Genomic DNA, 56429 nt, shown 5'->3' with positions numbered 1-56429 from the left:
CATGCAGATGGCTCAGGAAGATCACCAGCCGCCCATGGTGAACGGTCGCCGCGTCAAGCTGAAGTATGCCCACGCCGGTGGTTACAACCCGCCCCGTATCGTGATCCACGGCAACCAGTTGAACGACCTGCCGGATTCGTACAAGCGATATCTCATCAACTACTTCCGCAAGTCGCTCAAGATCATGGGCTCCCCGATCCGGGTCGAGTTCCAGGAGTCGGCCAACCCGTTTGAGGGGCGGAAGAACACCATGACCCTGAGCCAGGAGCGTCAACGCAAGCGCCTGCTCAAGGCCAAAACCAAGAAATAAGGCCCAGCGGCTGCCCTCACCGGCAGCCGTTTTTTCTGGGTAAGAGGCGAGGGGGATCTGCTGTGGGGTGGCCCACAGCACATTCACTTTGAGAGGCGTCGAGTATGAGCACCCTGATATGCCCGGCCTGCAGCGCCGAGCTGGACAGCCGCAGCCCCGAGATCCGCTGTGGTCAGTGTCAGGCCCGTTATCGCATCCGGGCCTTGTGTCCGACCTGCCAGCAAGAGCTGGAGCGGCTCAAGGCCTGCGGCGCTGTGGATTACTTCTGTAACCACTGCAACAGCCTGGTGTCGAAGCGCACGGTGATCTTTGAGGCGACCCCGGCAGGGCAGGCGTGAGGCAATAAAAAACCCGGCAAATGCCGGGTTTATGCTGTGTGTTCTGCTATCAGCAAGGTGTAGGAGCGGTTTCTGCGCCATATCTTGCGTTTGATGTCATTGAGCTTGAGTTTACGTCTGGGGCTCCAGGCGCACTTTGCTTTTCTGACCAGTGTGGTTCTTCTGCGAGCTCGCATCTTGGTCTCCTCCCATTGGATGGCCATCCCGGCCTTGATGAATGGAGCCCATCTGAAAATGCGGTCATCCAGCTGGCAAGCTGATGAAATCAGTCGATAAAAACAGTTTCGGACAGGCCCCGGCACATCCGGATGGTAACAGAGAACCGACCCGTAAAACAAACTGGTCAACAGGCTTCAACGCAGGGTGATCTGTTTGACCACTTCGGCGATGACGGTGGGGCGTTCGGCACTCTGTGGCTCGCTGCTGTCGTCGTCATCCAGCTCCTCGCGGCGGTGGGCCTTCTGCTGCTCGTTGTCGAGCCAGAGCAGGCTCTGGTAATACTGGCGCACGTTGTTGACGTAGTTGCGCGCCTCGCCGCCCCGGGCATAGCCGTAGCGTGCCTTGCGGTGCCAGCGCGCCTGCTGCAGCAGGGGCAGTACCTCCTTCACGTCGCTCCAGGCGTCGGGGTTCTTGCCGAGCTCCTTGGTCAGACGGCGGGCATCCATCATGTGGCCGTAGCCGATGTTGTAGGCGGTGAGGGCAAACCACACCTTCTCGTCATCGGGCACGGAGGCGGGCACCTTCTCCATCATCTGTTGCAGATAGCGGGCACCGCCCTTGATGCTCTCCTCCGGGTGCAGCCGGTTGTTGACCCCCATCGCCTTGGCGGTGGGCTCGGTCAGCATCATCATGCCGCGCACGCCTGTGTAGGAGCGCGCTTCAGGATCCCAGTGGGACTCCTGATAGCTGATGGCGGCCAGCAGGCGCCAATCCACCACGCTGGCGTGAGTCTTGAACAGATCCTGATACTTGGGCAGCAGGCTTTTGGCCCGCTGCAGGAAGGTGCGGGTGTCGACGAAGTCGAAGTTCTGCACATGGCCGAAGTACTTCTCGTCCAGCTTGGCGATGGCGCCATCCATGAAGCGCTGACCGAAGAAGTCGATGATGCTGGCGTAGAGGCTGTCATCGGGCAGCTTGGTCATGGCCCAGGCCACGGTCTGGTTTTTGGAGAGGGTCAGCCCCTCGGTGAGCTCGGGGTAGTAGCGCTGGGTACGGGCCAGCACCGTATCTTGCACCACTGTGTAATCAATCTTGCCGTCGGCCACCTGCTTGAGCAGCTCTTCCACGTCTGCGTCCCGGTTGGTACTCCACGTCAGATTGGGGTGCTGTTTGCTGAGCTCCTTGAGCAGGTCTTCACCGGTGGAGCCGGCAGGCACCACAATGGAGCCCTTGAGATCCCCTAACTCCTTGGGTTTGGGGGAGCCGTTGCGATAGACCAGCTTGGGGGAGACCTGATAAAAGCCAGGGCCGAAGCGAAACAGGGCACGCCGCTCCGGGGTCACGACGATGGCGGCGGCGGCGAGATCCAGCTTGCCCTTCTTGAGCAGCTCGACCAGTTCGGCGGTGGAGTAGACAGGGACTATGGTGAGCTCGACGCCCAACCAGTCGGCATAGCTTTTCGCCAGCTCGTAATCGAAGCCCTGGGCGGTCTCGTCACGCTGGTAATAGGAGGTGGGGCCATAGATGGTGCCAACCCGGATCTCGCCTCGTTGGCGGATCTGTTCCAGCTGGCTGGAAGGGGTGTAGAAGTTACAACCGACCAGGGTCAGCAGCAACATCAGCCCGATAAGCAGTCGAAAAATGCAGCGCAAGTAGCGGAGTACCCTTGTTGAAAAAATCAGCATTTGTCAAAAAAGAGGGACCTTTATACCAGAGAGTGTGCACCGAGTCACACTCGGTAAATCAAGAAAAACGTTTGTCCGGCGTCGGCCTGATCCCTATAATATGCGCGTCTCAATTCCCCCCCACTTTAACACTTGGTGAGAAAGGTCATATGGATATCTTGCGTGGTGCCCCAGCACTGTCTGATTTTCGTGTCCAAAAACTGCTGCAACACTTCGCACAGATGAGAGAGGAGAACGGAGTAGAGATAGAGGATGTCTATGCCGAATATGTGCACTTTGCCGAGCTCTCGAGCCCGCTGTCACCGCCCGAGCGAGCGACATTGGGCCAGCTCCTGCGCTACGGCCCGACCATCCCCGAACACACCCCCAGCGGTCAGCTGTTTCTCGTTACCCCCCGCCCCGGCACTATCTCCCCCTGGTCTTCCAAAGCAACCGACATCGCTCACAACTGCGGCTTGAATCAGGTCAAGCGGCTGGAGCGTGGTATTGCCTATTACCTGACCATCAAGGGGCAGGGTGAGCTGAGCGCCGCCCAACGCAGCGCCATTGCCGCCGTGTTGCATGATCGGATGATGGAAGTGGTGTTTGCCGACATGGACGCTGCGAGCGCCCTGTTTGCTCACCACGAGCCGCGCCCCTTCACCCAGGTGGATGTGCTGGCCGGTGGCCGTAGTGCCTTGGCCTCGGCCAACGTGGCGCTGGGTCTGGCGCTGGCCGATGACGAAATCGACTATCTGGTGGAGAACTTCACCCGCCTGGGTCGCAACCCCAACGACATCGAGCTCTACATGTTTGCCCAGGCAAACTCCGAGCACTGTCGTCACAAGATCTTCAACGCCGACTGGACCATAGACGGCGAGCTGCAGCCCAAGTCGCTGTTCAAGATGATCAAGAACACCTTCGAGCAGACGCCGGATCATGTCCTCTCTGCCTATAAAGACAACGCCGCCGTGATGGAAGGCAGCCAGGGTGGTCGCTTCTTCCCGAGCCCCGCCAGTGGTGAGTACCAGTATCATCAGGAGCGCGTCGACATCCTGATGAAGGTGGAGACCCACAACCACCCGACCGCTATCTCCCCCTTCCCGGGGGCAGCCACCGGCTCCGGCGGCGAGATCCGTGACGAAGGTGCAACCGGCCGTGGGGCCAAGCCCAAGGCGGGTCTGGTGGGCTTCACTGTTTCCAACCTGCGCATTCCCGGTTTCGAGCAGCCCTGGGAGCAGGATTTCGGCAAACCAAGCCGTATCGTCAGCGCCTTTGACATCATGCAGGAGGGGCCGCTGGGCGGCGCCGCCTTTAACAATGAGTTCGGTCGTCCGGCCATTCTCGGCTACTTCCGCACCTTCGAAGAGGAAGTGCCAAGCCACAACGGCGTCGAGGTGCGTGGCTATCACAAGCCCATCATGCTGGCGGGCGGCATGGGCAACATCCGCAGCGAACACGTTCAGAAAGGGGAGATCCCGGTCGGGGCCGCCCTGATAGTGTTGGGCGGCCCGGCCATGAACATCGGCCTGGGCGGCGGCGCAGCCTCCTCCATGGCCTCCGGCCAGTCTGCCGAAGATCTCGACTTTGCCTCGGTGCAGCGCGACAACCCCGAGATGGAGCGCCGCTGCCAGGAGGTGATCGACCGCTGCTGGCAGCTGGGGGATGAGAACCCCATCGTCTTCATCCATGACGTGGGGGCCGGTGGCCTCTCCAACGCCATGCCGGAGCTGGTCAACGACGGTGAGCGCGGTGGTCGTTTTGATTTGCGCGCTATCCAGAGTGACGAGCCGGGCATGAGCCCGCTGGAGATCTGGTGTAACGAGTCCCAGGAGCGTTATGTGTTGGCGGTGGCCCAGAACAAGCTGCCCCTGTTCAAGGCGCTGTGCGAGCGTGAGCGCGCGCCCTATGCGGTTATCGGCACTGCTACCGAAGAGAAACATCTGACGCTGTCGGATGCGCATTTTGACAACCAGCCCATCGACCTGCCGCTGGACGTGTTGCTGGGCAAGGCGCCCAAGATGCACCGCGACGTGGTGACCCTGCCTGCCCAAGGCAAAGCGCTCCAGCTCGATGGCATCACCCTGAGTGATGCGGCCGAGCGGGTACTGCGCCTGCCGACCGTGGCGGAGAAATCCTTCCTCATCACCATCGGCGATCGCAGCGTGACCGGTCTGGTTAACCGCGACCAGATGGTTGGCCCCTGGCAGATCCCGGTGGCCGATTGCGCTGTCACCGCCGCCACCTACGACAGCTATCACGGCGAAGCCATGTCGATGGGCGAGCGCACCCCGGTTGCGCTGCTCTCCCACGCCGCCTCTGCCCGCATGGCGGTGGCCGAAGCGCTCACCAACCTGGCACCGGCCCACATTGGATCGCTCAAGCGGGTCAAGCTTTCCGCCAACTGGATGTCCGCAGCCGGTCATCCGGGTGAGGATGCTGGCCTCTATGAGGCGGTCAAGGCGGTGGGCGAGGAGCTCTGCCCGGCCCTTGGCATCACCATTCCGGTCGGCAAGGACTCCATGTCCATGAAGACCCGCTGGCAGCAGGATGGCAAGGAGCACAGCGTCACCTCGCCGCTCTCCCTGCTCATCACCGCCTTTGCCCGGGTTGAGGATGTGCGCAGCACGGTCACCCCGCAGCTGCGTACCGATCTCGGTGAGACCGACCTTATCCTCATCGACCTTGGCAACGGCAAGCAGCGTCTCGGTGCCTCTGCCCTGGCGCAGGTTTATCGCCAGCTGGGCGACAAGGCGCCGGATCTCGACAATCCGGTGCAGCTGAAGGGCTTCTTCAACGCCATTCAGGCGCTGGTGGCCGATCGTAAACTGATCGCCTATCACGACCGCTCCGACGGCGGCCTGTTCGTCACCCTGACCGAGATGGCCTTTGCCGGTCACTGCGGCCTCGATATCCAGCTCGATCGCATCGGTGGCGAACTGTTGCCGGCGCTGTTCAACGAGGAGCTGGGTGCTGTCATTCAGGTGCGCCGTGACGACAAAGAGGCTGTGATGACCCTGCTGGCCGGTCACGGTCTGGCGGCCTGCTCCCACGTGCTGGGCACAGTGCGCGAGGGGGATCTCATCACCCTCACGCGTGCAGGTCAGGAGGTCTATCGCGCCAGCCGCACTGCGCTTCGCACCCTCTGGGGCGAGACCAGCTGGCAGATGCAGCGTCTGCGGGACAACCCGGCGTGCGCCGATCAGGAACATGCGGCCCGTCAGGACGCCACCGATCCGGGTCTGCAGGCCAAGCTCAGCTACAACCTGTCTGAGGATGTGGCTGCGCCCTATATCGCCCGTGGTGTCTCCCCCCGTTTGGCTGTGCTGCGCGAGCAGGGGGTCAACTCCCACGTGGAGATGGCGGCGGCGTTTGATCGTGCCGGCTTTGCCGCAGTGGATGTCCACATGAGTGACATTCTCTCCGGCCGCATCAAGCTGGAGGAGTTCCAGACCCTGGTGGCCTGTGGCGGTTTTTCCTACGGCGATGTGCTGGGGGCGGGGGAAGGCTGGGCCAAGTCCATCCTGTTCAACGACAACGCCCGCGAGCAGTTCCAGCGCTTCTTCGAGCGTGGTGACACCCTCTCCTTGGGTGTGTGTAACGGTTGCCAGATGATGTCCAACCTGCGCACCCTGATCCCGGGGGCCGATCTGTGGCCGCGCTTTGTGCGCAACCGCTCCGAGCGCTTCGAAGCACGCTTCAGTCTGGTGGCGGTGCAGGAGTCTCCCTCCGCCTTCTTCGCCGGCATGGCGGGTTCCGTGATGCCCATTGCCGTCTCCCATGGGGAAGGGCGGGTGGAGGTGCGCGATGCCGCTCACCTGAGCGCGTTGCAGGCCAGCGGTCTGGTAGGACTGCGGTTTGTCGATAACCGCGGCAGCGTGACCGAGCAGTATCCGGCCAACCCGAATGGCTCACCGAACGGTATCACCGCGGTGACCACGCAAGATGGTCGCGCCACCATCATGATGCCGCACCCTGAGCGGGTGTTCCGCACCGTGGCCAACTCCTGGCACCCGGACAACTGGGGCGAGGATGGTGCCTGGATGCGGATGTTCCGCAACGCCCGGGTGCAACTGGGTTAATCCCGCAGCGCAATCTGCAGTAATCAAAAACCGGCCAGCTGGCCGGTTTTTGTCTCTCTGTTTACTGCTAGGCTGCGTTCCTAACGTGGTTGAAAAACGTTCTCCTCATGCTATGGGGCCCCATCCTTCCTGAAATACCGCATCTATTCACGTCACCACCACCTTGATAGGCCTCTTTAGAAGCCCTTTTTATGGCCTGCCATTGCCGCGCCTGAAATTTGAACACCTTGAGCACAACCTAGCCGTTGCCCAGCTCGTGGGGGATGAAATCGCCCCGATCCAGAATGCGCAGGCAGGCATCCACCACCGCCTCGTCCAGTTGGGCTCCCCGCATCTGTATGATGTGAGCCCTGGCCTGGGGAATGCCGAGGGCGGCACGGTAGGGACGATCCGAAGACATGGACTCGACAATGTCGGCCACGGTGAGAATGCGCGCCTCCAGCAAGATCTGATCCCCCTCGAGACCCTCGGGATAGCCGGAGCCGTCGAGATACTCATGATGCTGGTGGATCATCTGGGCGATGGGCCAGGGGAAGGCGATGTCCTTGAGGACCTGGTAACCGGCAGTCGGGTGCTCCTTGACCAGATTGAACTCCTGGGGTGTCAGCTTGCCCGGTTTGGTGAGGATGTCGACCGGTACCTGGATCTTGCCGATGTCGTGCACCATGGCCCCCAGATAGAGGCCGCGAAGCTGCTTGTCGCCCAGTACCAGCTCGCGGCCTATGGCCATGGCCAGCGTGGCGACGTGTTTCTGGTGACCTGCGGTGTAGGGATCGCGCTGCTCCAGTACGGCGGCGATGGCACCCAGGGCATCCTCCAGCGCGAGCTCCAGTTGACGGGCATACAGCACCTTGTCCCGCTGCGCGGCGAGATAGGCCTGTTGAGTGCCACGGGCTTGCAGGCCATAGGCCAGGTAATCGGCCAGTTGGCTGAAGAGTCGCACCTCTTCCCCGGTGAAGACCCTGGCGTGCGGGCTGTGGATGAGCAGAGCGCCCCGCACGGTGGAATTCCATTGTAGCGGGAGCAGCAGGCGGGCCCGCAAGGTGGCCGAATGATGGACAACCTCGCTCGCCAATGCTTCGTTGCGTGGCTCGCCATCGCAGATGGTCTGACGCAAGGCCGGATCCCGGGTGAGCCAGTGGTCGTTGGTAAACCAGGTGGCGTTGCCCGCCTGCGCCAGTATCTGCAGTGCATCCTGATCCACGGCCTCCTGCAGCACAGTCACGAGGGGAAAACGGCCATCAAAGGTGATGGCGTCACAGATCTCCTGCAGCAGCACCTGCTCATCCCCCTGCCTGAGCATGGCATGGTGGGCGCGGCCAATGGCCTCCAGCGTCCAGGTATATTGCAGCAACTGCTCCTGCTGCTGTTTCTGCTCCGTGATGTCATCGAAAAAGACCCCGACACCGATCACCTCGCCCAGCTCATCGCGCAGGGGGAACTTGGTGGTGCTGAGCCAGCGAGCCTCGCCGTCCTTGAGGTAGGGCTCTTCGTGCTGGTGCGTTGTGCCGTTGGTCATGACCCTGAGATCGTCATCCCGATAGCGTTGGGCCAGCTCGGCCGGGAAAAAGTCGGCATCACACTTACCGATGATCTGGGCAGGCTCCAGGGCGAGATCATCGGCCAGCAGTCGGTTGCAGGCAGTGAAGATGGAGCGGGTATCCTTGAGCAGGACACGGTAGGGCAGCTGATCCATCACCTGAGCGCAGAGGGGGCCGGCGGGCAACGGCAGCTGGGCGCCGAGCTGACGGCGGGACGAGGTATCCGGTCTTGAAGTCATTTGTGCTCCTGCGGCAGATCAGGGGGTAGTGAAACGATAGCCTGCTTGCCACACGCAGAGGCAGGCATTCACCACCTGCTCGTCATAGTGGATGCCGGCATAGCGCGTCAGCTGGGCGAAGGCATCGGTCAGCGACATGGCGCGGCGGAAGGGGCGGTGCGCCGTCATGGCGGCCAGCGAGTCGGCCACCCGGATGATGCGCGCCTCCAGGCAGATGGCATCACTCTGCAGGCCTTGCGGGTAGCCGCTGCCATCCATGTTTTCGTGATGCTGCAGCACTATGGTGGCGATGGGCCAGGGGAAGTCTATCTGTTGGAGGATGTCACAGCCGGCCTGAGGGTGTAGCTTGATCAGTTCAAACTCCACCGGCCTGAGCTCACGGGGGCGGGTGAGGATGTCGGCCGGGATCTGCAGCAGGCCTATGTTGTGGACCATGGCCGCGAGACCGAGTCCATCCAGCCGATCCTGTGGCAGCTGCAGGTGCTGACCAATGGCCAGTGCGAGATCGTGTACGCGCTTTTCATGTCCAGCCGTACCGGGATCCTTGTGGGCAATGGCGGAGGAGAGCGCCGCTATGGTTTGAAACAGCAAGGTGCGCTGATGCTGTTCGCTCTCCCTGATATGGGTGATATCGACCAGTGCCCCTATGATGCCGGCCACCTTGCCCTGATGGTCGTAGAAGAGATCCTTGAAGTTGAGCACCTGATAACGATGGCCACTGCGATCGATCAGGCTGTGTTCGAAAGATTGCGGCTGCTTGCTGCGCAGCACCTCCAGGTCCTGCTGGGTGTACTCGTCCGCCATCTCGGGCGGCAGAATATCATCCACACGCTTCCCCAGCAGCTCTGCCCTGCGGATACCGGTTATCTGGGTAAAAGTCGGGTTGCAACCGATGAAGCGTCCCTCGACGTCCTGGTAGCACACGGGAATGGGGATCGCCTTGAGCAGGGATTCGTTGACGTGCTGCATATCCACCCGCTCTGCTTGTTGACGTAGGGCCAGTTGCTCGCTGTCCCGGCACAGCTGGATCGCGCGTGCCAGGTTGCCGAGGATGGGGCTGAACAGATGGCACAGCTGTTCAGCCCCATCCTCGGTTCTCGGGGAGAGCAGCAGCATGAGATAGCCCCCCTCTATCCGCAAGCGGTAGGCAAAGGGATAGGGACGGGAGCCGGGCAGGGGAATGGCGCCGTGCAGGGAGAACTGCTCGCCGTCACTGACCCAGGCGGGCAGCGCCAGTGGTTGCCCGTGCTGCTGGATCAGCTGCTCGTCCCCGATGGCCTTGACGATCATGTACTCCCCCTGTGGCAGCTGCTGCAGCACCAGCCCAACCGGGCAGGCACAATGAAACAGAAAGCGTTGCAGCACCTGGGTCAACAGGGCATCCCGGGTCACCTCGCGGCCGATGCAGAGGGCAAGATCGCAGACGATGGCCATGGCATGGTCGTTGTTCATGACGGCCTTGCTCCGTTACAGAGAATGGCGCCGTTGTGGAAGAGAGAATAATCCCCTGCCCGCAAGCTACCCATCTCGCTGAGTGAGAGTGCGCCAGCCAGTTCGTGGGCGTCGCCCTAGGTAAACAGCGCGTTCAGCTCGCGCTGCTGGCCAAAGCGCTGCTGACGGCCGGTGCAGTCATCGCGCTCCAGTGTGTCGACCGGGCCGTGCTGGCTCTCTTGCTGCCGCCCGGCGACACGACCGATATCCTGTTCGGCCAGCAGCCAATCAAGTCGACCTCCTCGAGAGGGGAGCGGCGCATCAGCCAGCGGGCGGGCATCAAAGAGGCAAAAGGAGGGCAGCGTCATAACACCAAGTTCCATTCCTGTATTTCATGAATATATCAGTAAGGGTCGGGGGGATGATACTCAGCTGTGACCTGTGATGTGACATAAGCGGTTAGAAAGACGCATAAAAAGTGAGCTTGCCGCCTTGCGGCTGTGAGCTTGCTCAACCAGCAATAAAAAACCGGCCACCCGGGCCGGTTGTGTGTTGCTGGCAGCGGCGCGACTTTTAGCGCAGTACCACGTTTTGAAAGCCCTGTACCAGGCTGATGACCGGCTGGGGGTAGATGCCCAGTGCCACCACTATGATGGCGGAGAGCAGCACCACCATGCCGCCCGAGGAGACGGCCCAGTCGGCCTTGGCATCGCGCAGCTGCATGCCGGGTTCCAGCAGATAGAGGGTGACCATGACGCGCAGGTAGTAATAGAGACCCATGGCGCTGCCCAGCACGATGGCACCACAGAGCCACCACAGCTTGGCATCGACCGTTACCCCGATCAGATAGAACTTGCCGATGAAGCCCAGCGTCATGGGGATACCCGCGAGCGACAACATCATCACCGTCATGACGGCGGTCAGGTAGGGGCGGTGCCAGAACAGACCACGGTAGCTGTGCAGGGAGTCCGCATCCTTGCCGCGATAGGGGCTGGACATCATGCTGATGACGCCAAAGGCCCCCAGGTTGGTGAACAGGTACATCAGCAGGTAGACGCCGGCCGCTTCCACTGGCATCTGGCCGAGGCGGCTGGCGACGATCACCGCCAGCAGATAACCGAAGTGGGCGATGGAGGAGTAACCCATCATCCGCTTGATGTTGGTCTGCAGCAGGGCCAACAGGTTGCCGATGACGATGGAGATGACCGCCATGGCGGCCAGCAGCCAGTGGATCATGGGATCCGCCGCGGCAGGCACCGCCAGATAGAAACGCAGCAGCACGCAGAACACGGCTATCTTGCTGACGGTGGCCAGAAAGGTGGCCACCGGTGCCGGGGCGCCTTCGTATACGTCAGGTGTCCAGAGGTGGAAGGGGGCCAGGGAGAGCTTGAAGGCAAATCCCACCAGCATCAGCCCCAGACCGCCCATCAGCAGCGGTTGGTGAGCCGGGGTGGTCGCCAGGGTCAGGCCGAGATCGCTGAAGCTCAGGCTGCCCGCCTGGGCGTAGAGCAGCGCCATGCCAAACAGCAGGAAGGCGGTGGCGGTGGCGGAGAGCACCATGTACTTGATGCTGGCCTCCAGCGAATGGCGCTCGCGGTAGGCGTAGCCCACCAGACCGAACATGGGCAGGGTCAGCATCTCGATCCCGATGAACAGGGAGGCGAGATGGCGGGAGCCTGCCAGCACCAGGCCGCCAGCGGTGGCGATCAGCAGCAGCAGATAGAACTCTTCCCGGTTGTCCGGATAGCCCTTGAGCCAGGAGCGACCGAAGGTGCAGGTGGCCAGGGCGCCGATGAGAACCAGCCCCATGTAGAAGACGGCGTAGCCGTCAATCTGCAGCAGAGGGGTGACCCCCTGATCACCCTGCGCCATCACGATGGGCAGGGAGAAGAGCGCCAGGTTGAGGCCCGTGATGGTGACGACGAAGGCGGTGTCGTCACAGCGTCGCCAGGCGATGGCCAGCATCAGGGCCAGCATGGCCCCCGTTGTCAGCAACAGGGGCAACAGGGCCAGCAGTTGAGAAGCGGTGAATGTCATTGCAGTGCTCCTGTAAGGGACAAGTAAGGCAACAGGGCCAGCGGTCGGGAAACAGTCAGGTTCATTGCAATGCTCCTGCGGACGGCAGTGCGTACCAGTGCAGCACGCTCATCAGACTGCTGCCTGCGGTATCGAGTACCGGCTGGGGATAGACACCGAGCAGCACCAGCAGGCCAGCTATGGTCATCATCATCACCAGCTCGCGGCGATCCAGACCCTTGAGCACTTTCTCGTCCTTGGGCGCACCGAAGCAGACCCGCTGCAGCATGATGAGGGAGTAAACGGATGCCAGTACCAGACCGAAGGTGGCGATGACGGTGATGATGGGGGCAACCTGGAAGCTGCCGATGAGGATCAGGAACTCGCCGACAAAGTTACCTGTGCCCGGCATGCCAAGGGAGGCCACCGAGAAGAACAGCATGACGCCGGGCAGGTAGCGCAACCGGCCCCACAGGCCGCCCATCAGACGCAGATCACGGGTGTGCAGCCGCTCGTAGAGCTGACCGCACAGGATGAACAGACCGGCGGCGGAGAGGCCGTGGGCAATCATCTGCACCACAGCGCCCTGCAGCGCCAGCTCGCTGCCCGAGTAGATGGCGATCATCACGAAGCCCATGTGGGAGATGCTGGTGTAGGCCACCAGGCGTTTGATGTCGGTCTGGGCGAACGCCACTATGGCGCCGTAAACGATGCCGACCAGACCCAGCAGCATGGCGTAGGGGGCAAACTCGGCGGAGGCTTCCGGGAACAGTGGCAGCGCGAAACGCAGCAGACCGTAGGCGGCGGTTTTCAGCAAAATACCGGCGAGGTCCACCGAGCCTGCGGTCGGCGCCTGACTGTGGGCATCCGGCAGCCAGCCGTGTAGCGGCACCAGCGGCATCTTGACCGCGAAGGCGATGAAGAAGCCCAGCATCAGCAACCACTGGACGCCCTTGCTCATCGGGGTGTTGAGCAAGTCCTGATAGTTAAAGGTGAAGACGCCGGTGGCGGCATGATGGGTCAGCACCAGACCCAGAATGGCGACCAGCATGATGAGGCCGCTGACCTGGGTGTAGATGAAGAACTTGGTGGCTGCGTTGATCCTGGACTTGCCGTCGGTGACCGAGTGGCCCCACAGCGCGATCAGGAAGTACATGGGGACCAGCATCATTTCCCAGAAGAAGAAGAACAGGAACAGATCCAGCGCCATGAAGACGCCGAGCACCCCCCCCAGGATCCACAGCAGGTTCAGGTGGAAGAAGCCGATGCGCTGTACGATTTCCTTCCAGGAACAGAGGATGGCCAGCACGCCGATGAAGCAGGTGAGCATTACCATCAGCAGGGAGAGGCCATCCACCGCCAGGTGCAGGGAGATGCCGAAGCGGGGGATCCAGGGCAACTGCAGTTCGGCAGCCCAGGCGGACACGCCCGTCTGGGTTGCAAGGGAAAAGTCACCGCTCCACCAGATGGCGCCGGAGAGCAGCAGGCAGGCGCTCATGGACAGCAGTGCGACCCAGCGCACGAAGTATTCACCGAAGCGCTCCGTCTGCCAGCAGAGCAGACCGCCGATGAAGGGTATTAACAAGATCCAGAGTAAGGTCACGATATCAGCTCTCGTCTATGTTCTAGTCACTGTGCAGGCCCGTGGGCTTGCTGCGAGTTCAGGGGCTGCATCACGGGATCAGCCGAGCAGCAGCAGGGCCAGGATCAGGACGGTGCCCATCCCCATGGAGGCTGCATACCAGCGCAACTTGCCGGAAACGGTCCAGGCCAACAGCTGGTGGCCACGCAGGGCCAGCCAGGCCGGCAGATTCATCATCCAGTCCAGCGGATCCTTGCCAAGCAGGCGGGTGCTGAGCAGGTAGGGCTTGACCCACAGCTGATGGTACAACCAGTCAAAGCCCCAGGCATTGAACCAGAGGGTGCTGAGCAGCCGGCCAGGCGCGCTGTTCGCCACGCGGGTGGCCAGTCGACGTTCACCCAGGAACAGGAAGGCGGCCAGGGCGATACCCGCGATGGCGACGATGCCGGAGGCGATCTCCAGCGTGTGACGACCCGCCTCTATGTGATCTCCCGGCCCAGCCGGCAGCACCCCCGCCAGCGGCGGTACTATCAGGGCCCCGATCCCGGTGGAGAGCACCAGCAGCACCAGCAGTGGCAGCTGGTGGGCCAGACCGTGGCCGGCGTGGGCCTGCGTCTGCACCTTGCCGTGGAAGGCGATGAAGATGAGGCGGAAGGTGTAGAGGGAGGTCAGGAAGGCCCCCACCAAGCCCGCCCACAACAGTGTGGTCTGGCCGGATGCCTGCACCTGCCACAGGATGGCGTCTTTACTGTAGAAACCGGCCGTGACCAGTGGCAGCGCGGCCAGCGCCGAGCCCCCTACCAGGAAGCAGGCATAGACCAGCGGCAAACTCTTGCGCAGGCCCCCCATCTTGAAGATGTTCTGCTCATGGTGGGTCGCGACTATGACGGCACCGGCACAGAGGAACAAGAGCGCCTTGAAGAAGGCGTGGGTCATCAGGTGGAAGATGGCCCCTTCCCAGGCGCCGACCCCGAGTGCCAGGAACATGTAGCCTATCTGGCTCATGGTGGAGTAGGCCAGGATCCGCTTGATATCGGTCTGTACCAGGGCCGCAAAACCTGCCAGGAGCAAGGTGATGGCACCGACCAGCGCCACCAGATGCAGGATCTCGGGGGCGAGCAGGAAGAGGCCGTGGGTACGGGTGATGAGATAAACACCGGCAGTCACCATGGTCGCGGCGTGGATCAGGGCAGAGACCGGCGTTGGACCAGCCATGGCATCCGCCAGCCAGGTTTGCAGCGGCAACTGGGCCGATTTGCCGACTGCGCCGCCCAAGAGCATCAGGCAAGCCAGCGACAGGGCAGGGGAGCCCTCGGCAAACACCACGGGGGCGCGCACCAGCAGCTCCTGGATGTTGAGGGTGCCGAGCTCCCGGTAGAGGATGAACAGGCCGATGGCGAGGAAGACGTCGCCGACCCGGGTCACCACGAACGCCTTGAGGGCGGCCGCCCCGTTGGCCGGGTTGCGGTAGTAGAAGCCGATCAGCAGGTAACTGCACAGCCCCACCCCTTCCCAGCCCAGGTACACAAACAGCAGGTCATCGGCCAGCACCAGGAAAACCATGCTGGCGATGAACAGGTTGGTATAGGTGAAGAAGCGGGAATAGCCCTCTTCACCACGCATGTACCAGGAGGCGAACAGGTGGATGAAGAAGCCCACCCCGGTCACCACCCCCAGCATGGTCAACGACAGGCCGTCCAGCGCCAGGCGGAAGGTGGGATTGAAGCTGCCCACCGACATCCATTGCCACAGGGTCTGGGTGTAGACACCGCCGACCGGCATGGTATTGAGGAAATCGATGCCGACCCACAGGGTGGTGAGGGCCGACAACCCTATGCTGCCGACGCCGATGAGCGCCGAGCTGCGCTCGCCGAAACGGCCGAGGGAGAAGGCCAGCACCAGCCATCCCAGCAGCGGAAATAGAAAAGTCAGGTATAAGAGGCTCATCCGCGCATCTCGCTCACAGTGTCCACGTTGAGGGTGTGGTAACGACGATAGAGCAGCAGTAGTAAAGCGAGGCCGATACTGGCCTCCGCTGCCGCCAGAGAAATCACCAAGATGTACATGATCTGGCCATCGGCCTGGGCCCAGCGGCTGCCTGCTACCACGAACGCCAGCGCGGACGCATTCATCATGATCTCGATACTCATGAGGATAAACAGCAAGTTACGGCGGATCAGCAGACCGCACAAACCGATGCAAAACAGCACGGCGGCCAGCAGCAGACCGTGTTCCATGGGGATGCCACTCATTGCTGACCTCCTTCTTGAGATGGACTTGGTGCTGGGCGTCCGGCCGTTTTGGGAACGGAAAGCACTTCCCCGCTCTTGTCTTCACGGCCCAGGTGGTAGGCGGTCACCAGACCCGCCAGCAGCAGGATGGAGGCGAGCTCCACCGCCAGCACGTAAGGGCCGAACAGGGCGATGCCGACCTCTTTCGCGCTGACGTCGGTCAGACCAAGCTGACCCCCTGTCACGCCGAGGATGCCGTAGGCCAGAAAGCCCAGCAGGATGAGAGAGAGCAGGCCGGGACCCACCCAGGTGGTGGGGGTGAGCCAGTTCTTCTCCTGATCCTGGGATGACCCCAGGTTCAGCATCATCACCACGAACACGAACAGCACCATGATGGCGCCCGCGTAGACGATCACCTGCAGGGCCCCCGCGAAGGAGGCACCCAGGCAGAAGAAGATCATGGCCACGGCGATGAGCGAAATAATGAGATTGAGCAGCGCATGCATGGGATTGCTGGTGCTGATCACCCGCAGCGTGCTGTAAACGGCGACCAGGGCCGCGGCATAAAATGCCAGTTCCATGATTGACTCCTCAGGGCAGCAGGCTCTTGACATCGATGGGTTTGGCTTCGTGCTCGGCATCCCCTTTCGGCTTGCCGTCGATGGCCATCCCGCTCATGCGATAGAAGTTGTAATCCGGGTATTTGCCGGGCCCGCTGATCAGCAGATCTTCCTTCTCGTACACCAAATCCTGGCGGCGGTATTCACCCATCTCGAAATCCGGCGTCAGCTGGATGGCGGTGGTGGGGCAGGCCTCTTCGCACAGGCCGCAGAAGATGCAGCGGGAGAAGTTGATGCGAAAGAACTCCGGATACCAGCGACCATCGTCCCGTTCTGCTTTCTGCAGCGAGATGCAGCCGACCGGGCAGGCCACGGCGCAGAGGTTGCAGGCCACGCAGCGTTCGTCGCCGTCCGGGTCGCGGGTCAGCACGATGCGCCCACGAAAACGAGGGGCGGCATAGACAGTCTCTTCCGGGTAGCTCAGGGTTTCGCGAGGGCGCCAGGCATGGGAAAACACCATGCCCAGACTGCGAAGTTGGGTACCGACACCCTTGATTATGCTAACAATTTTCATAGTCGTGCCTCACTGCACATTCATCAGCACCACAGCCCCAGTGTCTTGAATCCCGAGTGGGGAGCAAGGCGCGAGGCAAGCAGACGTTCCAGCCAAACGGCATCACAATATTCATATCTATTCCGGCCTCACTGCGCTCTCATCAGCACCACGGCACCCGTGATCAGCATGTTGATCAGGGTCAGCGGCAGGCAGACTTTCCAGCCAAAGGACATCACCTGGTCAAAGCGCGGACGGGGCAGAGAGGCCCGCAGCAGGATGAAGAACACCATGAAGCAGGCGGTCTTCAGTGCAAACCAGATGAAGGGTGGCAACCAGGGGCCATGCCAGCCACCGAAGAACAGGGTCACGATGAGGGAGGAGATCAGCACGATGCCGATGTACTCGCCCACGAAGAAGAGACCCCATTTCATGCCCGCATACTCGATGTGATAGCCATCGGCGAGCTCCTGCTCGGCCTCCGGCTGGTCAAACGGGTGGCGGTGGGTGACGGCGACACCGGCAAACAGGAAGGTAATGAAGCCCAGGAACTGGGGTACCACGTTCCACAAGCCCTCCTGTGCCTCGACTATGTCTCTCAGGTTGAAGCTGCCGGTCTGGATCACTATCCCCATCAGGGAGAGCCCCAGGAACACCTCATAGGAGAGGGTCTGGGCCGAGGCGCGCAGGCTGCCGAGCAAGGAGTATTTGTTGTTGCTCGACCAGCCGGCGAACAGCACCGCATAGACTGCCAGTCCCGCGATGGCCAGGATGTAGAGCAGACCCACGTTGAGATCCGCCACGCCCCAGGTGGGGGTGATGGGCACCACGGCAAACGCCAGAATAAAGGCGGTGAAGGCGATGATGGGGGCCAGGATGAAGATCCGGCGATCCGCGAACGGCGGGATCCAGTCCTCCTTGAAAAACATCTTGACCATGTCAGCTGCTAATTGCAGCAGGCCGAACGGGCCCACCCGGTTGGGGCCGTAGCGATCCTGCCACAGCGCCAGCAGGCGACGTTCGATGAAGCTCATGAAGGCGCCAGCCCCTACTATCCCCACCAGCACGATCAGCGCTTTGCCGACTTCAATCAGCAGCGCCATCAGGGAATCACTCATGCGATCGCCTCCTGCAGGTTGTTGATGTAGACCTGTTGCAGCGCGGTCGGCAGGCCGTTGACGCCGAGCGGCAGACCCAGCAGGCCCTGTGCCAGGGCATCGCTCAGCCGCAGCTTGAGGCGCCAGTGGCTGCCGCCCCAGGAGAAGCTCACCTGGTGGCCCGCGTTGAGGGCAAGACGGTGGGCATCGGCCGGGTTCAGCACCAGTTCGGGCTCATGCATGCGGGCCTGGATGACGGGGCTGCGAGCGGAGAGCTCCTCGCCGCCAAACAGCTGGTCATAGTTGACCACCTGCAGGGCTTCCTGAGCCACGAAGGGGGCAGGTATGGCATCAAACCAGCCGAGGGTATCTTCACCCGGCTCCAGCAGACGGCGACCCGGATCGCCAGCGCGCAGATGACCACCGACTTCATCCTGGAACTTGTTCCAGGCGGAGGGGGAGTTCCAGCCCGGTGCCCAGGCAAAGGGCACTTGCGGCATGTTCTGGCGGGCACCGGCATAGCCTTCCATGGAGAAGTTGAAGGGGGAGTCGGGATCCTGCGCCACTCGCGGCTCGCTGACGTTCTGATCCGCCAGCATGGAGGTGCGACCGCTGTAGCGGTGCGGCTCACGGGCCAGCCGCATGCCACGGATGCGCAAGCCCGCGTTGGGCGCCGCTTCCAACATGGTGGCCAGTAGCGGATGGCTGGCAGCGCAAGCGTGGCTGATCTGGTCGAAGGTCTGCCAGCGCAGCGGCGTGTGCTCGAGGGCACCTTGCAGCGCGGCCAGCCAGCGCCACCCTTCCCGGATCTGGATGTCGGCGTGATAGAAGGCCGGTGCATAGACCTGGAAGTAACGCTGGGCACGCCCCTCCATATTGACGAGGGTGCCATCGGCCTCGGCAAAGCTGGCGGCAGGCAGTACCAAATCGGCCTTCTGGGCTGTCTGGGTATCCTGATGATCGACCACCAGCAGGTGTTGCAGGCGGGCGATGGCCGCATCGACCCGATTGCGCGGAGCGCGGCGATAGAGATCGTTCTCCAGGGTCACCAGCGCCAGGTTATCCTGGGCTTCGATGCGCTCAAGGGCCGCTTCCAGCGATTTGCCTGACGACGTGCCTGCATCCAGCATGGCCAGCCCCAGACTGTTGGCCTCTTGCGCCACCAGTGCCAGGCTGACGTCCTGACCACGGCCCTTGAGGGCGCGGGCTATGTTGCTGGCGGCATCGATCAGTGCCGGGGTGCGAGCCCCCGAACCTGCGATGATGAGCGGTTTTTTGGCATTGCCCAGCAGGTCGGCCCAGCGCGCGGCTTGCGCCTGCTGCTCTTGGCCGAGGTCGGACAGGGCTGGCGCCGAGCTGTCAAGCAGATGGGCGATGGCAAAGCCGAGGCGGGCTTGATCCGCGTGGGGGGCGTGCAGTTTTTCTGCCGCCACGTCGTCGAGGCGGGTGCTGTCCAGGCTGGTGATGAGCAGCGGGTAGCGCGCATTCTGGCCCAGGGTCTGCACCGCGGCGACCTGCCACACGTCCACCTTCATCTTGCGGGCGATGTCGCGCGCCTTGCCCTTGACCGATTGGCGCAGGGCCAGGGCGATGCGGGCGGCGCTCATGGTGACATCTTCACCCAGCAGCAGAATGGCGTCGGCCTCTTCCATGTCCCGCAGGCTCGGGGTACGAATACCGCCGTGTTGCAGTATGTGCAGCATCTTTTGCAGGCACTCCCATTCGCTCTGCTCGACGCCGCAATAGAAGTTGTCGGTACCTACCAGCTCGCGCAGGGCGAAGTTGCTCTCCAGCGATGCGCGGGGAGAGCCGATGCCGATGACGCCGGCGGCGGTGCGCAGGGCATCGGCGGCGCGGTTCAGGGCACCGTCCACCGTGATGGTCAGCTTGTCGTTGCCGTCACGCAGCAATGGTTGACGCGGGCGATCCGCCAGATTGACGTAGCCATAGCCAAAGCGGCCCCGATCGCACAGGAAGTAGTGGTTGAGGCCACCGTGGAAGCGGTTCTCGATGCGGCGCAGCTCGCCGTAGCGCTCGCCCGGGCTGATGTTGCAACCGACCGAGCATTGCTGGCAGATGCTAGGGGCAAACTGCATGTCCCACTTGCGGTTGTAACGCTCGGAGTGGGTCTTGTCGGTGAAGACGCCGGTGGGGCAGACCTCCACCAGGTTACCGGAGAACTCGCTCTCCAGAGTGCCATCTTCGACCCGGCCGAAATAGACGTTGTCGTGGGCGCCATAGACACCCAGATCCTCGCCGCCAGCGTAATCCTTGTAATAACGCACACAGCGATAACAGGCGATGCAGCGGTTCATCTCATGATTGATGAAGGGGCCCAGTTCCTGATTCTGGTGGGTACGTTTGGTGAAGCGGTAGCGACGGCTGTTGTGGCCTGTCATCACCGTCATGTCCTGCAGGTGGCAGGCGCCCCCCTCTTCACAGACCGGGCAGTCGTGGGGGTGGTTGGTCATTTGCCACTCCACCACGCACTTGCGAAACTCTTTCGCCTCTTCATCTTCGATGGAGATATAGGTGCCATCGGTAGAGGGGGTCATGCAGGACATGACCAGGCGGCCGCGCTTGTCGTCGGCATTCTGATACTGCTTGACCGCACACTGGCGGCAGGCGCCGACGCTACCCAGCGCCGGATGCCAGCAAAAATAGGGGACGTCCAAGCCTAAGGAGAGACAGGCTTGCAGCAGGTTGTCTGCCCCGTCTACCTCGTACTCTTTACCGTCTACAAAAATGGTGGCCATACAACTTCCCTGACATCAATTAGATAAAACGCACAGATTGGATCAGCCGGCAGGCGTAATCAGACAATGGCGTCATCAAACATTTGTGAACCCTGGTTTACACCGGTTTTGCATGAGACTGCCGATCCTCGTCTTACCAGCGTTCACCCAGCAGATTGGGCTGGATCCCTTTGAACAGCGTGTGATTATCCTGCGGCCCCTTGATCCCGGCCTCGAACTCGGCGCGGAAATACTTGAGGGCGCTGCCAAGCGGCTCGACGGCGCCGGGGGCGTGGGCACAGAAGGTCTTGCCGGGCCCCAGGAAGTTGCACAGTTGCTCCAGGGTCGCCAGATCCCCAGGTTGACCCTGGCCCCGCTCCAGCGCCCGCAGCAGCTTGACGCTCCAGGGCAGGCCATCGCGACAGGGGGTGCACCAGCCACAGGATTCGCGGGCGAAGAACTCTTCCATGTTGCGCAAGAGCCCCACCATGTTGATGCTGTCATCCACCGCCATGGCGAGGCCGGTGCCCATGCGGGTGCCGACCTTGCCGATGCCGCCGGCATACATCTGGGCATCCAGGTGCTCGGGCAGCAGGAAGCCGGTACCGGCTCCGCCCGGTTGCCACGCCTTGAGGCGGTAGCCGGGTTTCATGCCACCGGCGTAGTGCTCGAACAGTTCACGGGCCGTGATGCCAAAGGGCAGCTCCCAGACCCCGGGGTTGTTCACCTTGCCGGAAAAACCCATCAGCTTGGTGCCGTGATCTTCCGAGCCCGGCAGCGCTAATCCCTGATACCAGGCCACGCCGTTGCCGATAATGGCGGGTACGTTGCACAGGGTCTCGACGTTGTTGACGCAGGTAGGCTTGCCCCAGACGCCGGAAACCGCGGGGAAGGGAGGCTTGGCGCGCGGGTTGGCGCGGCGCCCCTCCAGGGAGTTGATGAGTGCCGTCTCCTCGCCGCAGATGTAACGACCCGCACCGGTGTGGACGAACAGCTCGAAGTCAAAACCCGAGCCGAGAATGTTCTTGCCGAGCAGGCCCGCGGCCTTGGCCTCTTCTACGGCCCGGCGCAGGTTGATGGCGGCATCCACGTACTCGCCACGCAGGAAGATGTAGCCACGATAAGCCTTGAGAGCCTTGGCGGAGATGATCATCCCCTCGATCAGCAGGTGGGGCAGCTGCTCCATCAGCAGCCGATCCTTGTAGGTATTCGGCTCCATCTCGTCGGCGTTGCAGAGCAGGTAACGGATGTTCATGCTCTCGTCTTTGGGCATCAGGCCCCACTTCACGCCGGTGGAGAAGCCTGCGCCACCGCGGCCCTTGAGGCCAGCATCCTTGACGGTGCCGACAATCTCATCCGGGCTCATCTGGCCAAAGGCTTTGCGGGCCGCCTCATAGCCCTGCTTGTTCTGGTATTCATCCAGCCAGACCGGCTGGCCGTCGTCACGCAGCCGCCAGGTGAGCGGATGGGTTTCGGGGGCGCGTGCGATCAGGTTGGCCGTGCCGATGGAGGCCAGGGGCGTGGTCGGCCGTGGGCTCATGGACATAGATTGGCCTCCGGGGTCTTGTACCGTTCAAGGCGCATGGGCAGATTGCCCTTGTGAAGACTCATGGGTAGGCCTCCAGGGTCTTGAGCAGGCTGATAGCATCGAGCCCGCCATAGGTGTCGTCGTCGATCATCAGCGCCGGTCCCTTGTCACAGTTGCCGAGGCAGCAGACGGGCAGCAGGGTGAAGCGGCCGTCGGCGCTGGTCTGGCCGGGGGCCAAGTCCATCACTTCCTTGAGGCCGGCCAGCAGCTCTTCGTGGCCGTTGATGTAACAGACCATGCTGTCACAGACCCGGATGATGTGGCGCCCGACCGGCTGGCGGAAGATCTGGCTGTAGAAAGTGGCAACCCCTTCCACGTCGCTGGCGGGAATGCCGAGTTCGGCAGCGATGGCATGGATGGCACCGTCTGGTACCCAGCCGCGAGCCTGCTGCACTATCTTGAGTGCTTCTATGCTGGCGGCGCGGGGATCTTCGTAGTGGTGTATCTCATGCCCGATGGCATCGCGTTCGGCCTGGCTCAGGACGAAGCCGTCCCCCTTGCCCTGGCACGCACTCTGCCCCTGCGGGGTCTGATTGTTTTGGCACTGACATTGCTGGCTCATGGCTTAACCTTTTGTGGCTTGTCCTTTTTGTCGCGTAACGGTTGTTTAGTAACAGCGGTTACTCAACGATCCACATCCGACATGACGAAATCGATACTGCCCAGGTAGGCGATGAGATCCGACACCATGCTGCCTTTGATCACCGAGGGGATCTGTTGCAGGTGAGCAAAGCTCGGGGTGCGGATCCGGGTCCGGTAGCTCATGGTGGAGCCATCGCTGGTCAGGTAATAACTGTTGATCCCCTTGGTCGCCTCTATCATCTGGAAGGATTCGGCGGCCGGCATTACCGGGCCCCAGGACACTTGCAGGAAGTGGGTGATCAGGGTCTCGATGTCTTGCAGGGTGCGATCTTTGGGCGGTGGTGTGGTGAGCGGGTGATCTGCCTTGAATGGCCCCGCCGGCATGTTTTTCACACACTGATCTATGATACGCAGGCTCTGGCGCATCTCTTCGAGGCGTATCATGCCTCGGTCGTAAACATCGCCATTGGCACCGACTGGCACCTCGAATTCGAACTGATCGTAGCCCGAATAAGGGCGCCATTTGCGCACATCAAAGTTGAGGCCAGTGGCGCGCAGACCGCCCCCCGTGACGCCCCATGCCAATGCCTGCTCTGTGGTGTAGGAGGCAACGCCTATGGTGCGGCCGCGCAAGATGCTGTTGCGCATGGCAGCCTTTTCGTAATCCATCAGTCGCTTGGGCAGCCAGTCCAGCAGGTTCTCCTGGATGAGACGAGCCCAGCCCACCGGCAGATCGTGCGCCACGCCGCCAATACGGAACCAGGCCGGGTGCATGCGCGCGCCCGTGATGGCTTCGATGATGGTGTAGATCTTCTGGCGATCGGTGAAGGTGAAGAAGACGGGGGTCATGGCACCCACGTCCTGGATATAGGTACCGAGGAACAGCAGGTGGCTCTGGATACGGAACATCTCCGCCAGCATCACCCGGATCACGTCGACCCGGTTGGGCACCTTGATACCCGCCAGCTTCTCGACCGCCAGCACATAAGGCAGGTTGTTCATGACGCCACCCAGGTACTCGACCCGGTCGGTATAGGGGATGTAACTGTGCCAAGACTGACGCTCCCCCATCTTCTCGGCCCCACGGTGGTGATAGCCGATGTCTGGCACGCAGTCGCGGATCTCCTCACCATCGAGCTGCAGCACCAGTCGGAAGGCGCCGTGAGCGGAGGGGTGGTTAGGGCCGAGGTTCAAGAACATGTAGTCCTCGTTCTCGTTGCCCCGGTTCATGCCCCACTCTTCGGGTTTGAACAGCAGGTTATCCTGCTCCTGATCCTGTTTGACCGTATCGAGCATGAAGGGATCGAATTCGGTGGCGCGCGCCGGATAGTCCTTGCGCAGCGGGTGCCCTTGCCAGCTTTTGGGCATCATGATGCGGGTCAAATGGGGGTGACCATCGAAGTGAATGCCCATCAGATCCCACACTTCCCGTTCGTACCAGTTGGCGTTGGGGAAGTGGTGGCTGACGGTTGGCAGGCTCAGATCGCTCTCTTTGAGCGGCACCTTCAGCATCACATCGGCGTTACGGTCGATGGAGATGAGGTGATAGAAGATGGTGAAGTCGCTCTCGGGCAGGCCGTCGCGATGGCTGCGCATCCGCTCATCGGTGGCGCTGAGATCAAACAGCATGACGAACGGGGAGGGGAGCTTGCGCAAGAAGCCCATCACGTCCAGCAGCAGCTCGCGGGAGAGCCAGAGCACAGGCACGCCGGTGCGGGTGGTCTGAACGGTGAAGCGCTCGGCGCCGAAGTGGGCAAACAGCTCGCCGACCACCTGGGCATCCTGGTGATCACCCGGTTGCCACTGGGCCATGGTGTAGTTACTGGGGAATTCTCGGGTCAGTTTCATGATCAGATCTCATCCGGCGTGCGCAGGTTGGTTACGTTGATCCGCTCGCCGCGCTTGCGTTCCTTCTCGGCCTGCATCTGGGGACGGTAGATCCCCTGATCGCCCACCACCCAGGAGAGGGGCCGGCGCTCCTTGCCGATGGAGTCTTGCAGCAACATCAGGGCTTGCAGGAATGCCTCGGGACGGGGCGGGCAGCCAGGAATGTAGACGTCGACCGGCAGGAACTTGTCCACGCCCTGTACCACGGAGTAGATGTCATACATGCCGCCCGAGTTGGCACAGGCGCCCATGGAAATGACCCACTTGGGTTCGAGCAGCTGCTCGTAGAGGCGCTGAATGACTGGCGCCATCTTGATGAAGGGCGTCCCTGCTATCACCATGAAATCGGCCTGACGCGGCGAGGCACGGATGACTTCTGCCCCGAAGCGAGCTACGTCATGGGGAGAGGTGAAGGCGGTACACATCTCCACGTAGCAGCAGGAGATGCCGAAGTTGTAGGGCCAGAGGGAATTCTTGCGACCCCAGTTGACGGTGTCTTGCAACACCTCCTCGAGACGCCCCATCATGATGCCGCGTTCAGCCTGTTGCGCCAGCGGATCATCGACGGTCTGGCGCTGTTCCTGGGGGTAGCGCTCAACTGGCGCATCCGGGTCAATCCGGGTCAGGGTGTACTTCATGGTGCAACCTCAAAGGGAATATCGGTCATTCAGTCTGGCTTTTTGTCAGTCAGAGCGCGTTTCTTTGGTGCCCAGTCGAGGGCGCCGATGCGCCACAGGTAGATAAGACCTACCAGCAGCAGAGTAATAAAGATGGTGGCTTCGATAAAGCCGACCCAGCCACTCTCCCGAACGGAGACGGACCAGGCGAACAGATAGAGGGCCTCGACGTCGAAGATGACGAAGAACATGGCGACCAGGTAGAACTTGGCGGAGAAACGCAGACGGGCATTGCCAACCGAATCTATGCCCGACTCGAAGGGCTTGTTTTTGGCTCGGCCGTAGGCTCGGCCTCCCAGCAAGGCGGCCAGACCTATCATGATCAGGCACAGGCAAATGGCTGCAACGACATAGATAGCAAAAGCCCAATGCTGGACAGCGATATCAGCAAACATATAGGTTTTCCCTAACCGAATTAATCATGTGACTTAACAATGGTGTTACGCATTATGCCACTTCCATACTGATTTACATGTCATTTCAAAGGATTAATTATTAATCATCGGGGGGGAAATCGTATTTTGCTAGCAATGTCAATTTTCTCATTTGAGAATCATTTTCAACGGCGAGAATAGACCCGGAAAACGGCGCACAGCAGAGCTTGCACAGGCGCTGCCTGCAGAGGAGAGCTGGGGATACGGGTCGGATGACAGGAGCAAGTCAGGCAGGGTGAGGTGCAAAGAAAACCCCGCCGGGCGGGGTGTGTTGATCATGGTTTGAGGATGGGGAGCGCCTCTTCCGCGGCCTTGCCCTGGGAGAGGGTGATCTCGACCCGGCGGTTGGCCTGTCTATGCTCCGGCGTGTCGTTGGCATAACGTGGCTGGGCATCGGCCACCCCCTGAGCGATGACTCTGGTTGCATCCAGCTTGGGGTTGGTGAGCAGGGTATGGACGATGGAGGCCGAGCGCAGCACCGACAGCTCCCAGTTGCTGCGATAGAGCTCTATCGGCGCCTGCGAGTTGTCTGTGTGGCCGGTCACCACCACCTTGCCCGGGATGTCTGCCAGTATGCCGGAGATCTTGTTGACCAGCGGGATGAACTGGGGCTGCAGGAAGGCCGAATCGGCCGGAAACAGCGCCTTCTCGCCGATGCGGATCACCAGCTGGCTGCCAAGCTGCTCCACCTCCAGATCCTTGGATTCAATCTGTGCCTTGAGCTGCTGCTCGAGCTTCTTCTTGGTGACCTGTACCCACTCCTGTTCCTTGGTCTTGTGCGGCCATGCCTCGGTGGCACTCGGCTTCTCAGAGGCCCCTATGGTTTCGTTGAAGGGATCTGCCGCTGCGGTCGGTGCCTCTTTTTCCAGCACAGTCTCTTTATCCGGACTGCTGGGGGTCGTCCTGGATTCGGGCTCCAGGATCCCGGTGCCGCCCTGCATCACAGGAGAGCCTGCCGGTGGAGAGATGAGGCCGATTTTACCCAGTGACTCGATGAAGCCCTGGATCAGCACCCGGGTCTCGGACTGTTTGGCCATGGCAAAGGAGTAGAGCACCACGAACAGGGCGAACAGCAGGGTCATGAAATCGGCATAGGAAACCAGCCAGCGTTCGTGGTTTTCCGGCGCTTCAGGCTTTTTCTTTTTGGCCACCATGGCCTCCCAGATAAGGTTCGAGGGTAACTTGTAACCGGGCTTGCGACTCGCCATCCACGATGCAGAGGATACCGGTCAAGGTCATCTCCTTGTAGTGGCGGATATCATGGGCAAACCCCTTGTAGCGGTTACCGAAGGGAAGAAAGATCAGGTTGGCGGCACCCACCCCGTAGATGGTGGCGATGAAGGCCACCGCGATGGCCCCCCCCAGCTTGTCAGGGGCATCGAGCAGGCCCATGGCGTGGATCAGGCCAAATACCGCACCCACTATCCCCATTGTCGGGCTGTAGCCGCCCATGGCCTCATAGAATTTGACGGTCTGCTCGAGATCCTCATGCTCGAACTCGATCTCGTTTTCCAATACCTCGTGGATCTTGGTTTTCTCGTAGCCATCGACCATCATCTGCACCCCTTTTTTCAGGAAGGGATCCTTGATATCGTCGATCATGCCCTCCAGAGCCAGCATGCCGCTGCGTCTGGCGTTGCCGGCCAGGGTCTCCAGCAACTGTGCCTGTTCCAGCATGTCGAGCTTGGGGGGGGAGAGTAGCCACTTGAAGCGCTTGAAGGTTTTACCGACGACGGAGAAGGGAAACTGAGTCAGTGCGGCACCGATCGTACCGCCTATCACTATGAGGAAGGCTGGCAGATCGAGCAGGGCGCTGGGATGGCCCCCCTCTATCATGTTGCCGCCAAGGATGGCGAGCAACGCCAGCATCAAGCCAATCAAGCTCATTTTTGTACGTCCCTGGATATTGATAATGGCTAGTGTAGCTATTTAAGTATCAGTTTTTCAAAATGATATCCAATCGGTGAGCAATAAATCAGAATCGTGTCCGGCGGGAACATATGTTACAGCGCAGGGCTGAACGCCGCTCTGGGCAGGGTGAGAAACAAGGCATGCTCATACCGAGGTGGGCAAGGACGCCTGATAGGGAGAATGTCACCGCGGGGATGCCGGTGTGTTGCGAGAGGAGGGGGAGAGCATTCGCCGGTCGAGAGCAGATGGCGCAGGCCACAAAGCAAAAAGCCCGACCAGTTAGGTCGGGCTTAGCGATTTGGCGGTGAGGGAGGGATTCGAACCCTCGATACGTTGCCGTATACACACTTTCCAGGCGTGCTCCTTCAGCCACTCGGACACCTCACCAAATTTTTGACCAGGGTTTAACGTGTTTGGCCAACACTTCATTCGCCGCGCCGTTGCGCTGGAACGGGGCGTAATTTAGGGGAAAGGGCTGCCAGGGTCAACCATTTTTCCCCTTATTTTTCATAATCTTTATCGGATGCCTATCCCTTGAACAGAATGCCGGTTTTTTAAACCTGATCAGGGCTTGTCCAAGATGATCAGACTGTCGGGTAGCTCATTCTGATCGCGGGTCGCCGGGAAGGCATCGGTCAGGATGGCGCGGGTGCGCTCCACGCACTCGATGAATCCCTGCTCCACCTCCCGGTTGCGTACCCGTTGAGTGAAGTCGTCGATGATCGCCTGCCACAGGGCATTGTCGATGTGCTGGGCGATGCCGTCATCCACCAGTATTTCCACATAGTGTTCGGCCACCGAGACGAAGATCAGCACCCCCAGCCGGTCCCGAGTGCGGTGCAGACCCTGTTCGACAAACTGCAGGCGAGCCATCAGCGCGGCCCTGCGCTGGCGTACCTGCTTCGGGATCAGATACATCTTGATGGGGGTCCAGTGGAACAATATGCTCAGCAGCAGCCACACCGACCACTGTGCTAGCAGGATCTCGTACCAGCCGAGCCAGAAGCCAAGCTCAAACACCAGCAGGGGGGTGAGCATGGCAATCAGCGCCGCCCACAGGGTGGGAATATAGCGATAACCGTCACTGGCTGGCGCCAGCACTGTGACCAGTTCAGCATCCGTTTCCAGCTCCGCCTCGCGAACCTTGGCCTGTAGCGTGTGGAAGAACTGTTTAGAAATCATAGTGTCGTCTCTTCATGCCTGTATTCCTGTTACCAACCACCGGAGGCTCCGCCGCCGCCAAAACTGCCGCCGCCCCCACTGAAACCGCCACCGCCGCCGCCCCGGCTGCCGAAGCTGCCTGCACCGAAGCCTCCTGTCAGCAAAGCCGCGCGGCGTCGGCCACCGCTGCCGCCCCCGCCACCGCCGCGCAGGTTATGCAGCACTAGCATCACAATCACCATCAGGATGAACAGCCAGGGACCGCCCAGCCTCTCCTTTTGTTTGGGAGTGTCCACCGGCGTGTACTCACCCGCCAGCGCCTGCATGATGCCCCTGCTGCCTGCGACCACACCGGCGGCCATGTTGCCACGCTTGAAGGCGGGCAGTATCCGGGCCTGGATGATGTTGGCCGCAATGGCGTCGGGCAGGGCACCTTCCAGCCCATAACCCACTTCGATGCGCACCTTGCGCTCATCCTGTGCGATCAGCAGCAGGACGCCGTTGTTTTTGCCTTTCTGACCAATGCCCCAGTGGCGACCGAGCTGGTAGCCATACTCCTCTATGGTTCCACCATCCAATGTATCGATTGAGACCACCACCAGCTGGATGCCGCTACGCCTTTCAAATGCGGCCAGTTGCTGGGTCAGCTGATGGGCTTGCTTACGGGACATCAGGTTTGCCTCATCCACTACCCGGCCGCTGAGGGCTGGAAAGGTGGGGGCGGCTTGCAGCGCTGCCATCCACAGCAGCAGACAAGGCAACAGCCAGCGGGCAAGCCTGCTCATTGGAAGTTGACCTTGGGCGCCTCATCGGCACCTAGCTTGGCACTGAAGCTCGGTTTGGCCTCCAGATTCGAATAGAGCAACTTGGACCAGATGACGCCGGGGAAGGTACGGATCTCGGTATTGAACTGGCGCACCGCCTCTATGTAGTCGCGGCGGGCCACCGAGATACGGTTCTCGGTGCCTTCCAGCTGTGCCTGCAGGGTGAGGAACTGCTGATCTGCCTTCAGGTCCGGATAGCGTTCGACCACCACCATCAGCCGGGCGAGGGCGCTGGAGAGCTGGTTCTGGGCCGCTTCAAACGCCTTGAGCTGGGCAGGATCGCTCACCTGCACGCTGCCGACCCGGGCCCGTGCGTCGGTGACCGCTTTCAGGGTCTCCTGCTCGTGGCTGGCGTAGCCCTTGACGGTGGCCACCAGATTGGGAATGAGATCGGCCCGGCGCTGGTACTGGTTCTCAACCTGGCCCCAGCTCGCCTTGACCTGTTCATCCAGGGTCGGAATGTTGTTCATGCCGCAACCCGTCAGTCCCAGCAGCAGGGTCAGGGTCAACAGGCTCTGCGTTGTCCGGCGCCAGAGTGAAGTGGCCATCTTGTTGTTCTCCATTGAAATTTCTAGCGGATATAGGTGCACCATAACAGCTTGTGGTCAACTGCCACAACGGGCGGGCAGCCTGGGTTTGCTGTACGTCATCGAGACCTTGGGTAATTGCGGCTTGTCCTTGAGCCAGGAGGCCAGCTCGGCGTCGCAGCCATTGCCGGGCGGGATCGGGGCCTGGGGTTCGCAATCCGGACTGCCAGCCGGACAGTGCAGCCGCACATGGAAGTGGCTGAAGTGGCCGACCCAGGGACGTAGCTTGGCGACCCAGGGTTCATCAGCGGCCCGCTTGCACACCTCGCCCTTGAGCACCGGATTGATAAAGATGCGGGCAACCTCGGGCTTGCTGGCCGCCAGGCGCAGCAGTTCCAGTTGCTGGGGACCGAAACGTCCCGGCAAGACCCGGTAACTGGGCTCGTCGATCAGCACCCACTCTTTGGGGGCATCCTGTTCCCATTTGCTGATGGGCTGGTTGGCCATCCGGAACCAGATGTCGGCATCGAGCCCGGTTTGGTGGCTGCGATGGCCCGAGCTGAAGGGGCCGCCGTGGGCCATGGCCAGATCGGCGATATAGAGATCCGGCATGCCGGCCATCCGGGTCTGGTTTGCCAGGGTCGTGAGATAATGAATAAGGTCGGGGTGACCGTAGTAGCGCAGTCGTTTGCTGCGGATCACCTGATAGCCGGGCCCTGTCAGCGGGAGGGCCATGCTATGTTTGAGGCAGCCGGCCGAATAGCCGCCAATGGCTTCAGGGGCGATTGGGTGGGCACCGGCATGCAGGGCACTGGCCATGAACAACAGGGTGGTAGCAAGCATGAGACTCCCGACAATTACGCTAAGAGGTGGGCTCAGATAACCCCAATCATATCAAGAGTCTGGCGAGGTCGTCACCCGACTTGCCGGTCGGGTTGCATCTTGGCGTCCGGCTCCCGCACAATGCGCGACACATCTAGGTGAGCGCACGAGAACATAAGGAGAGCGAGATGAAGGTGAGTGAGCTGGTGGATAAGGCGGGGCTCTGTTGCCTGATGCCTCCCGCCCGACGTTTTTATCCTGTGATGGGGATCTTGCTGCTGGCGAGTCTGGTGACTGTGCTGGCCGCCGTCGGCCTGGGTTATCCGGCGATGGGGCTGCTGTCCTGGGTGGGGGTGGTGTTTGGCGGCATAGTGCTGTTGATGATGGTGTTGCCTCGCAACTGGCAGCGCTGGCGACTGGCCGAACTTGCCTGGGACGATGAGCGCCTCTACCTGCTCAATGGCAGCGATGACAGGGCACTGGCTCTGCCAAGAGCGGCTCTGGTCGGCATTGAGCGGGATCGCACGGTGGGCCACGACGGCCAGTGGCTGGCGTTCAGCCTGGATCTTCGGCTCGATGGTGAGCAGCTTGCGGCGGCGACCAAACTGATGGGGCTAGGTCGTGAGGGCACCCACGAAGTCGCACCCGGCATTTATCGCTTTGGCTTTAAACGGGCCTGGCATGGTCGCCGCGCACTCAAGGAGATGCTCAAGGCGCTGCTTCCCATGTGAGCTGACTATTTTCTCGACAATCCGCCTCAAAGCTCAGATACTGCCAGTGACTCGAATTGATCTTGCCTGTTCTGTTCACCCAAGAGATCAATGGCTTGAGTGAACAAAACGGGGAGTGCCTCGGCATGATGCCCTGGCAGGTCCGGCATGGAGGGTGTGCCCTTACTTCTGTGTTGGTGATTGGATAGAGAAGGCACCTTGAATCGAGAGTGGATGGCATGAAGATTTACGTAGGTAATCTGTCGTACCGGATGACGGCCGACGAACTGACAACCGTGTTCAGCCAATTTGGGCAGGTAGAAAAGGTCGATATCATCATCGATCGCGATACCGGTCAGTCCAAGGGGTTTGGCTTTATTGAAATGCCTGTCAATGGCGATGCTGAGAAGGCTATCGCCGGTTTACATGGCACCGAAATCGGTGGCCGCACCATCACAGTCAACCAAGCCAAACCGAAGACAGATGCACCACGTGGTCGCCCCCAGCGTCATCGTTGAGTTGCCTTGATAATGCAGAACGGCATGGGTATCCCCCATGCCGTTTTTGTTGGTGCGTTATGCCACTGCCATACAGGGTCAGGGCACGTCATACCCGAGCGCCGCCTTGCGAATGCGGAACCACTGCTGGCGGTTGAGCACGATGGACTCGGCGGCCACGGCGGCGGCGATCCGCTCCCGCTTGCCTGAGCCTATCAGCGGCAACGGCTGGCTTGGCAACATCATCACCCAGGCGTAGACCAGCTGCTCTATGTGCTGAGCGCCCACTTCATGGCGGATCTGCTCGAGCTCGGCGCGTAGCGGCGCATACTCTTGGCCGTTGAACAGGCGTCCGCCACCGAGGCAGGACCAAGCCATGGGCTTGATGCGCAGTTGCTGGCATTGATCCAGGGTGCCATCCAGGGTGGTGCTCTGGTTCAGCGGCGAGATCTCCAGCTGGTTGGTGACCAGCGGGAAGGGCAGGCGTGACTGCAGCAGCTCGAACTGGCGAGGGGTGAAGTTGGATACCCCCAGATGTTTCACTTTGCCCGCCTGTTTCAGGCTGATGAAGGCATCGGCCACCTCGTCGGCATCCATCAGGGGGTCGGGGCGGTGGATCAGCAGTAGGTCCAGATAGTCGGTGCCGAGCTTGCGCAGGGAGTTTTCGGCACTGGCGATGATGTGCGCCTTGCCGGTGTTGTAGTGGTTGAGCGCATGTTCCGGCTTGGCGGTGAGGGCGATGCCGCATTTGCTGACGATTTCCATTCGGGCGCGCAGGGAGGGCTCAAGGCGCAGGGCCTTGCCGAACGCCTCCTCGCACTGGTAACCGCCGTAGATGTCGGCGTGATCCAGGGTGGTCACTCCCAGGTCCAGGTGGTACTTCATCAGATCGAGCAGCGCTGCCGGGGAGAGTTGCCACTCCATCAGACGCCAGTAGCCCATGATGAGGCGGGAGAAGATCGGGCCCTGCTCGTGCAGGGCAACGCGAGATACAGACATGAGTGACTCCTTGGGAAATTAATGCTGCCAGCATCTTGGTCTCTTCTGCCTGGCAAGGCAATAATGCGTTTTTTGTTCACTCGAACTTTGGTTCTGACAGGAGACATATGGAAGGATTTGCCGAGCGGTTGCGGAGTCTGATCGGGGTGGGCAGCATCAGCGCGTTTGCGCGTAAAGTCGGTTTGAGTGAAGCCCTGATCCGCAAATATCTGAAGGGGGCAGAGCCCGGCTTGGGCAAAGCAAACCAGATCGCCATGGGGGCCAACTGCTCGCTGGAGTGGCTTGCCACCGGTTGTGGTTATCTTTACCGACAGGCAGAAGTGGTGGATCGGGAGGCGCTGGCCGCCGCAGGTACCCTGCTGCAGGAGCTGCAGCCGGAGCAATCCCTGCCTGATGAGAGGCAACTGGTGACCCTGCTCGCCTACTACCAGTTCTTGCGCAGCCACAAGAGGGCCGACGGCTTCCTGGATCTGGCGTTGGCGCGCGAATTTGGCAAGCACCTCAATGAGGCATAAACCCGGATGGGCATAGCCAGCCAACTCTTGGCGGCAGCCGGTTATTATTCTGATAACCTCTAAACAGACGGCAGATCCGGGGAGAGGGCGATGGGCTATCTGATCTTGGGCAGTGGTGGATTGGGCACGGCGCTGGCCAGGGAGCTGTCGGCTCGTGGCGAGGAGTGGGTGCTGGCCGGCAGGCAATTGCCCAAGGGGCTGGATCCGGCCTGCTACTTCCCGTTGCAGGAGGTGGAGCCACTCTCTTTCGATGCGCTGTTCACCCTCTATGACACAAGCCCCCTGCCGAGCGTGGTGATCAACACCATAGGCCTGTTGCACGACATCAACTTCATGCCGGAGCTGTGGGTGGAGGAGGTCAATCCCAAGTGGCTGTGCGACAGCCTGCTGGCCAATGCCTGGCCACATCTGGCCCTCGGCGCCTGCCTGAGCCGCCGCATGACCCCGGATGCCAGTGTGTGGCTCTGTTCTCTCTCCGATCTGGCCGGCAGCCTGACCGCCAATGAGACGGGCTGCCGCTACAGCTACCGGATGAGCAAGGCGGCCCTCAACATGGGGGCCAGGACGCTGGCGCTCGAATGGCGGGATCGTTTCCCCGGAGCCGGGGTGATCACTGTGCACCCGGGCTCCATGGACACCCCCATGAACCAGCCCTTTCTCCATGCGCTGGCCCCCGCTAGTCTGCAGGATCCTGCATTGATCGCCCCCCGTTTACTGGCTCTGATCGCCGGTTTATCGTTGGCGCAATCCGGCGCCTTTGTGGATCTGCAGGGGCAGCCGCTGCCCTGGTAAGCCGTCACCGGGCTCACATTCCAGCGACGCCCTGCTTGCCAAGCCCGCCCGGGCTGGCTAACGTCGTCCTCCTGCACCAGGAGGGATGTCATGCGCTATATCGATTTACGAAGTGATACGGTCACCCAGCCCACGGATGCCATGCGTCAGTGCATGCTCCATGCCGAGGTCGGGGACGATGTCTATGGGGAGGATCCGGGCGTCAACGCGTTGGAAGCCTATGGCGCCGACCTGCTTGGAAAAGAGGCTGCGCTGTTTGTGCCATCCGGCACCATGTCCAACTTGCTGGCGGTGATGAGCCATTGCCAGCGTGGGGAAGGGGCTGTACTGGGCTCGGCAGCCCACATCTATCGCTATGAGGCGCAGGGTTCTGCTGTGCTGGGGTCTGTGGCCCTGCAACCTGTGCCCATGCAGGCTGATGGCTCGCTGGCGCTGGCGGATGTGCGGGCGGCCATCGCCCCTGACGATGTCCATTTTACCCAGACTCGCCTCGTCTGCCTCGAAAACACCCATAACGGCAAGGTGCTGCCCTTGCCTTATCTGCGCGAGATGCGCGAACTGGTCGATGAGCATGGTTTGCAGTTGCATCTGGACGGTGCTCGTCTGTTCAATGCCGTGGTGGCGAGTGGCCATACGGTGCGCGAGCTGGTCGCGCCGTTTGACAGTGTCTCCATCTGCCTCTCCAAGGGGCTGGGAGCGCCGGTGGGATCGCTGCTGGTGGGTTCTCATGCCTTTATTGCCCGTGCCAGAAGGCTGCGCAAGATGGTGGGTGGCGGTATGCGTCAGGCGGGGATCCTGGCTCAGGCTGGCCTGTTTGCGTTGCAGCAGCATGTGGTACGCCTCGCGGACGATCATCGCCGTGCCAGACGGTTGGCCGAGGGGCTGGCTGCGCTGCCTGGCATCAGGCTGGATCTGGCTCAGGTTCAGACCAACATGGTGTTCCTGCAACTGACGAGTGGCGAGAGTGCACCCTTGCTGGCCTTCATGAAGGCGCGGGGGATCCTCTTCTCCGGTTATGGCGAGCTGCGGCTGGTGACCCATCTGCAGATCCACGATGATGACATCGAAGAGGTGATTGACGCCTTTACCGAGTATCTCGGGGCGTGACAATCTCATGGAATGAACCAGGGCGCCGCGGCGCCCTGTGTTGTTTGCGGCTGGCTCAGGCTTGCCGCTGGCCACTTATCAGCATGGCCTCGTCGGTGGCATCGTAGATCATCACGGCGATATGGGTCACCTGGCCACCAAAGTCGGCCAAGGGCACCAGGGTCAGATTCTGGAACATATGGGGTGCCGAGCCCGTGATGGGGCGATAGTTGGAGAAACGCAGCAGATAGGGTTTCTGCTCCCAAGTGCTGAAGGCGCGATTGTTGAGCTTGAACACCATGTTGGCCTTGCGCTCGAACCAGGCCCTGTCCACATCGGGGAAGAGATCGAACAGCACGCCATCGCGTACCTCACCGGCTAACCTGCCGCTGTGGCTCTCCATGAAGCCGTTCCACACCTGTACCCGGTACGCCTTGTCGAGCACCACCAGCCCCACGTCCAGATTCTGGACTATGTTCATCAGCCAATGAAATTCACGAATTTCCATGGTCACTCCCTAGAGCATGTGCATGATTTTATTGTTCATGGTGGCGATGGAATCTTCGGTAAACAGCAGCAGCAAGTCACACTGCACCGCGTAATCCTGGACCCGATAGTTGATCTCGATGGCCAGGGTGCGGCGCCAGCGGCTCTTGTTGGTGTTAATGAGATCCTTGATGGACCTGTGCTGGCCGAGCACCACCGGGTGACCTTGGCTGAAAGGGGTATCGAGCTGGCTGGCGTAACCGTGCAGGAAGGCACCGATCAGCACGTTGGCTGTGTCCATCAAGAGTTCCAGCTCGGCATTGCGATCCAGCGCCCCTTGGTGGTTCATCAGCCGGGCCAGATCCGTGAAGCTGGAGTCGTGGAACAGGATCAGCGCTTCGCCGGCGATCCCCGCCCCGATGAAGCCCTGACAGACAGCGGAGAGGGTATCCGAGTCGGCGGCGGCCGAGAGAGCCATGTGCAGCTCAGAGACCTCCAGCACGTTGACGTTGGGAATGGGCAGCACCACAAAGGCGTTGAGCAGGCGGGCAAGCAAGTCGGCGGCCTGGCCCATCGAGATGTTGGCGAGCTCCTGGTAAACGTCGCGGATCTCGGGGGTGAGCTTGACGCCCATATCGGCATCAGGCCCACCTGCCGTCAGGCCTTCAAGCAAGGCAGGCGCAGCGGCAACACCATTGGGTTGCCACAAACCGTGTTGCCTGAGCAGGGCACTCAGGGTTTCGGGGGCGGCCGGTTTCTTGATGAAATCGAGGGCGCCAAGACTCATGACCCTTTGATGTGCCTCGGGCTGGATGTCGCCAGAGACGACGAACACCTTGTTGCGCAGCCCTTCCTGTTGCAGGGTCTCCAGCACCCCGTAGCCGTCCATCTCCGGCATGGTCAGATCCAGAAAGATCAGATCGCCATGCCCCATCAGCACCTGTTCCACCCCTTCGAGCCCGTTTGCAGCGTAATGCAGCGTCACATCCCAGTCGGCAGGAAGGGCGCGGGCCAGCTGCTTACGAGCGAATCCTGAGTCATCACATATCAATACATTCATAGTGTTAGGCTGGCCTGGTCAACGAGAATTGTTATTAGTGTGGCCCGCTGACGGTCAGATGCAACGGGACAGACTGGTTGCCGGTGAAAATTGGTTGTCCCATTGGTGGTTCCGGTAGCGCGCTGAGTATTTTTCAACGAATTCAGCGAACATCTTAACACGTAGTGGGGCGAACTGAGGCTGACAGCGCAACATATAGAAGGGGCGATTGCCGGTTTGCCAGTCAGGCAGCACGGCAACCAGTTGCTCATCCGGCAGGAAGGGGTGGACGTAGTGGTGAGGTGCGTTGACTATTCCCAGATGCCGTCTGGCGGCCCTGACTGCCGCCTGGGTCTGGTTGACGGTGAGCTTGGCGGTGCGCTTGATCTGCAATGTCTGCTCGTCCCGGCCGGTCAGTTGCCAGTGCTGATGGGGCCAGCAGTAGATCAGGGAGTGCTCCTCCAGCTGTGCCGGGTGAGTCGGTGTGCCCATCTTCTCCAGATAGAGCCTGGAGGCGAACAGGCCGTATTCGATGTGACCGAGACACTGGGCATTGGTCATGGATTGCGGCAGTTCACCGTTGAAAAACACCAGATCCCGATCGTTGTCGAGCAGGTGCTGATGATCATTGGTCTGGGTGATGTCGAACCGCACAGCTGGGTAGTGCAGGCCAAAATCCGCCAGCATGTCGACCAGTATGGTGTTGGAGAGTGCGATGGGCGCGGCGAGGCGTATCACCCCGTTAATGTCGGCTTCCCGGCCCTGAATTTCACCGGTAGCCTGCTCAATCTCGGCCAGCGGGGTACACAGACGCTCGTAATATCTGAGCCCATCGTCGGTGAGGCGGAGTTTGCGGGTGGATCTGTGTAGCAAGGAGCAGCCGAGCTGCTCTTCCAGCTGAGAAATACGTCGACTGATGGTGCCAGTAGGCATGCCCAGTGCGGCAGCCGCATGGGAAAAACCTCCCTCTTGCACCACCTTGACGAACAGATAAAACTCTTCGATGTACTTCATAAGCGGTGTTCTGGGTGTAACAAGGAAGTGACCTTAAAAAGAGCCGCCAGCCTTGGCAAGTGCAATCCGGCGTTTAATTGATCTGGATTAGATTCGACTCCCGCTGGTATTGGTGCAACAGGCGGACAAATTCGGCAGGGTCCCGATCCAGGCTGTTGTCCGGCACCAGCAGATCGTAACCGAGCAGGTCACGCAAGCGGGTCATGCGATTGGCCAGCATGGCGATGACCCCCTCGTAGCGCTGACCAGATGGGGAGCGAAAGTGGCTCTCCTCCAGCAGACCTTCTCCCTGAAAGGCATCACCGCAGCTGCCGCTGGCACAATCTTGCCGTTCACTGCGCAGGGCTTGCAGTAGCACGGCCCTCTGTTCTGTCAGCAGGCGCACTGCCAATCTGGGTGTGATCAATGTCAAAAAATCGTCGTAATCTTTTATCTTCAAACCTATGTAGGGCAGGGCAACCAGGTCCCAGCCCAGATGAATGAGTGGTTGGTCAATACGTTGAATATTTCTCCATTTCAGGATCCAACCACCGTATTTATGGTGATATTGCAAACAATCGTGACAGAGCGAGAGGCTGAAATGGGGTTCAACCAGTTTCAATGAGCCGATAAATATCATCAGCAGACCCGCCAAAAGGCCGGAGATGAAGGGGATTAGTGGTTGTTCACGGAATAAAAAAAGTATAAAAATCATAGCAATGGTTACTATGATGCCCAACAATATCAAGGTGAGTCCGTTTTTCCTGACCATGGGTTTCACATGTAGCGTTTTCATATGAAGTCAGCCCTTGTGCGCATGCTTATTTCCAGATTATGGGCTGGATCCGATTTTGTACCAGCGCCGGGCGTCCCGAGAGGGCGTCTTGTTGCAGGGTTTCCCTGTGATCACACATCATGAATCACCATATTAGATGAATACGCTAGACGAACGGTTATTGAACGGGATGGATGTGCTGCATACCCCGATCTGGGTTTATGACATCCAACATCATCATATCTACTGGGCTAATCGCACCGCATTGGGGGTGTGGGAAGCCAGCTCGCTTGCCGAACTGCAATCACGTGATTTCTCGGCCGACATGGCCGATGCCATCGACTTGTTGCTACAGCGCTATCTCGGTGATTTTCAGCAGGGACGCAGCTACAGCGAGTGGTGGACGCTCTCGCCCAAGGGGATCAAGAAGCAGATCTACCTGCGGTTGTCCGGCGTTCAGCTGGCCGGTCGCTTGATGATGATGACGGAGGCGGTGATCGACGCCGATACCCTCTATCAGGAGTCCTCCCTCGCTACCGGCGATACCCTGGCCTGTCTGTTTGACAATCAGGGTCGGTTGGAGAGTGGCAACCACCATTTCGACATGTGTTTCGGTGACCAGGTCAACCTGCTCTCCCAGGTGTTTTCCGGCAACGACCAAGCCTTCTATCAGAAGCTCTCCCGACTCGATGAAGTCGTGGCGGAGGGGGAGTGCCGGACGCTCAAGGGGATGCGCTGGTTCCAGTACCAGTTCCGTCATATCCAGCAGGGGGCGCAGATCCTGCTCACCATGCGCGACATAACGGACCGCAAGCTCGAGGAGCTGGAACACCGCCATCTGGCCTGGCATGACTCGCTGACCGGGCTGCTCAATCGTTACGGCCTGATGAAATCCCTCGAGGCATATTGCGGCCTGGGTGGGCGCTTCGCGCTGGTGTTCATGGATCTCGACAACTTCAAGCTGGTCAACGACAACTATGGCCACAAGGCCGGGGATCGTCTGTTGGAGCGGGTGGCCGGTCGGCTCAAGCAGGTTTGCCCGCGAGATGTGGAACTGGCACGCCTCGGTGGGGACGAGTTCACTGCCCTGGTGCCGCTGACTCACGCCAGCAATCGGGCGCAGGAAGTGGCCGATCTCATGCTCTCCCAGATGACCAAGCCGCTGCAGCTGAGCGGGGTGCCCGAGGTGACCATTGGCGGCAGCATAGGCATCGCTATCTACCCGGACGATGCGGATGACGGCGACAATCTGATCACCCGCGCCGACATGGCTATGTATCAGGCCAAGCAGATGGGGCGCCTGCGCTGGCAGCGTTTCACCCCCAGCATGCAGCAGAATCTGCACCGCAAGCTGACCCTGAAGCAATTTCTGGCCAAGGCAATAGGTCGGCAGGAGCTGAGCCTCTGCTACCAACCCCAAGTGGATGTGGCAAAAGGCAAACTGCTCGGTTACGAGGCCCTGCTGCGCTGGCACAACCCTGTGCTCGGCCATGTCTCGCCGGTGGAGTTCATCCCGCTGGCCGAGGAGATGGGGTTGATCCGGGAGATCGGCGGCTGGGTGCTCTCGACGGCACTGGCCCAGATGGCGCATTGGCAGCAGCAGTGGCAGGTGCGGGTGCCGGTCTCGGTCAATCTGTCCGGGTTCCAACTCTCCTCCGCCTTGCCGGAGCTGGTGGCTCAGCAGCTCAAGGCGTATGGCGTGGATGCAGGCCTGCTGACTTTGGAGTTGACCGAGACTGTCCTTATGCTGGATATGAAAGGTTGCATCGAGATCCTCGATGCCCTGAGCGAGCAAGGCATCAAGATCGCCATTGACGATTTTGGTACCGGCTATTCGTCGCTGGCCTACCTGAACCGACTGCCGATCGACACCATCAAGCTGGATCGTTCGTTCGTGGTGGGGCTGAACCTGCCAGTGATCCGTGCCACTGTCGCCATGGCGACCAGCCTGGGGCTTGGCATCATGGCCGAAGGGGTGGAGGATGAGCACGAGCTCGCCGCGCTGCGTTCCCAGGGCTGTCACGTGTTTCAGGGCTTTTTGTTCAGCAAGCCGATGACGGTGGCGCAGGTGGAGGCCAGCGCCTTTCTGGTTAGCTGCAAGGCGGGTGTCTATCCGCTGGCGGGATAGGGTCAAGGAACGTGCATCTGTCATCGTTAGCTGCGAGGGGCCTTGGGCCCCTCCGTTTTTTTGGGTAGAGTGTGGACTTCTTCCTGGAGACATCATGAACCCGACCATAGACCTTATTCTTGCCCATCGCTCCATTCGTCAATTTACCCAAGAACCCATCACGGCGAGCCAGCTCGACCAGATCCTGAGTGCAGCCCAGTCTGCTTCCAGCTCCAGTTTCCTGCAGGCTAACAGCATCATACGGGTGACCGACATGGCCCTGCGCACCCGGCTCGCGGAGCTGGCGGGGCATCAGGCTCATGTGGCCGAGGCAGCCGAGTTTCTGATGTTTTGCGCCGATTATCATCGTCACGGTCAAATCGTGCCGGACGCCCAGACAGGTTATATCGAGCAGCTGATGATCGGCGCCATCGATGGTGCCCTGATGGCCCAAAATGCCCTGCTGGCAGCCCAGTCGCTGGGATTGGGTGGCGTCTACATTGGCGGCATTCGCAATAATCCGGCCGCTGTGAGCGAGGCGCTGGGGCTACCAGACCTGGTTATCCCCTTGTTTGGGCTCTGTCTGGGCCATCCGGCGCAGGTTCCCGAACAGAAACCCCGTTTGCCCCGGGCGCTGGTTGTGCACGAGAATCACTATCAGACCGAGCTGGATCGCCCCTTGTTGGCGCGATACGATCAGCAGATAGAGGCCTACTATCAGGCCCGCAGCCGCAATAACAAACAGCAGACCTGGAGCAGCCAGATCCGGGGCATCCTTGGCAAGGAGGCACGCCCCTTCATGCAGGCATTCTTGCAATCGAAAGGGTTCAACCTCAAGTAATGGGCCCGATGGGCGATACTATGAAGTAATGGCAGTGTTGCCATCACTGCGTGATCCTGATCTCCGCTGCTGATTTGTGGGCCCAGAGCACAATAAATCGTGGGTAAGCTCGACGGTGCGGACTACCTTAAGTGGGTCAGCTGTTGTAGGATCGCGCAATTGGATTGGGACAGGAGTTTGAACATCCTATGATTTTAACCTTGGTATTGCTGTCTATTGGCGCACTCCTGTTTCTGGTTATCGCCTATAACGTGATGCAGCAATATAAGCAGAAGGCAGAGGCAGACAGGCGCCATGCCATCGCTCGTCATAAGGCAGTGGCGGATGAAACCGAAGAGGTGCTGTTGAATGTCAACTTGGTGCCCTTCTCCAAGAACATAGTGTTGTTGCTGCAACACCGTATTCTGGATGCGTACCGGGCGATCGCCTTGGTGATGCCCAACGGCCAGATCAAACAGCGCATCGCCGACGTACAGACCCAGATCAAAAATGTGCAGGAGAACTACAGCAATCAGGATGAGGGGCACTTCAAGACACCCGAATCCGACCGCCAGGCCATTCAGATGCTGCAACTGGTCAAGAAAATGCGTGCGGTGCTGCGGGTCGAGCACAACAAGGGCAAGATAGATCCCCACGGTTTTGCCCAAGAGGATCGTCGCCTCGAGCTGATGCAGCTCAAGATCAACATCTCCAATCTGGTCAAACGGGCCATGGATGCCCAGATCCAGGGGCAATATGGCACTTGTCGTCAGCTCTATACCAAGGGGCTCTCTGCTTTGGCCGGGGTATCTGACAAGGACCCTTATCTGATGGCCCGTGAAGAAGACATGCGCCAGGGGCTGGCCGGGCTGGATGCCCATCTGCAGCAGCACAGCGAGAAAGAGCTGCAGAGCATTAAGAATAAAGAGGCTGATGAGCTGGATGTCCTGTTCCAACCCAAGAAGAAATGGTGATCATGTCCCACCCACTCGATACCACACTGGGGCCCATGGCCCCATTTGTTTGCCAGCTGCTGGCTGAACTGGATCAACGAGCTGTCCATGTCGATGCCATCGACGTTGACCACCTCTGTTACCGCGCGGCCACGCTGGTCGAATATCAGACGCAGAAACAGACCCTGGCGGCGTACGGTACCCTGCTGGTGGAAGGTATGATAGGAGGGCGTCCTATTGCCACCTACCAGCTGTTTCATCCCGTGCAATGCGGTGACGTCAGCGTGCCCTGCATCGAACTGGCGGCGCCCAAACCGGGCCGTAGCCATCAGGCTGGGCTGGAGCACATAGAGCTGGTGGTGCCGTCACTGCCAGCGCTGGTGGCCGCGCATCCCGATGTGCCGTTCAAGACTGGCAACATGGATGATCTTCGCAACCCAGACGTGGGCTTGATGTTGGCGTCGGGCCAGATCAAATTTCACTTGCGCGCCTTGGCCGAGGTGATAGAGGAAGAGCTGCGCACTGGCGCTGTGGTGCCTGTGCCCGCCGATTATTGATTGCTGTGAGAGCGGGACAGCTGCTCGTTGATGATACGCAGTGTAAGCGTGGGGGCCCGACCGATGACTACGACTGCATATGGCAGGAGAGGGGGCGGGTGGTACGCCCCTTCACGTGACCGAGCCAGAGGCTCAGGCCCGCGGTGATCACCAGCACCAGCTCGATGCCGAGCACCAATCCCACCAAGCCACCCCGCTCCCAGAAGGGGTGCAGGTAGAGGCCTCCTAGGCTGGCTCCCAGATAATACCCCACCAGATAGAGTGACGAGGCGAGCGCCCGGTTATGTTCCACGTGCTGGCCAACCCAGGCACTGGCACAGGCGTGGGCGAGAAAGAACCCGAAGCTCGAGATGAGCAGCCCCGTCAATATGGCCGCCAGCGAGCCGTGCAACAGCAGTGCACTGCCCAGCGCCATCAGCGAGATCCCCGCCAGCAGCAGGCGCTGTGCCCCCCAGCGGTGGGCGCAGCGACCACTCAGGGAGGAAGCGACCGTGCCCGACAGATAGGTCAGGAACAGCATGCCGAGCCACTGGGTGGGCAGGGAGAAAGGATCCTTGGCCAGCAGGAAGGTGAGGTAGCTGTACTGGTTCAAAAACACCATGAAGTTGAGCCCGCCGATGAGATAGGCTCCGACTAGCAGCGGGTTGCCCAGGTGGCTGCTGATGGCCTGCCGGAATTGGCCCGGAGCGGCGATGACCGGCACGAAACGGGTCTGGGCGGGCAATAACCAGATGACGAGGGGCAGCAGGGTCAGGCTTATCAGGCCGATGCCGAGAAAAGTGTGTTGCCAGTCGCCAAACCAGCCAGCCAGCAGACCACCGACGACCCGGCCTGCGATCCCGCCGAGCGAGTTGGCGGCGATATAGACCCCGACGGCGGAGAGGAGGGCGCGTTTGCTGAACTCCTCTCCCATATAGGCGATGGCGGTGGCGGGCAGTCCGGCCAGCAATATCCCTTGCAGTATCCTCAGCAGCAGCAGCTGTTCAAACTGGTGTACCAAGCTGATGAGCAGGGAGAGCAGGATGGCACCAGCCAGGCTCCACAGCATGATCCTGCGCCGGCCGAACCTGTCCGCGAGGCGTGCGCAGAGCAGCAGCGAGGCGGCCAGACCTGCAGTGCAGCCAGCCAGTGTCCAGCCTGCGGCCAGCGAGCTGACGGAGAAGACATCTGCCAGCAGTGGCAGCAGTGGATGGGTTTGGTAGAGGTTGAGAAACACCAGGAAGGAACCCAGGCTCAGGGCCAGGGTGGCGCGTCTCCATTCACGGCTGCCTACTTCGATCATATGCGGTTGTCCTGACGGCTTTTGTGCAGAGTAGTGCGCCGCAGAGCATAAATATAATATATTTAAGTTATCCAACTAATAAGATTAATTGATATGGACTTGAAACAGCTCACCTATTTGCTGGCGGTACGGGATGCTGGCTCCTTCACCAGGGCTGCCAATGGTCTGCATGTGGCCCAGCCCGCCATCAGCATGGCCATCGCCAAGCTGGAGCAGCAACTCGAGTTGCGGCTGTTTGACCGGCAGGATCGCACAGTGCGGCTCACCCCGGAGGGGGAGGTGCTCTGCCGTCATGCCGAACGACTGTTGTTGCAGATGCACCAGGCAGAAGCCGAGATGGCCGAATTGAAAGGGTTGGAGCGTGGCGAGGTGCGCATCGGCATTCCCTACATGATGGGCTCTTACTACTTTCCTCCGATCCTGATGGCCTTCAAGCATCGCTATCCCGGCCTCAAGATCCGGGTGGAGGAAGCGGGCTCGCGTGAGCTGCTGAGCCGCATGGTGGATGGCACCCTGGATCTCGCCATCCTGATCACCGGCGATCTGCCACCTGCGCTGGAAGGGGCGTAACTGCTGCGTGAAGAGATGTTGATGGTGGTGGGGGAGGAGCACCCGTTGCGGCAAGTCCCGGCCGTCTCCCTGACCCAGTTTTTCGGCCAGGAGCTGGCCATGTTCCGGCGCGGTTTCTACCACCGCGAGCACATGGAGGCATTGGCGCAGGGGCTGGGCTGTGAGCCCAATATTGCCTTCGAGAGCAACCTCATTCCGTTGCTCAAGGCGGTGGTGAAGCAGGGCTTTGCGGTGACCACCTTCCTGCGGATGGTGCTGGACGAGGAGACTGCCCTGACCGGAGTGCCGTTTGCTCCGCCTATTTTCCTCGATCTCTGCGTGGCGTGGCGCCGGGGGGATCCACTCTCCATGGCGAACCGCGCCTTGCGGGATTTTTTGCTGGCGCAGGCCCAGCCATAAATAGCCAAGAAGAAAAGGCTATCAGGCAAAAGTTTGTTAGTATTAGTTCAAGTCGCCTTTAGAGCTTAACATCATGAAACTCCAACAGTTGCGTTATATCGTTGAGGTTGCCAACCACAGATTGAACGTGTCGGCAACGGCAGAGAGCCTCTATACCTCTCAGCCAGGGATCAGCAAGCAGGTACGCATGCTGGAAGATGAGCTGGGGATCCAGATTTTCGAGCGCAGTGGCAAGCATCTGACCCAAATCACACCGGCAGGACGAGATGTGATCAAGATAGCCAACGAGATCCTGGGCAAGGTGGAAAGCATCAAGGCGGTGGCGAGCCAGCATACTCATCCCGAGCAGGGCACGCTTCATATCGCGACCACCCATACTCAGGCCCGTTATGCGCTGCCTGATGTGATCAAGGGGTTCATCAAGCGCTTTCCCAAGGTCTCCCTGCACATGCATCAGGGTACTCCGACCCAGATCAGCGAAGCCGTGGTCAAGGGGCTGGCCGATTTTGCTATCGCCACCGAAGCGCTGCACTTGTATGAAGATCTCATCATGCTGCCTTGCTACCACTGGAATCGCAGCGTGATCGTGCCCAAGGGGCATCCTTTGACCCAGGTTGGCAAGCTCTCTATTTCAGATATTGCCCGTTTCCCGCTAGTGACCTATGTGTTTGGCTTCACCGGGCGCTCCGAGCTGGATAACGCCTTCAACCGGGCCGGGTTCGAACCCAATATCGTCTTCACCGCCACCGATGCAGACGTGATCAAGACCTATGTCCGGCTGGGGATTGGCATAGGTGTGATGGCGACCATGGCGCTGGATCCCGCGGTCGATACCGATCTGGTGGCGCTCGATGCCAGCCACCTGTTCGCCCACAGCACCACCAAGATAGGGTTTCGCAAGGGCTCCTTCCTGCGTACCTACATGTATGACTTCATGACCCGTTTCGCCCCGCACCTGACCCGGGATGTGGTGGAGCGCGCTATCGCACTGCGCTCCAGTGACGATGTGGATGCCATGTTCGCCGATATCGAGTTGCCTATCCGCTAGCACGGCCACAGTGTCTGCCAACAAAAACGCCTCCCGATGGGAGGCGTTTTTTATGCGGGCGTGTGGTGCACCGGGATCACTTCTTGAACAGGTGATCCAGCTTGCTCGCTTTGGTTGAGAGATAAAACTCGTTGTGGGGATTGCGCCCTTCCTGCAGGGGAACCCGCTCCGCCACCGGAATGCCAAAGCTCTCCATCGCTTTCATCTTGCGTGGGTTGTTGGTCATCAGGCGTAAACTGGTGACGTGCAACGCCTTGAGCATGTCCGCGCAGATGGTGTAGTCGCGCATGTCGGCGGCAAAGCCCAGTGCCACATTGGCCTCAACGGTATCAGCGCCCTGATCTTGCAGGTGGTAGGCCCGGATCTTGTTGAGCAGGCCTATGCCACGTCCTTCCTGGCGTACATACAGTAAGACGCCCCGACCGGCCTTGGCGATGTTTTCCATGGCGGCCTGCAATTGGAAACCACAGTCGCAGCGCAGGCTGAACAGGGCGTCTCCGGTGAGGCACTCAGAGTGAATGCGGCCCAGCACAGGCGCATCACCCGTGACATCGCCCATCACCAGCGCAGCATGATCCTTGCCGGTACCGGTTTCCTGAAAGCCTACCAGCGTGAAGGTGCCCCAAGGGGTCGGCAACTTGGATTTGGCCACGAGGGTAACGCTGCTCATAGGTTGCTCCTTACTACAGCTGCTTAAAAAGGGCGGCCAGTTTAGCGCGCCTTGTCCATAACAACCATAAGAACAAAACCTTGAACTGTTTAATGACTTGAGTCGCTGTACGCAAACCACGCGATCGCGACGGCTTCTGTGCAAATGTGCGTCCTGACGACTGCCAGGCTCGGCACATTTGGGTATAATCGGCGCCCATTACCCCATCCCTTCCGGGATGTGTGCAACAAGAGTGCAGGAGAGAAATTATGCCTCAGATGGCCCCCGTGATGACAATCGATGGCCCGAGCGGTGCCGGTAAAGGCACGTTGTGCCAGCTGCTGGCTGAGAAACTGGGTTGGCACTTGCTTGATTCCGGCGCCATCTACCGGGTGTTGGCCCTGGCTGCCTTGCACCACGATGTAGAACTCGATTCTGAAGCCGCACTGGTCCCACTGGCTGCCAATCTGGATGTGCAATTCCAGGTGGACAGCGAGCAGGTCAAGGTGGTGCTGGAAGGGGAGGATGTGTCCCGCACCATCCGTACCGAAGAGGTGGGCAATGCCGCGAGCAAAATCGCCGCCTTCCCGCGGGTACGCGAAGCCCTGCTGCGCCGTCAGCGTGCATTTCGTCAGGCACCTGGTCTGATCGCCGACGGGCGTGACATGGGAACCGTGGTTTTCCCCGAAGCCGAAGTGAAGATTTTCCTCGACGCCAGCGCGGAAGAACGCGCCCAGCGCCGCTATAAGCAGTTGCAAGATAAGGGCTTTGATGTTAACTTCGAGCGTCTTTTAACCGAGATTCGGGAACGTGACGATCGCGACAGAAATCGCGCCGTAGCGCCCCTTAAAGCGGCAGAAGATGCTCTCGTGGTGGATTCTACCGCCATGACCATAGATGACGTGCTGGCAACAGTACTCGCCTATGCAGAGCAACAACTTGGTGATGCCAGCGCAAGCTGACATCCGGTCGTCTGCACCAAGGATGGCGCAGATTATTTAAAACAGCCCCGCTTGTGCCGGATTGCAAGTGGATGTTTCATTTGTGACATAAACAATGATCGAATCTTTTGCTCAACTCTTTGAAGAGTCCCTGAACTCCGTTGAAACCCGTCAAGGTTCCATCGTCAAGGGTACTGTCGTTGCTATCGATAACGGTTTCGTACTGGTTGACGCCGGTCTGAAATCTGAGTCCGCCATCCCGGCTGAAGAATTCAAGAACGCCCTGGGCGAGCTGGAAATCAGTGTGGGTGACACTGTTGATGTAGCTCTGGACTCTATCGAAGATGGTTTCGGCGAAACCAAGCTGTCCCGTGAAAAAGCCAAGCGCCACGAAGCCTGGCTGCAGCTTGAAAAAGCTTACGAAGAGCAAGCTACCGTTATCGGTATCATCAACGGCAAGGTCAAGGGTGGTTTCACCGTTGAACTGAATGGCATCCGTGCCTTCCTGCCGGGTTCTCTGGTTGACGTGCGTCCGATCCGTGACACCGCTCACCTGGAAAACAAAGAACTCGAGTTCAAAGTCATCAAGCTGGACCAGAAGCGCAACAACGTTGTTGTTTCCCGTCGTGCAGTGATCGAGACCGAGAACACCTCCGAGCGCGAGAGCCTGCTGGCTAACCTGCAAGAAGGTCAAGAAGTTAAGGGTATCGTCAAGAACCTGACCGACTACGGTGCATTCGTAGATCTGGGCGGTGTTGACGGCCTGCTGCACATCACCGACATGGCGTGGAAGCGCGTTAAGCATCCTTCCGAAATCGTCAACGTTGGCGACGAGATCGCAGTCAAGGTTCTGAAGTTCGACCGCGAGCGTACCCGTGTATCCCTGGGTCTGAAGCAGCTGGGTGAAGATCCCTGGGTTGCTATCGCCAAGCGTTACCCGGAGACCACCCGTCTGTCTGGCCGCGTGACCAACCTGACCGACTACGGCTGCTTCGTTGAAATCGAAGAAGGCGTTGAAGGCCTGGTACACGTATCCGAGATGGATTGGACCAACAAGAACATCCACCCGTCCAAAGTTGTTAACGTTGGCGACGTGGTTGACGTGATGGTTCTGGATATCGACGAAGAGCGTCGTCGTATCTCCTTGGGTCTGAAGCAGTGCAAATCCAACCCGTGGCAGCTGTTTGCCGAAACTCACGCCAAGGGCGACCGTGTTTCCGGCAAGATCAAGTCTATCACTGACTTTGGTATCTTCATCGGTCTGGACGGCGGTATCGACGGCCTGGTTCACCTGTCTGACATCTCCTGGAACAACCAGGGCGAAGAAGCAGTTCGTGAATTCAAGAAAGGCGACGAAATCGAAGCCGTTGTTCTGCAAGTGGACCCGGAGCGTGAGCGCATCTCCCTGGGTGTCAAGCAGATCGAAGAAGACCCGTTCAATAAGTACCTGTCTGATAACAAGAAAGGTGCTATTGTTAAGGGTAAGGTTACCGAGGTTGATGCCAAGGGTGCTGTGATCGAACTGGCTGACGGCGTAGAAGGCTACCTGCGTGCCTCCGATGCTGCTCGTGACCGTGTTGAAGACGCGACTCTGGTACTGTCTGTTGGTGATGAAGTTGAAGCCAAGTTCATGGGCGTTGATCGTAAGAACCGCACCGTAAGCCTGTCTGTCCGTGCCAAGGACGAGGCTGACGAACGTGTTGCTATCGATAGTCTGAACCAACAAGAAGAAGTTGTGTTTAGCAATGCTATGGCTGAAGCGTTCAAAGCTGCCAAGGGTGAATAATCCTTGATGCAAGAAAAGGGCGGCTTCACGCCGCCCTTTTTTATATTGGCGTAATGAATATTGCATGTGATCGGGGAAGGAGATTTAACGTTATGACCAAATCAGATCTCATCGAACAATTGGCTGCGAGCCGCATGCATATGCCGGCCAAAGATGTCGAAGCTGCCATCAAGGAGATCCTTGAGCAGATGGCATCGACTTTGCAAAACGGCGATCGGATTGAAATCCGTGGATTTGGCAGTTTTTCACTGCACTATCGTGCCCCCCGAGTGGGTCGTAATCCCAAGACCGGGGACAAGGTTGAGCTGACCGGGAAATATGTCCCTCACTTCAAGCCTGGCAAAGAGTTACGCGAGCGCGTGAACATTATTGAATAATGCAGAAAACGGCATACTTGGGTATGCCTTTTTTGTTTTTATAGCCGCTATTGTGCCAATCGTCCGGTTTCTCCAAGTCTTTTCCCATTCGCGCTAGAGTCTGCCCGTGATTTTAAGGATAATCAGCCTTTCATTAGATACTGACAGGGAGCTCCTATGAAGCGTATCTTGGCCCTCATTCCGCTGGTGCTGGTGTTTATTCTGACCTTGGCCATCGGGTCGCAAAATGGTCAGCTGGTGCAGTTCAATTATCTGATTGCCCAGGGGGAGTTCTCGCTCTCCATGTTGCTGGGTTTCTTCTTTGGTGGTGGTTTTCTGCTGGGCTGGCTGGTGTTCGGTCTGTTGTTTTTGCGCCTAAAAATGCAAAACCGTACCCTCAACCGCACCATGCGTCGTCAATCCCGCGAGTTGGAGCTGGCTCGGTCGGCAGTCAAGGAATAATGTCCCTCGATGCTTGAACTGCTTTTCCTGCTGTTGCCGATTGCCGCTGGCTATGGCTGGTATATGGGGCGCAGGAGTGTTCGCCAGGACACCCAGAAACAGAGTAACCAATTTTCCCGGCAGTATGTGGCGGGCCTCAACTATTTGCTGTCTGATGAGTCGGACAAGGCGGTGGATCTCTTCATCCAGCTGCTGGAAGTAGACAGCGAAACCATCGAAACCCATCTCTCGCTTGGCAATCTGTTTCGTCAGCGTGGCGAGGTCGACCGAGCCATCAAGATCCACCAAAACCTGGTGACCCGCGAGCTGACCCGTGAACAGCGCCAGCTCGCGCTGCAGGAGCTCGCGCGCGACTTCCTGGCTGCAGGCTTGCTGGATAGAGCCGAGGCGCTCTGGAACGAGCTGTGCGAAGACGGCGACTATGAAGAGACGGCGCTGGCCCAGTTGCTGATCATCCATCAGCAGTTACGTGACTGGGACAAGGCCATTGAGGTCGCAGTGCGGTTGCAAAAATATCAGGGCAAGAAGCTGGCCGATCCCATCTCGCATTTCTATTGCGAGCAGGCAGACAGTGCATTGCGCGACGGCGACAAGCCTGCGGGGCTTGCCAAGCTCAAGCGGGCGCTGGGTGTCAATCCAGCTTGTGCCCGTGCCAGCCTGCGACTGGCCGAACTGGCGATGGCGGCGGGGCAGTATGAGCAGGCCAGCAAGGATCTGCTGCGGGTGTTCGAGCAGGACATCGACTTTGCTTCCGAGGCCATCCCCTGGCTCACCGAATGCTATCAGCGCCAGGGCCGCTCTCTCGAGCTCATTCCCTTGCTGGAGCAGGCGGTGGAGGATCACGCCGGCGTCAGCGTGACCCTGGCCCTTGCCAAACTGGTGGAGGAGCGTGATGGCCTGAGTCAGGCCCGCGCGTTGGTGCTGCGCCAGCTGCGCCGTCATCCTTCCATGAAGGGTTTCTACCAGCTGGTGGGCTTCCAGCTGGCCAGTGCGGAGGAGGGGCCTGCCAAGGAGAGCCTGGAGTTGCTGCAGCAACTGGTTGGCGAACAGATCAAGATCAAATCTACCCACAAGTGTCGGCAGTGCGGCTTTGCCACCCACTCGCTGTTCTGGCAGTGCCCATCCTGCCGTCAGTGGGGATCCATCAAGCCGATCCGCGGCCTGGACGGCGAATAAGAGCCAAATCAATTGAAAGTGAGATGCCGTGTGCGGCAAGTGCCGCTGCGGTGTTATCAGGTTGAGCCTGGGCCTGGATGGTGACGCCATGCCCAGATGGTGAACAACAATCAATAGGAAGTGAGATGCTAGATCCCAAAGTACTGGTCGCGCTGGATTATCAGCACGAGGCCGATGCCTTCGCGTTCATTGAACGTATCTCTCCGGCCCAGTGCCGCCTCAAGGTGGGCAAGGAGATGTTTACCCTGTTTGGCCCCCAGTTTGTGCGTCAGCTGGTGGCCAAGGGATTTGATGTGTTTCTGGATCTGAAGTTTCACGACATTCCCAATACCGTGGCCAAGGCCGTGGCCGCCAGTGCCGAGCTGGGAGTCTGGATGGTCAACGTCCATGCCAGTGGTGGCGAGCGAATGATGCGTGCTGCCAGAGAGGCGTTGCTGCCTTATGGCGACAAGGCGCCGCTGCTTATTGGGGTGACAGTGCTGACCAGCATGGAGCAATCCGACATGGCGCCGCTTGGTCTGGACGTGAGCCCGGCCGAGCAGGTGATCCGGCTCGCCACATTGACCAAGGCAGCCGGGCTGGATGGGGTGGTCTGCTCCGCCAATGAGGCTCGTGATCTCAAGGCCTTGCTCGGCGCCGACTTCAAGCTGGTGACCCCGGGTATTCGCCCCACCGGGTCTGCGGCCGGGGATCAACGCCGGGTGATGACGCCGCTGGCTGCGACGCAAGCCGGCGCCGACTATCTGGTCATAGGTCGCCCTATCACCCAGGCAGACGATCCCGCCGCCATGTTGTCAAGCATCAATGCGGAGCTGACTGGGCGTTAAGATTTGAAGGCCGGGTACACCCCCGGCCTGCTTTTTTGTCAAGGCAACCTGGTGTTGGGCACCATCACTCCTTGATGGCCTGACTGCCGAGACTGACCGGCAACAGGCCGAGCAGCAGGCCCGCCACCGAGCCAATCAGATGTGATTCGATGTGAACCCGGGCACCAATCAGTGCAGAAGCCGGGCTCTCGCCTGCGCTGTAGAAGTCCACTCCGAGCTTGATGACCACCCCCAACAGCATCAGCCAGCCCGAATAGCGGCGATAGCGTATGTCCTGCAAGGCTCCCCACACGAACAGGCCGTGCAAGGCTCCCGACAGCCCCATGTACCACTGGGTCTGCGGGCATAACCACCAGATGCCGACACCGACCGCGCACCCCAGTAACAGCAGCAATACCGGCAGGCGGCAGCCCGTCAGGTATTCGCGAAACAGGCTGTAGATCACGCACAGGCCACTCAGGTTGAGCAGCAGGTGCCATAAATTGGTGTGGGCCAGATTGCCTGTTATGATGCGCCACCCTTCGCCTTGGGCGATCAGGGCGCGTTCGAAGGAGAGCAAATGATTCGGTACTGTGAAGAAAAGCAACAAGCTGGCGAGTGAAAGCGTGATGACCCAGAGCAATCCTGATTTTTCTGACGACATGAAACAGCCCAACGACAAGAACAGTCGATACTGTACACGTTGCGCCAGAGCACTCAAAGCCTGTCTGTGTGATTATATTCAGCAGGTGTCTCATCTTGCTCCCCTCCATATTTTGCAGCATCCGAGCGAAGCGGGGCATCCCAAGGGGACCGCAGCCCTGCTGGCCGCCTCCCTCACCCGCGCCAGCATTCATGTCGGGGAGGATTTTGCCGAGGCACATTGGCTCAATGCCTTGCTGGCGGATCCCAAGGTGCACTGCTATCTGCTCTGGCCTGACGAACATGCGCTGGGGCTGGATCAGGTGCGCGATCAACTGCGCCAGGCGGGGGAGTACCGTCAGGTCTGCTTTTTGCTGCTCGATGGCACCTGGCGCAAGGCGTATCGCATCTTGCACAGCAATCCGGCCCTGCTGCGGCTGCCCAGGATCAAGCTCGGTGCCATACCGGGCCAGTACTCCATTCGCAAGAAGCCGTTTCCCGAGGCGTTGTCGACCCTGGAGGCGGGCTACCATCTGTTATCCCAGTGGGAGGGTGAGCCCGCGCGCTTCGCTCCGCTGATGAACCTCTTTACCCATTTAAACCGGCAGTGGCATGACTTTGCACAAGGTCGCCGTACTTGAACTGCCTGAAGGAGTGAAAAAGTGAAAAAAGCCGTCGTGGTATTCAGTGGTGGGCAGGACAGTACCACCTGTCTGGTGCAGGCTCTGGCCCATTATGACGAGGTGCACGCCATTACCTTTGACTATGGCCAGCGCCATCGGGAGGAGATTGAGACGGCTCGCCGACTGGCCAGTGCGCTTGGGATTGCCGCCCACAAGGTGATGGACGTGACCCTGCTCAATGAACTGGCGGTCTCGGCCCTGACCCGGGATGACATTCCGATCAGCTGCGAGCTGCAGGACAATGGTCTGCCCAATACCTTCGTGCCGGGTCGCAACATACTGTTTCTGACCCTGGCCTCCATCTATGCCTACCAGGTGGGCGCCGAATCGGTGATCACCGGGGTGTGCGAGACCGATTTCTCCGGCTACCCGGACTGTCGCGACGAGTTCGTCAAGGCGCTCAATCAGGCGGTCTCCCTGGGGCTGGGTCGCGGCATTCGCTTCGATACCCCGCTGATGTGGCTCGACAAGGCCGAAACCTGGGCGCTGGCGGATCACTATGGTCACCTGGAAACGGTGCGCCAGCAGACGCTGACTTGCTACAACGGCATCGCTGGCGATGGTTGTGGCACCTGTCCAGCCTGTGAACTGCGTAGCCGGGGGTTGAACCTGTATCTGGCCGACAAGGCGGGTATCATGGCTCGGCTGTACGAGAAAAGCGGACTGTGAGCCTGCGTCTTGCCCTCGCTTGGGGTATAATCCGCGACTTTTGCAACAAGCCGTGACCGAGATGCACTACCCAATCAACGAGATATTCCAGACCATTCAGGGGGAGGGCATCTTCACCGGCCTGCCCGCCATTTTCGTTCGCCTGCAAGGCTGCCCTGTGGGTTGTCCCTGGTGCGATACCCGTCATACCTGGATTGTCGATCCCGCTCGTGAAGTGGGGGTTCAGGCGGTGCTCGACTGTTCCAATGAATCCGATGGTTGGAGCAAGATGAACACTGAGCAGATCCTAGCCAGTTTCCAGCAGCTCGGTTATCAGGCCCGGCATGTGGTGATCACCGGGGGTGAGCCTTGTCTGTATGACTTGCAGGCGCTCTCCTGTGCCTTGCTGGCAGCCGGCTATCAGGTGCAGATCGAAACCAGCGGTACCAGCGAGATCCAGACCCACGCCAATACCTGGGTCACGGTTTCGCCCAAGATTGGTATGAAGGGGGGACTGCCCGTGCTGATATCTGCCCTTGAGCGTGCCAACGAGATCAAGCATCCAGTGGCCACTGAGCGCCATATCGAGGAGCTGGATGCCCTGCTGGCGACCGCCACCTTGCGCCCAGACGTGGTGATTGCGCTGCAACCTATCAGCCAGAAGCCCAGAGCCACCCAGCTGGCGATGGCCACCTGCATCGCCCGTAACTGGCGGCTCTCCATCCAGACCCATAAATATTTGGACATCGATTAATATGGAGTGGCTGTCTGACGAGCGGGTGTTGTTGACCCTGACCCACAAGATGCCTTACGGCAAATATCAGGGGCGGCGCATCATAGATATTCCTGAACCCTATCTGGTGTGGATGGCCCGTACCGGCTTTCCCGCTGGCGCGTTGGGCCAGACGCTGGCCCTTGCCTATGAGATCAAGCTCAACGGGCTCGAATCCATGATTGTTCCCATTATTAACAGGATGTCGGTATGAGAATATATACAAGGCAGGGTGATAAAGGTATGACCCGGTTGGCCGATGGTGTGCAATTGGCCAAGGATGATATGCGGGTGGAAACCTATGGTTATATTGATGAATTAAATTCTCATATAGGTCTACTCATTGCCGAGGTTCCTGCCACTGAAACCGGCTTATTAGCCGACCTGTTATTGTTACAACAAGAGTTGTTCGATCTGGGTGGTGAACTGGCATTTTCCAGCGATGGTCAGCAGGAGGCCATCTGGCAGGTGAATAATGCGTGGACGTTGCGACTGGAGCGGCAAATTGATGACTACAGCGCCAATTTACCCGTGCTGCGCAATTTCATTTTGCCCAGTGGTTCCCGGGCAGCGGCGCAAGCCCATGTAGTGCGCACCCTGACCCGTCGCTGTGAGCGCCTGCTGCTGAGTCTGAGCCGTGCAGAGCAGATCAATCCCGCCATCCTGCCTTATATCAACCGGCTGAGTGACTGGTTCTTCACCATAGCCCGCTATCTGCTGGCCTGTACCGCGACGCCAGAAGTGCTCTGGGTCAAGGCGACAGAACGGAGTCGATGAGCTGACATCCGGCATAAAAAAACCTGAGCTATTGTCAAATCTGGTGTATGGCGTCGGTCAGGCGGCACTCCTGTCTGACTCCTCCAGCACCTTTACTCCGTCCTTGAATTTCACGTTGTTCGCTACCAACGTCAGCAGCGCAAATCCCTTGA

General features: G+C 59.9%; 54 protein-coding genes, 1 tRNA gene and 2 pseudogenes (1 of these 57 running past the window's edge). 25 read left to right on the top strand and 32 right to left on the bottom strand.

The genetic code is table 11. From position 1 onward, the window contains the following. Together der and GWQ22_RS03490 are read left to right on the top strand one after the other, a co-directional pair. Positions 1-310, top strand: partial view of a ribosome biogenesis GTPase Der gene (gene der / locus GWQ22_RS03495; protein WP_275929468.1) — the 3' portion only. The gene continues 1187 nt to the left of window position 1, outside the view; the window shows 310 of its 1497 coding nt (coding positions 1188-1497); its start codon lies off the left edge, out of view; the stop codon is at positions 308-310. A 104-nt stretch (positions 311-414) separates the two neighbouring features. Then, a complete protein-coding gene (locus tag GWQ22_RS03490; RefSeq protein WP_108535818.1) occupies positions 415-648 on the top strand; it encodes a zinc ribbon domain-containing protein in 234 nt (77 codons plus the stop codon). A 353-nt stretch (positions 649-1001) separates the two neighbouring features. On the opposite strand, the gene mltF is transcribed toward GWQ22_RS03490, so the two are convergent. Next, entirely contained in the window at positions 1002-2492 is a 1491-nt protein-coding gene (mltF, locus tag GWQ22_RS03485; RefSeq protein WP_275929467.1) for a membrane-bound lytic murein transglycosylase MltF, read from the bottom strand. A gap of 149 nt (positions 2493-2641) precedes the next feature. Between mltF and purL the strand changes: the two genes are divergently transcribed. After that, positions 2642-6553 (top strand): phosphoribosylformylglycinamidine synthase, encoded by a 3912-nt coding sequence (gene purL / locus GWQ22_RS03480; protein WP_275929466.1) that lies wholly within the window; start codon positions 2642-2644, stop codon positions 6551-6553. A 238-nt stretch (positions 6554-6791) separates the two neighbouring features. Here purL and GWQ22_RS03475 read toward each other — a convergent pair whose 3' ends face one another. The 23 genes and pseudogenes from GWQ22_RS03475 to mepA all read right to left on the bottom strand — a co-directional run bounded on the left by GWQ22_RS03475 (position 6792) and on the right by mepA (position 30972). Continuing rightward, entirely contained in the window at positions 6792-8333 is a 1542-nt protein-coding gene (locus GWQ22_RS03475) for an HD domain-containing phosphohydrolase (RefSeq protein ID WP_275929465.1), read from the bottom strand. 18 nt (positions 8334-8351) lie between these two features. After that, positions 8352-9785, bottom strand: coding sequence for an HD domain-containing phosphohydrolase (locus GWQ22_RS03470; protein ID WP_275929464.1), 1434 nt, complete (start codon positions 9783-9785; stop codon positions 8352-8354). Further along, positions 9782-10009: pseudogene (locus tag GWQ22_RS21850) on the bottom strand (hypothetical protein); the annotation flags it as partial. The pseudogene GWQ22_RS21850 and the gene GWQ22_RS03470, both read right to left, overlap by 4 nt. Positions 10010-10337: 328 nt before the next feature. Continuing rightward, the gene (gene nuoN, locus GWQ22_RS03460) at positions 10338-11801 is read right to left on the bottom strand and encodes an NADH-quinone oxidoreductase subunit NuoN (protein WP_275929462.1); all 1464 of its coding nucleotides are present in this window, start codon (positions 11799-11801) and stop codon (positions 10338-10340) included. Between the two features lie 61 nt (positions 11802-11862). Next, on the bottom strand, positions 11863-13383 hold the full coding sequence (gene nuoM, locus GWQ22_RS03455; RefSeq protein WP_042034383.1) for an NADH-quinone oxidoreductase subunit M: 1521 nt from the start codon (positions 13381-13383) through the stop codon (positions 11863-11865). A 78-nt stretch (positions 13384-13461) separates the two neighbouring features. After that, positions 13462-15309 (bottom strand): NADH-quinone oxidoreductase subunit L, encoded by a 1848-nt coding sequence (gene nuoL, locus GWQ22_RS03450; RefSeq protein ID WP_275929461.1) that lies wholly within the window; start codon positions 15307-15309, stop codon positions 13462-13464. After that, positions 15306-15614, bottom strand: a complete 309-nt coding sequence (nuoK, locus tag GWQ22_RS03445) for an NADH-quinone oxidoreductase subunit NuoK (protein ID WP_042034381.1) — start codon at positions 15612-15614, stop codon at positions 15306-15308. Before nuoK ends, nuoL begins: the two co-directional genes overlap by 4 nt. Further along, positions 15611-16174 (bottom strand): NADH-quinone oxidoreductase subunit J, encoded by a 564-nt coding sequence (nuoJ, locus tag GWQ22_RS03440; RefSeq protein WP_275929460.1) that lies wholly within the window; start codon positions 16172-16174, stop codon positions 15611-15613. The genes nuoK and nuoJ overlap by 4 nt, the downstream gene beginning before the upstream one ends. Positions 16175-16184: 10 nt before the next feature. Further along, positions 16185-16727, bottom strand: coding sequence for an NADH-quinone oxidoreductase subunit NuoI (nuoI, locus tag GWQ22_RS03435; RefSeq protein ID WP_042865889.1), 543 nt, complete (start codon positions 16725-16727; stop codon positions 16185-16187). A 128-nt stretch (positions 16728-16855) separates the two neighbouring features. After that, entirely contained in the window at positions 16856-17824 is a 969-nt protein-coding gene (gene nuoH / locus GWQ22_RS03430; RefSeq protein WP_275929459.1) for an NADH-quinone oxidoreductase subunit NuoH, read from the bottom strand. Further along, entirely contained in the window at positions 17821-20559 is a 2739-nt protein-coding gene (gene nuoG, locus GWQ22_RS03425) for an NADH-quinone oxidoreductase subunit NuoG (protein WP_275929458.1), read from the bottom strand. The genes nuoH and nuoG overlap by 4 nt, the downstream gene beginning before the upstream one ends. Before the next feature lie 133 nt (positions 20560-20692). Then, a complete protein-coding gene (gene nuoF / locus GWQ22_RS03420) occupies positions 20693-22078 on the bottom strand; it encodes an NADH-quinone oxidoreductase subunit NuoF (protein ID WP_275929491.1) in 1386 nt (461 codons plus the stop codon). Positions 22079-22145: 67 nt separating this feature from the next. Further along, positions 22146-22688, bottom strand: coding sequence for an NADH-quinone oxidoreductase subunit NuoE (gene nuoE / locus GWQ22_RS03415; protein ID WP_275929457.1), 543 nt, complete (start codon positions 22686-22688; stop codon positions 22146-22148). A 62-nt stretch (positions 22689-22750) separates the two neighbouring features. After that, complete coding sequence (gene nuoC, locus GWQ22_RS03410) at positions 22751-24520, bottom strand: NADH-quinone oxidoreductase subunit C/D (protein ID WP_345893618.1); 1770 nt, start codon at positions 24518-24520, stop codon at positions 22751-22753. 38 nt (positions 24521-24558) lie between these two features. After that, positions 24559-25233 (bottom strand): NADH-quinone oxidoreductase subunit B, encoded by a 675-nt coding sequence (locus tag GWQ22_RS03405; RefSeq protein ID WP_042034369.1) that lies wholly within the window; start codon positions 25231-25233, stop codon positions 24559-24561. A 29-nt stretch (positions 25234-25262) separates the two neighbouring features. Beyond that, a complete protein-coding gene (locus GWQ22_RS03400) occupies positions 25263-25667 on the bottom strand; it encodes an NADH-quinone oxidoreductase subunit A (RefSeq protein WP_042034368.1) in 405 nt (134 codons plus the stop codon). Positions 25668-25981: 314 nt separating this feature from the next. Beyond that, a complete protein-coding gene (locus GWQ22_RS03395) occupies positions 25982-26860 on the bottom strand; it encodes a flagellar motor protein MotB (protein ID WP_042034367.1) in 879 nt (292 codons plus the stop codon). Then, the gene (locus GWQ22_RS03390; RefSeq protein ID WP_212512688.1) at positions 26835-27593 is read right to left on the bottom strand and encodes a flagellar motor protein; all 759 of its coding nucleotides are present in this window, start codon (positions 27591-27593) and stop codon (positions 26835-26837) included. Before GWQ22_RS03390 ends, GWQ22_RS03395 begins: the two co-directional genes overlap by 26 nt. A 323-nt stretch (positions 27594-27916) precedes the next feature. After that, positions 27917-28004, bottom strand: a tRNA-Ser gene (locus GWQ22_RS03385). Between the two features lie 177 nt (positions 28005-28181). Next, the gene (locus GWQ22_RS03380; protein ID WP_108536120.1) at positions 28182-28799 is read right to left on the bottom strand and encodes a TPM domain-containing protein; all 618 of its coding nucleotides are present in this window, start codon (positions 28797-28799) and stop codon (positions 28182-28184) included. Positions 28800-28828: 29 nt separating this feature from the next. Beyond that, on the bottom strand, positions 28829-29563 hold the full coding sequence (locus GWQ22_RS03375; RefSeq protein ID WP_275929455.1) for a TPM domain-containing protein: 735 nt from the start codon (positions 29561-29563) through the stop codon (positions 28829-28831). Then, complete coding sequence (locus GWQ22_RS03370) at positions 29560-30165, bottom strand: LemA family protein (RefSeq protein WP_275929454.1); 606 nt, start codon at positions 30163-30165, stop codon at positions 29560-29562. Before GWQ22_RS03370 ends, GWQ22_RS03375 begins: the two co-directional genes overlap by 4 nt. Positions 30166-30207: 42 nt before the next feature. Next, positions 30208-30972 (bottom strand): penicillin-insensitive murein endopeptidase, encoded by a 765-nt coding sequence (gene mepA, locus GWQ22_RS03365; RefSeq protein ID WP_275929453.1) that lies wholly within the window; start codon positions 30970-30972, stop codon positions 30208-30210. Between the two features lie 167 nt (positions 30973-31139). On the opposite strand from mepA, the gene GWQ22_RS03360 reads away from it, so the two are divergent. Together GWQ22_RS03360 and GWQ22_RS03355 are read left to right on the top strand one after the other, a co-directional pair. Then, entirely contained in the window at positions 31140-31682 is a 543-nt protein-coding gene (locus tag GWQ22_RS03360; RefSeq protein WP_275929452.1) for a hypothetical protein, read from the top strand. A gap of 218 nt (positions 31683-31900) precedes the next feature. Continuing rightward, positions 31901-32179 carry an RNA-binding protein gene (locus GWQ22_RS03355; protein ID WP_080741091.1) on the top strand — a complete coding sequence of 93 codons (279 nt, stop codon included), beginning with the start codon at positions 31901-31903 and terminating at the stop codon, positions 32177-32179. 78 nt (positions 32180-32257) lie between these two features. Here the strand turns inward: GWQ22_RS03355 and GWQ22_RS03350 are convergent, their stop codons facing one another. Beyond that, the gene (locus tag GWQ22_RS03350; RefSeq protein ID WP_042034360.1) at positions 32258-33157 is read right to left on the bottom strand and encodes an aldo/keto reductase family oxidoreductase; all 900 of its coding nucleotides are present in this window, start codon (positions 33155-33157) and stop codon (positions 32258-32260) included. Between the two features lie 107 nt (positions 33158-33264). On the opposite strand from GWQ22_RS03350, the gene GWQ22_RS03345 reads away from it, so the two are divergent. The 3 genes from GWQ22_RS03345 to ltaE all read left to right on the top strand — a co-directional run bounded on the left by GWQ22_RS03345 (position 33265) and on the right by ltaE (position 35571). Further along, positions 33265-33672, top strand: a complete 408-nt coding sequence (locus GWQ22_RS03345; protein ID WP_042034359.1) for a transcriptional regulator — start codon at positions 33265-33267, stop codon at positions 33670-33672. Positions 33673-33762: 90 nt separating this feature from the next. After that, positions 33763-34464, top strand: coding sequence for a short-chain dehydrogenase (locus tag GWQ22_RS03340; RefSeq protein ID WP_275929451.1), 702 nt, complete (start codon positions 33763-33765; stop codon positions 34462-34464). A gap of 90 nt (positions 34465-34554) precedes the next feature. Then, a complete protein-coding gene (gene ltaE / locus GWQ22_RS03335) occupies positions 34555-35571 on the top strand; it encodes a low-specificity L-threonine aldolase (protein WP_042034357.1) in 1017 nt (338 codons plus the stop codon). Positions 35572-35626: 55 nt separating this feature from the next. Here the strand turns inward: ltaE and GWQ22_RS03330 are convergent, their stop codons facing one another. The 4 genes from GWQ22_RS03330 to GWQ22_RS03315 form a co-directional block, all read right to left on the bottom strand. After that, the gene (locus GWQ22_RS03330; RefSeq protein WP_042034356.1) at positions 35627-36058 is read right to left on the bottom strand and encodes a PAS domain-containing protein; all 432 of its coding nucleotides are present in this window, start codon (positions 36056-36058) and stop codon (positions 35627-35629) included. A 9-nt stretch (positions 36059-36067) separates the two neighbouring features. Further along, positions 36068-37096: a response regulator gene (locus GWQ22_RS03325; RefSeq protein WP_275929450.1), complete on the bottom strand. Its 1029-nt coding sequence runs from the start codon at positions 37094-37096 to the stop codon at positions 36068-36070. 54 nt (positions 37097-37150) lie between these two features. Next, a complete protein-coding gene (locus GWQ22_RS03320; RefSeq protein ID WP_275929449.1) occupies positions 37151-38089 on the bottom strand; it encodes a LysR family transcriptional regulator in 939 nt (312 codons plus the stop codon). A gap of 73 nt (positions 38090-38162) precedes the next feature. Beyond that, positions 38163-38864: a DUF2982 domain-containing protein gene (locus tag GWQ22_RS03315; RefSeq protein ID WP_345893615.1), complete on the bottom strand. Its 702-nt coding sequence runs from the start codon at positions 38862-38864 to the stop codon at positions 38163-38165. Between the two features lie 169 nt (positions 38865-39033). Between GWQ22_RS03315 and GWQ22_RS03310 the strand changes: the two genes are divergently transcribed. The 4 genes from GWQ22_RS03310 (at position 39034) to GWQ22_RS03295 (ending at position 43280) form a co-directional block, all read left to right on the top strand. Beyond that, positions 39034-40971, top strand: a complete 1938-nt coding sequence (locus GWQ22_RS03310; RefSeq protein WP_275929490.1) for an EAL domain-containing protein — start codon at positions 39034-39036, stop codon at positions 40969-40971. A 94-nt stretch (positions 40972-41065) separates the two neighbouring features. Continuing rightward, positions 41066-41791, top strand: a complete 726-nt coding sequence (gene nfsA, locus GWQ22_RS03305) for an oxygen-insensitive NADPH nitroreductase (protein WP_275929448.1) — start codon at positions 41066-41068, stop codon at positions 41789-41791. 188 nt (positions 41792-41979) lie between these two features. After that, positions 41980-42744 (top strand): hypothetical protein, encoded by a 765-nt coding sequence (locus tag GWQ22_RS03300; RefSeq protein ID WP_042034349.1) that lies wholly within the window; start codon positions 41980-41982, stop codon positions 42742-42744. Then, the gene (locus GWQ22_RS03295) at positions 42738-43280 is read left to right on the top strand and encodes a VOC family protein (RefSeq protein ID WP_275929447.1); all 543 of its coding nucleotides are present in this window, start codon (positions 42738-42740) and stop codon (positions 43278-43280) included. Before GWQ22_RS03300 ends, GWQ22_RS03295 begins: the two co-directional genes overlap by 7 nt. 67 nt (positions 43281-43347) lie before the next feature. Here GWQ22_RS03295 and GWQ22_RS03290 read toward each other — a convergent pair whose 3' ends face one another. Continuing rightward, the gene (locus tag GWQ22_RS03290) at positions 43348-44562 is read right to left on the bottom strand and encodes an MFS transporter (protein ID WP_275929446.1); all 1215 of its coding nucleotides are present in this window, start codon (positions 44560-44562) and stop codon (positions 43348-43350) included. A gap of 93 nt (positions 44563-44655) precedes the next feature. Here GWQ22_RS03290 and GWQ22_RS03285 point away from each other — a divergent pair. Together GWQ22_RS03285 and cysB are read left to right on the top strand one after the other, a co-directional pair. Then, a pseudogene (locus GWQ22_RS03285) lies at positions 44656-45531 on the top strand (LysR family transcriptional regulator). Between the two features lie 73 nt (positions 45532-45604). Continuing rightward, on the top strand, positions 45605-46579 hold the full coding sequence (gene cysB / locus GWQ22_RS03280; RefSeq protein WP_042034344.1) for an HTH-type transcriptional regulator CysB: 975 nt from the start codon (positions 45605-45607) through the stop codon (positions 46577-46579). 76 nt (positions 46580-46655) lie between these two features. Here cysB and ribA read toward each other — a convergent pair whose 3' ends face one another. Beyond that, positions 46656-47249: a GTP cyclohydrolase II gene (gene ribA / locus GWQ22_RS03275; RefSeq protein WP_042034343.1), complete on the bottom strand. Its 594-nt coding sequence runs from the start codon at positions 47247-47249 to the stop codon at positions 46656-46658. 248 nt (positions 47250-47497) lie between these two features. Between ribA and cmk the strand changes: the two genes are divergently transcribed. The 6 genes from cmk (at position 47498) to pyrF (ending at position 52776) form a co-directional block, all read left to right on the top strand. Next, positions 47498-48190: a (d)CMP kinase gene (gene cmk / locus GWQ22_RS03270; RefSeq protein WP_042034341.1), complete on the top strand. Its 693-nt coding sequence runs from the start codon at positions 47498-47500 to the stop codon at positions 48188-48190. 94 nt (positions 48191-48284) lie between these two features. After that, positions 48285-49955: a 30S ribosomal protein S1 gene (gene rpsA / locus GWQ22_RS03265; protein ID WP_275929445.1), complete on the top strand. Its 1671-nt coding sequence runs from the start codon at positions 48285-48287 to the stop codon at positions 49953-49955. Between the two features lie 92 nt (positions 49956-50047). Next, positions 50048-50332 (top strand): integration host factor subunit beta, encoded by a 285-nt coding sequence (ihfB, locus tag GWQ22_RS03260; protein WP_005299934.1) that lies wholly within the window; start codon positions 50048-50050, stop codon positions 50330-50332. Positions 50333-50488: 156 nt separating this feature from the next. Then, on the top strand, positions 50489-50773 hold the full coding sequence (locus tag GWQ22_RS03255; RefSeq protein ID WP_042034338.1) for a lipopolysaccharide assembly protein LapA domain-containing protein: 285 nt from the start codon (positions 50489-50491) through the stop codon (positions 50771-50773). Between the two features lie 9 nt (positions 50774-50782). Beyond that, positions 50783-51949: a lipopolysaccharide assembly protein LapB gene (gene lapB, locus GWQ22_RS03250; RefSeq protein WP_042034337.1), complete on the top strand. Its 1167-nt coding sequence runs from the start codon at positions 50783-50785 to the stop codon at positions 51947-51949. Between the two features lie 125 nt (positions 51950-52074). After that, complete coding sequence (gene pyrF, locus GWQ22_RS03245; protein ID WP_042034336.1) at positions 52075-52776, top strand: orotidine-5'-phosphate decarboxylase; 702 nt, start codon at positions 52075-52077, stop codon at positions 52774-52776. A 64-nt stretch (positions 52777-52840) separates the two neighbouring features. Here the strand turns inward: pyrF and rrtA are convergent, their stop codons facing one another. Next, positions 52841-53419, bottom strand: a complete 579-nt coding sequence (gene rrtA / locus GWQ22_RS03240; protein ID WP_258224666.1) for a rhombosortase — start codon at positions 53417-53419, stop codon at positions 52841-52843. Between rrtA and GWQ22_RS03235 the strand changes: the two genes are divergently transcribed. The 5 genes from GWQ22_RS03235 (at position 53349) to GWQ22_RS03215 (ending at position 56277) form a co-directional block, all read left to right on the top strand. Then, entirely contained in the window at positions 53349-54038 is a 690-nt protein-coding gene (locus GWQ22_RS03235; RefSeq protein WP_275929444.1) for a tRNA-uridine aminocarboxypropyltransferase, read from the top strand. The genes rrtA and GWQ22_RS03235 overlap by 71 nt on opposite strands. A gap of 21 nt (positions 54039-54059) precedes the next feature. Then, complete coding sequence (gene queC, locus GWQ22_RS03230; protein ID WP_275929443.1) at positions 54060-54749, top strand: 7-cyano-7-deazaguanine synthase QueC; 690 nt, start codon at positions 54060-54062, stop codon at positions 54747-54749. A 61-nt stretch (positions 54750-54810) separates the two neighbouring features. Continuing rightward, positions 54811-55482, top strand: coding sequence for a 7-carboxy-7-deazaguanine synthase QueE (queE, locus tag GWQ22_RS03225; protein ID WP_181364727.1), 672 nt, complete (start codon positions 54811-54813; stop codon positions 55480-55482). Position 55483: 1 nt separating this feature from the next. Beyond that, a complete protein-coding gene (locus tag GWQ22_RS03220) occupies positions 55484-55714 on the top strand; it encodes a DUF3820 family protein (RefSeq protein ID WP_042034330.1) in 231 nt (76 codons plus the stop codon). Next, a complete protein-coding gene (locus GWQ22_RS03215) occupies positions 55711-56277 on the top strand; it encodes a cob(I)yrinic acid a,c-diamide adenosyltransferase (protein ID WP_108536693.1) in 567 nt (188 codons plus the stop codon). The genes GWQ22_RS03220 and GWQ22_RS03215 overlap by 4 nt, the downstream gene beginning before the upstream one ends. The last annotated feature ends 152 nt before the right edge of the window (positions 56278-56429 follow it).

This window comes from Aeromonas sp. 1HA1 (assembly GCF_029237385.1).
Classification (GTDB): Bacteria; Pseudomonadota; Gammaproteobacteria; order Enterobacterales; family Aeromonadaceae; genus Aeromonas; species Aeromonas popoffii.
This window is presented reverse-complemented; position numbering and strand designations above follow the sequence as displayed.

Bases quoted from the DNA above. Each gene is read 5' to 3' on its own strand.
- GWQ22_RS03490 (WP_108535818.1), top strand. From the start codon at position 415: ATGAGCACCCTGATATGCCCGGCCTGCAGCGCCGAGCTGGACAGCCGC.
- mltF (WP_275929467.1), bottom strand. From the start codon at position 2,492: ATGCTGATTTTTTCAACAAGGGTACTCCGCTACTTGCGCTGCATTTTT.
- purL (WP_275929466.1), top strand. From the start codon at position 2,642: ATGGATATCTTGCGTGGTGCCCCAGCACTGTCTGATTTTCGTGTCCAA.
- GWQ22_RS03475 (WP_275929465.1), bottom strand. From the start codon at position 8,333: ATGACTTCAAGACCGGATACCTCGTCCCGCCGTCAGCTCGGCGCCCAG.
- GWQ22_RS03470 (WP_275929464.1), bottom strand. From the start codon at position 9,785: ATGAACAACGACCATGCCATGGCCATCGTCTGCGATCTTGCCCTCTGC.
- nuoN (WP_275929462.1), bottom strand. From the start codon at position 11,801: ATGACATTCACCGCTTCTCAACTGCTGGCCCTGTTGCCCCTGTTGCTG.
- nuoL (WP_275929461.1), bottom strand. From the start codon at position 15,309: ATGAGCCTCTTATACCTGACTTTTCTATTTCCGCTGCTGGGATGGCTG.
- nuoK (WP_042034381.1), bottom strand. From the start codon at position 15,614: ATGAGTGGCATCCCCATGGAACACGGTCTGCTGCTGGCCGCCGTGCTG.
- nuoJ (WP_275929460.1), bottom strand. From the start codon at position 16,174: ATGGAACTGGCATTTTATGCCGCGGCCCTGGTCGCCGTTTACAGCACG.
- nuoI (WP_042865889.1), bottom strand. From the start codon at position 16,727: ATGAAAATTGTTAGCATAATCAAGGGTGTCGGTACCCAACTTCGCAGT.
- nuoH (WP_275929459.1), bottom strand. From the start codon at position 17,824: ATGAGTGATTCCCTGATGGCGCTGCTGATTGAAGTCGGCAAAGCGCTG.
- nuoG (WP_275929458.1), bottom strand. From the start codon at position 20,559: ATGGCCACCATTTTTGTAGACGGTAAAGAGTACGAGGTAGACGGGGCA.
- nuoF (WP_275929491.1), bottom strand. From the start codon at position 22,078: ATGAGCCCACGGCCGACCACGCCCCTGGCCTCCATCGGCACGGCCAAC.
- nuoE (WP_275929457.1), bottom strand. From the start codon at position 22,688: ATGAGCCAGCAATGTCAGTGCCAAAACAATCAGACCCCGCAGGGGCAG.
- nuoC (WP_345893618.1), bottom strand. From the start codon at position 24,520: ATGGCCCAGTGGCAACCGGGTGATCACCAGGATGCCCAGGTGGTCGGC.
- GWQ22_RS03405 (WP_042034369.1), bottom strand. From the start codon at position 25,233: ATGAAGTACACCCTGACCCGGATTGACCCGGATGCGCCAGTTGAGCGC.
- GWQ22_RS03400 (WP_042034368.1), bottom strand. From the start codon at position 25,667: ATGTTTGCTGATATCGCTGTCCAGCATTGGGCTTTTGCTATCTATGTC.
- GWQ22_RS03395 (WP_042034367.1), bottom strand. From the start codon at position 26,860: ATGGTGGCCAAAAAGAAAAAGCCTGAAGCGCCGGAAAACCACGAACGC.
- GWQ22_RS03390 (WP_212512688.1), bottom strand. From the start codon at position 27,593: ATGAGCTTGATTGGCTTGATGCTGGCGTTGCTCGCCATCCTTGGCGGC.
- GWQ22_RS03380 (WP_108536120.1), bottom strand. From the start codon at position 28,799: ATGATTTCTAAACAGTTCTTCCACACGCTACAGGCCAAGGTTCGCGAG.
- GWQ22_RS03375 (WP_275929455.1), bottom strand. From the start codon at position 29,563: ATGAGCAGGCTTGCCCGCTGGCTGTTGCCTTGTCTGCTGCTGTGGATG.
- GWQ22_RS03370 (WP_275929454.1), bottom strand. From the start codon at position 30,165: ATGGAGAACAACAAGATGGCCACTTCACTCTGGCGCCGGACAACGCAG.
- mepA (WP_275929453.1), bottom strand. From the start codon at position 30,972: ATGCTTGCTACCACCCTGTTGTTCATGGCCAGTGCCCTGCATGCCGGT.
- GWQ22_RS03360 (WP_275929452.1), top strand. From the start codon at position 31,140: ATGAAGGTGAGTGAGCTGGTGGATAAGGCGGGGCTCTGTTGCCTGATG.
- GWQ22_RS03355 (WP_080741091.1), top strand. From the start codon at position 31,901: ATGAAGATTTACGTAGGTAATCTGTCGTACCGGATGACGGCCGACGAA.
- GWQ22_RS03350 (WP_042034360.1), bottom strand. From the start codon at position 33,157: ATGTCTGTATCTCGCGTTGCCCTGCACGAGCAGGGCCCGATCTTCTCC.
- GWQ22_RS03345 (WP_042034359.1), top strand. From the start codon at position 33,265: ATGGAAGGATTTGCCGAGCGGTTGCGGAGTCTGATCGGGGTGGGCAGC.
- GWQ22_RS03340 (WP_275929451.1), top strand. From the start codon at position 33,763: ATGGGCTATCTGATCTTGGGCAGTGGTGGATTGGGCACGGCGCTGGCC.
- ltaE (WP_042034357.1), top strand. From the start codon at position 34,555: ATGCGCTATATCGATTTACGAAGTGATACGGTCACCCAGCCCACGGAT.
- GWQ22_RS03330 (WP_042034356.1), bottom strand. From the start codon at position 36,058: ATGGAAATTCGTGAATTTCATTGGCTGATGAACATAGTCCAGAATCTG.
- GWQ22_RS03325 (WP_275929450.1), bottom strand. From the start codon at position 37,096: ATGAATGTATTGATATGTGATGACTCAGGATTCGCTCGTAAGCAGCTG.
- GWQ22_RS03320 (WP_275929449.1), bottom strand. From the start codon at position 38,089: ATGAAGTACATCGAAGAGTTTTATCTGTTCGTCAAGGTGGTGCAAGAG.
- GWQ22_RS03315 (WP_345893615.1), bottom strand. From the start codon at position 38,864: ATGAAAACGCTACATGTGAAACCCATGGTCAGGAAAAACGGACTCACC.
- GWQ22_RS03310 (WP_275929490.1), top strand. From the start codon at position 39,034: ATGGATGTGCTGCATACCCCGATCTGGGTTTATGACATCCAACATCAT.
- nfsA (WP_275929448.1), top strand. From the start codon at position 41,066: ATGAACCCGACCATAGACCTTATTCTTGCCCATCGCTCCATTCGTCAA.
- GWQ22_RS03300 (WP_042034349.1), top strand. From the start codon at position 41,980: ATGATTTTAACCTTGGTATTGCTGTCTATTGGCGCACTCCTGTTTCTG.
- GWQ22_RS03295 (WP_275929447.1), top strand. From the start codon at position 42,738: ATGGTGATCATGTCCCACCCACTCGATACCACACTGGGGCCCATGGCC.
- GWQ22_RS03290 (WP_275929446.1), bottom strand. From the start codon at position 44,562: ATGATCGAAGTAGGCAGCCGTGAATGGAGACGCGCCACCCTGGCCCTG.
- cysB (WP_042034344.1), top strand. From the start codon at position 45,605: ATGAAACTCCAACAGTTGCGTTATATCGTTGAGGTTGCCAACCACAGA.
- ribA (WP_042034343.1), bottom strand. From the start codon at position 47,249: ATGAGCAGCGTTACCCTCGTGGCCAAATCCAAGTTGCCGACCCCTTGG.
- cmk (WP_042034341.1), top strand. From the start codon at position 47,498: ATGCCTCAGATGGCCCCCGTGATGACAATCGATGGCCCGAGCGGTGCC.
- rpsA (WP_275929445.1), top strand. From the start codon at position 48,285: ATGATCGAATCTTTTGCTCAACTCTTTGAAGAGTCCCTGAACTCCGTT.
- ihfB (WP_005299934.1), top strand. From the start codon at position 50,048: ATGACCAAATCAGATCTCATCGAACAATTGGCTGCGAGCCGCATGCAT.
- GWQ22_RS03255 (WP_042034338.1), top strand. From the start codon at position 50,489: ATGAAGCGTATCTTGGCCCTCATTCCGCTGGTGCTGGTGTTTATTCTG.
- lapB (WP_042034337.1), top strand. From the start codon at position 50,783: ATGCTTGAACTGCTTTTCCTGCTGTTGCCGATTGCCGCTGGCTATGGC.
- pyrF (WP_042034336.1), top strand. From the start codon at position 52,075: ATGCTAGATCCCAAAGTACTGGTCGCGCTGGATTATCAGCACGAGGCC.
- rrtA (WP_258224666.1), bottom strand. From the start codon at position 53,419: ATGTCGTCAGAAAAATCAGGATTGCTCTGGGTCATCACGCTTTCACTC.
- queE (WP_181364727.1), top strand. From the start codon at position 54,811: ATGCACTACCCAATCAACGAGATATTCCAGACCATTCAGGGGGAGGGC.
- GWQ22_RS03220 (WP_042034330.1), top strand. From the start codon at position 55,484: ATGGAGTGGCTGTCTGACGAGCGGGTGTTGTTGACCCTGACCCACAAG.
- GWQ22_RS03215 (WP_108536693.1), top strand. From the start codon at position 55,711: ATGAGAATATATACAAGGCAGGGTGATAAAGGTATGACCCGGTTGGCC.